The 57,671-nt window shown below is 70.9% G+C and carries 43 protein-coding genes and 1 rRNA gene (2 of these 44 running past the window's edge); 28 read left to right on the forward strand and 16 right to left on the reverse strand.

From position 1 onward, the window contains the following. The 9 genes from HBB12_RS17510 to HBB12_RS17550 form a co-directional block, all read right to left on the reverse strand. Positions 1-1,086 (reverse strand): 16S ribosomal RNA (locus HBB12_RS17510); it reaches 398 nt to the left of the window's first position. 392 nt (positions 1,087-1,478) lie between these two features. Then, entirely contained in the window at positions 1,479-2,801 is a 1,323-nt protein-coding gene (locus HBB12_RS17515; RefSeq protein ID WP_236990512.1) for a response regulator, read from the reverse strand. Positions 2,802-2,838: 37 nt separating this feature from the next. Then, entirely contained in the window at positions 2,839-3,747 is a 909-nt protein-coding gene (bcsN, locus tag HBB12_RS17520; protein ID WP_236990513.1) for a cellulose biosynthesis protein BcsN, read from the reverse strand. After that, entirely contained in the window at positions 3,744-5,558 is a 1,815-nt protein-coding gene (locus HBB12_RS17525) for a hypothetical protein (RefSeq protein WP_236990514.1), read from the reverse strand. Before HBB12_RS17525 ends, bcsN begins: the two co-directional genes overlap by 4 nt. Next, positions 5,543-6,571: a family 8 glycosyl hydrolase gene (locus HBB12_RS17530; RefSeq protein ID WP_236992815.1), complete on the reverse strand. Its 1,029-nt coding sequence runs from the start codon at positions 6,569-6,571 to the stop codon at positions 5,543-5,545. The genes HBB12_RS17525 and HBB12_RS17530 overlap by 16 nt, the downstream gene beginning before the upstream one ends. A 26-nt stretch (positions 6,572-6,597) precedes the next feature. Further along, entirely contained in the window at positions 6,598-8,796 is a 2,199-nt protein-coding gene (locus tag HBB12_RS17535) for a cellulose biosynthesis cyclic di-GMP-binding regulatory protein BcsB (RefSeq protein ID WP_236990515.1), read from the reverse strand. A 13-nt stretch (positions 8,797-8,809) separates the two neighbouring features. After that, positions 8,810-11,671 carry a UDP-forming cellulose synthase catalytic subunit gene (gene bcsA / locus HBB12_RS17540; protein ID WP_336886938.1) on the reverse strand — a complete coding sequence of 954 codons (2,862 nt, stop codon included), beginning with the start codon at positions 11,669-11,671 and terminating at the stop codon, positions 8,810-8,812. Position 11,672: 1 nt separating this feature from the next. After that, complete coding sequence (gene bcsS, locus HBB12_RS17545) at positions 11,673-12,428, reverse strand: cellulose biosynthesis protein BcsS (RefSeq protein WP_236990516.1); 756 nt, start codon at positions 12,426-12,428, stop codon at positions 11,673-11,675. 658 nt (positions 12,429-13,086) lie between these two features. Continuing rightward, complete coding sequence (locus tag HBB12_RS17550; RefSeq protein WP_236990517.1) at positions 13,087-15,804, reverse strand: PAS domain-containing hybrid sensor histidine kinase/response regulator; 2,718 nt, start codon at positions 15,802-15,804, stop codon at positions 13,087-13,089. 276 nt (positions 15,805-16,080) lie between these two features. Between HBB12_RS17550 and HBB12_RS17555 the strand changes: the two genes are divergently transcribed. After that, a complete protein-coding gene (locus HBB12_RS17555) occupies positions 16,081-16,473 on the forward strand; it encodes a PilZ domain-containing protein (RefSeq protein ID WP_236990518.1) in 393 nt (130 codons plus the stop codon). A gap of 671 nt (positions 16,474-17,144) precedes the next feature. Here HBB12_RS17555 and HBB12_RS17560 read toward each other — a convergent pair. Continuing rightward, complete coding sequence (locus HBB12_RS17560; RefSeq protein WP_236990519.1) at positions 17,145-18,311, reverse strand: ceramide glucosyltransferase; 1,167 nt, start codon at positions 18,309-18,311, stop codon at positions 17,145-17,147. A gap of 177 nt (positions 18,312-18,488) precedes the next feature. Between HBB12_RS17560 and HBB12_RS17565 the strand changes: the two genes are divergently transcribed. The 3 genes from HBB12_RS17565 (at position 18,489) to HBB12_RS17575 (ending at position 22,249) form a co-directional block, all read left to right on the forward strand. After that, positions 18,489-20,591, forward strand: coding sequence for a prolyl oligopeptidase family serine peptidase (locus HBB12_RS17565; RefSeq protein WP_236990520.1), 2,103 nt, complete (start codon positions 18,489-18,491; stop codon positions 20,589-20,591). Positions 20,592-20,700: 109 nt separating this feature from the next. Further along, a complete protein-coding gene (locus HBB12_RS17570; RefSeq protein ID WP_236990521.1) occupies positions 20,701-21,330 on the forward strand; it encodes a L,D-transpeptidase in 630 nt (209 codons plus the stop codon). 541 nt (positions 21,331-21,871) lie between these two features. Beyond that, positions 21,872-22,249: a hypothetical protein gene (locus HBB12_RS17575; protein ID WP_236990522.1), complete on the forward strand. Its 378-nt coding sequence runs from the start codon at positions 21,872-21,874 to the stop codon at positions 22,247-22,249. Positions 22,250-22,253: 4 nt separating this feature from the next. Here the strand turns inward: HBB12_RS17575 and HBB12_RS17580 are convergent, their stop codons facing one another. Beyond that, positions 22,254-23,117, reverse strand: a complete 864-nt coding sequence (locus tag HBB12_RS17580; RefSeq protein WP_236990523.1) for a S49 family peptidase — start codon at positions 23,115-23,117, stop codon at positions 22,254-22,256. Positions 23,118-23,450: 333 nt separating this feature from the next. On the opposite strand from HBB12_RS17580, the gene HBB12_RS17585 reads away from it, so the two are divergent. Together HBB12_RS17585 and HBB12_RS17590 are read left to right on the forward strand one after the other, a co-directional pair. Beyond that, positions 23,451-23,768, forward strand: a complete 318-nt coding sequence (locus HBB12_RS17585) for a hypothetical protein (protein WP_236990524.1) — start codon at positions 23,451-23,453, stop codon at positions 23,766-23,768. Between the two features lie 646 nt (positions 23,769-24,414). Then, on the forward strand, positions 24,415-25,554 hold the full coding sequence (locus tag HBB12_RS17590) for an HD domain-containing phosphohydrolase (RefSeq protein WP_236990525.1): 1,140 nt from the start codon (positions 24,415-24,417) through the stop codon (positions 25,552-25,554). Positions 25,555-25,562: 8 nt separating this feature from the next. Here HBB12_RS17590 and HBB12_RS17595 read toward each other — a convergent pair whose 3' ends face one another. Continuing rightward, complete coding sequence (locus HBB12_RS17595; RefSeq protein ID WP_236992816.1) at positions 25,563-26,489, reverse strand: LysR family transcriptional regulator; 927 nt, start codon at positions 26,487-26,489, stop codon at positions 25,563-25,565. A 198-nt stretch (positions 26,490-26,687) separates the two neighbouring features. On the opposite strand from HBB12_RS17595, the gene HBB12_RS17600 reads away from it, so the two are divergent. The 3 genes from HBB12_RS17600 (at position 26,688) to HBB12_RS17610 (ending at position 29,818) form a co-directional block, all read left to right on the forward strand. Further along, entirely contained in the window at positions 26,688-27,575 is an 888-nt protein-coding gene (locus tag HBB12_RS17600) for an FIG domain-containing protein (RefSeq protein WP_236990526.1), read from the forward strand. Positions 27,576-27,581: 6 nt separating this feature from the next. Next, positions 27,582-28,442, forward strand: a complete 861-nt coding sequence (locus HBB12_RS17605) for a phosphoribulokinase (protein WP_236990527.1) — start codon at positions 27,582-27,584, stop codon at positions 28,440-28,442. A gap of 176 nt (positions 28,443-28,618) precedes the next feature. Beyond that, complete coding sequence (locus HBB12_RS17610) at positions 28,619-29,818, forward strand: sensor histidine kinase (RefSeq protein ID WP_236990528.1); 1,200 nt, start codon at positions 28,619-28,621, stop codon at positions 29,816-29,818. Between the two features lie 45 nt (positions 29,819-29,863). Here HBB12_RS17610 and HBB12_RS17615 read toward each other — a convergent pair whose 3' ends face one another. Beyond that, complete coding sequence (locus HBB12_RS17615; protein WP_236990529.1) at positions 29,864-31,393, reverse strand: sensor histidine kinase; 1,530 nt, start codon at positions 31,391-31,393, stop codon at positions 29,864-29,866. 247 nt (positions 31,394-31,640) lie between these two features. Between HBB12_RS17615 and HBB12_RS17620 the strand changes: the two genes are divergently transcribed. The 8 genes from HBB12_RS17620 to HBB12_RS17655 all read left to right on the forward strand — a co-directional run bounded on the left by HBB12_RS17620 (position 31,641) and on the right by HBB12_RS17655 (position 39,252). Beyond that, the gene (locus HBB12_RS17620; RefSeq protein ID WP_236990530.1) at positions 31,641-32,096 is read left to right on the forward strand and encodes a (2Fe-2S)-binding protein; all 456 of its coding nucleotides are present in this window, start codon (positions 31,641-31,643) and stop codon (positions 32,094-32,096) included. A gap of 13 nt (positions 32,097-32,109) precedes the next feature. Then, positions 32,110-34,317 carry a xanthine dehydrogenase family protein molybdopterin-binding subunit gene (locus tag HBB12_RS17625; RefSeq protein WP_236990531.1) on the forward strand — a complete coding sequence of 736 codons (2,208 nt, stop codon included), beginning with the start codon at positions 32,110-32,112 and terminating at the stop codon, positions 34,315-34,317. A gap of 169 nt (positions 34,318-34,486) precedes the next feature. Beyond that, positions 34,487-35,077 carry a uracil-DNA glycosylase family protein gene (locus HBB12_RS17630; RefSeq protein WP_236990532.1) on the forward strand — a complete coding sequence of 197 codons (591 nt, stop codon included), beginning with the start codon at positions 34,487-34,489 and terminating at the stop codon, positions 35,075-35,077. Between the two features lie 58 nt (positions 35,078-35,135). Then, positions 35,136-35,846 carry an orotidine-5'-phosphate decarboxylase gene (gene pyrF, locus HBB12_RS17635; RefSeq protein WP_236990533.1) on the forward strand — a complete coding sequence of 237 codons (711 nt, stop codon included), beginning with the start codon at positions 35,136-35,138 and terminating at the stop codon, positions 35,844-35,846. A gap of 30 nt (positions 35,847-35,876) precedes the next feature. Further along, positions 35,877-36,188, forward strand: coding sequence for a DUF1330 domain-containing protein (locus HBB12_RS17640; RefSeq protein WP_236990534.1), 312 nt, complete (start codon positions 35,877-35,879; stop codon positions 36,186-36,188). Positions 36,189-36,327: 139 nt separating this feature from the next. Then, positions 36,328-37,029 carry a glutathione binding-like protein gene (locus tag HBB12_RS17645; protein ID WP_236990535.1) on the forward strand — a complete coding sequence of 234 codons (702 nt, stop codon included), beginning with the start codon at positions 36,328-36,330 and terminating at the stop codon, positions 37,027-37,029. 7 nt (positions 37,030-37,036) lie between these two features. Next, positions 37,037-37,240 (forward strand): hypothetical protein, encoded by a 204-nt coding sequence (locus HBB12_RS17650; RefSeq protein ID WP_236990536.1) that lies wholly within the window; start codon positions 37,037-37,039, stop codon positions 37,238-37,240. A gap of 245 nt (positions 37,241-37,485) precedes the next feature. After that, on the forward strand, positions 37,486-39,252 hold the full coding sequence (locus tag HBB12_RS17655; protein ID WP_236990537.1) for an SLC13 family permease: 1,767 nt from the start codon (positions 37,486-37,488) through the stop codon (positions 39,250-39,252). A 98-nt stretch (positions 39,253-39,350) separates the two neighbouring features. Here the strand turns inward: HBB12_RS17655 and HBB12_RS34515 are convergent, their stop codons facing one another. Continuing rightward, complete coding sequence (locus HBB12_RS34515) at positions 39,351-40,001, reverse strand: CPBP family intramembrane glutamic endopeptidase (RefSeq protein ID WP_442919288.1); 651 nt, start codon at positions 39,999-40,001, stop codon at positions 39,351-39,353. Between the two features lie 1,026 nt (positions 40,002-41,027). On the opposite strand from HBB12_RS34515, the gene ccmI reads away from it, so the two are divergent. The 6 genes from ccmI to HBB12_RS17685 all read left to right on the forward strand — a co-directional run bounded on the left by ccmI (position 41,028) and on the right by HBB12_RS17685 (position 48,223). After that, complete coding sequence (ccmI, locus tag HBB12_RS17660; protein ID WP_236990538.1) at positions 41,028-42,182, forward strand: c-type cytochrome biogenesis protein CcmI; 1,155 nt, start codon at positions 41,028-41,030, stop codon at positions 42,180-42,182. Between the two features lie 292 nt (positions 42,183-42,474). Next, a complete protein-coding gene (gene ccmE / locus HBB12_RS17665; RefSeq protein ID WP_236990539.1) occupies positions 42,475-42,993 on the forward strand; it encodes a cytochrome c maturation protein CcmE in 519 nt (172 codons plus the stop codon). A gap of 154 nt (positions 42,994-43,147) precedes the next feature. Further along, positions 43,148-45,145, forward strand: coding sequence for a heme lyase CcmF/NrfE family subunit (locus HBB12_RS17670; protein WP_236990542.1), 1,998 nt, complete (start codon positions 43,148-43,150; stop codon positions 45,143-45,145). Positions 45,146-45,151: 6 nt separating this feature from the next. Continuing rightward, positions 45,152-45,619 carry a cytochrome c-type biogenesis protein gene (locus HBB12_RS17675; protein WP_236990543.1) on the forward strand — a complete coding sequence of 156 codons (468 nt, stop codon included), beginning with the start codon at positions 45,152-45,154 and terminating at the stop codon, positions 45,617-45,619. Beyond that, positions 45,616-46,611, forward strand: coding sequence for a P1 family peptidase (locus HBB12_RS17680; RefSeq protein WP_236990544.1), 996 nt, complete (start codon positions 45,616-45,618; stop codon positions 46,609-46,611). Before HBB12_RS17675 ends, HBB12_RS17680 begins: the two co-directional genes overlap by 4 nt. Positions 46,612-47,141: 530 nt before the next feature. After that, positions 47,142-48,223 (forward strand): IS630 family transposase gene (locus HBB12_RS17685; RefSeq protein ID WP_236987631.1). Its coding sequence is split into 2 segments (ribosomal slippage): positions 47,142-47,628 and positions 47,628-48,223, totalling 1,083 coding nucleotides; the frame shifts between segments, so codons are not numbered across the junction. Between the two features lie 109 nt (positions 48,224-48,332). Here HBB12_RS17685 and HBB12_RS17690 read toward each other — a convergent pair. After that, entirely contained in the window at positions 48,333-50,825 is a 2,493-nt protein-coding gene (locus HBB12_RS17690; protein WP_236990545.1) for an esterase-like activity of phytase family protein, read from the reverse strand. Positions 50,826-51,035: 210 nt separating this feature from the next. On the opposite strand from HBB12_RS17690, the gene crcB reads away from it, so the two are divergent. The 4 genes from crcB to HBB12_RS17710 all read left to right on the forward strand — a co-directional run bounded on the left by crcB (position 51,036) and on the right by HBB12_RS17710 (position 56,216). Next, complete coding sequence (crcB, locus tag HBB12_RS17695; RefSeq protein WP_236990546.1) at positions 51,036-51,407, forward strand: fluoride efflux transporter CrcB; 372 nt, start codon at positions 51,036-51,038, stop codon at positions 51,405-51,407. Between the two features lie 70 nt (positions 51,408-51,477). After that, positions 51,478-51,783 (forward strand): Rdx family protein, encoded by a 306-nt coding sequence (locus tag HBB12_RS17700; protein WP_236990547.1) that lies wholly within the window; start codon positions 51,478-51,480, stop codon positions 51,781-51,783. Between the two features lie 90 nt (positions 51,784-51,873). Further along, positions 51,874-54,399 carry a sensor histidine kinase gene (locus tag HBB12_RS17705; protein WP_236990548.1) on the forward strand — a complete coding sequence of 842 codons (2,526 nt, stop codon included), beginning with the start codon at positions 51,874-51,876 and terminating at the stop codon, positions 54,397-54,399. A gap of 485 nt (positions 54,400-54,884) precedes the next feature. Next, complete coding sequence (locus tag HBB12_RS17710; protein WP_236990549.1) at positions 54,885-56,216, forward strand: adenylate/guanylate cyclase domain-containing protein; 1,332 nt, start codon at positions 54,885-54,887, stop codon at positions 56,214-56,216. 55 nt (positions 56,217-56,271) lie between these two features. Here the strand turns inward: HBB12_RS17710 and HBB12_RS34300 are convergent, their stop codons facing one another. Continuing rightward, a complete protein-coding gene (locus HBB12_RS34300) occupies positions 56,272-56,700 on the reverse strand; it encodes a GcrA family cell cycle regulator (protein ID WP_336886939.1) in 429 nt (142 codons plus the stop codon). Between the two features lie 129 nt (positions 56,701-56,829). Between HBB12_RS34300 and HBB12_RS17720 the strand changes: the two genes are divergently transcribed. Further along, positions 56,830-57,671, forward strand: partial view of an inorganic phosphate transporter gene (locus HBB12_RS17720; protein WP_236990550.1) — the 5' portion only. The gene runs 805 nt beyond the window's last position; 842 of the gene's 1,647 nt are visible here — the first part of the coding sequence; it begins with the start codon at positions 56,830-56,832; the stop codon falls past the right edge of the window.

Raw genomic sequence — 57,671 nt, forward strand, 5'->3', positions numbered from 1 at the left:
CCCAACTGAATGATGGCAACTAGGGACGTGGGTTGCGCTCGTTGCGGGACTTAACCCAACATCTCACGACACGAGCTGACGACAGCCATGCAGCACCTGTGTGCACGCCTCCGAAGAGGACAACGGATCTCTCCGCCTAACATGCCATGTCAAGGGATGGTAAGGTTCTGCGCGTTGCGTCGAATTAAACCACATGCTCCACCGCTTGTGCGGGCCCCCGTCAATTCCTTTGAGTTTTAATCTTGCGACCGTACTCCCCAGGCGGAATGCTTAATGCGTTAGCGGCGCCACTGACCTGCATGCAGACCAACGGCTAGCATTCATCGTTTACAGCGTGGACTACCAGGGTATCTAATCCTGTTTGCTCCCCACGCTTTCGCGCCTCAGCGTCAGAACCGGACCAGACAGCCGCCTTCGCCACTGGTGTTCTTGCGAATATCTACGAATTTCACCTCTACACTCGCAGTTCCGCTGTCCTCTTCCGGTCTCAAGCCAACCAGTATCGAAGGCCATTCCGTGGTTGAGCCACGGGCTTTCACCCTCGACTAAATCAGCCGCCTACGCGCCCTTTACGCCCAGTGATTCCGAGCAACGCTAGCCCCCTTCGTATTACCGCGGCTGCTGGCACGAAGTTAGCCGGGGCTTATTCCTCCGGTACCGTCATTATCGTCCCGGAGAAAAGAGCTTTACAACCCTAAGGCCGTCATCACTCACGCGGCATGGCTGGATCAGGGTTGCCCCCATTGTCCAATATTCCCCACTGCTGCCTCCCGTAGGAGTCTGGGCCGTGTCTCAGTCCCAGTGTGGCTGATCATCCTCTCAGACCAGCTACTGATCGTCGCCTTGGTGAGCCGTAACCTCACCAACAAGCTAATCAGACGCGGGCCGATCCTTCGGCAGTCAAGCCTTTCCCCAAAAGGGCGTATCCGGTATTAGCTCAAGTTTCCCTGAGTTATTCCGAACCGAAGGGCACGTTCCCACGCGTTACTCACCCGTCTGCCGCTGACCCCGAAGGGCCCGCTCGACTTGCATGTGTTAAGCCTGCCGCCAGCGTTCGCTCTGAGCCAGGATCAAACTCTCAAGTTGAAGAGCTGATCAAAGCTGATCACAATAGTAACGGAGGCTCACGACCGACCGGCGTTTCCACCAATCGTGTGAGCACCGAAACGTCAGACCAGCATCATCCTACTCGTGATCCCACCCGAAGGCAGGATCCGCAGGGACGACGCCGTCCACGCTTCTCTTTCTCGTATGCACTTGTCAAAGAGCGACCCGATCGAAACCGGGGTATCATCGGCAACAACGGGACCAGCGCCTGACCAAGGTCAGGCTCGCCGGCCCGGACTGTCTCGAAGATGGCTCAGCGGCCGGTCCGCGGGAGCGGCCGGCGCCGATGGGTGGTCGTATAGGCCCCGGATTTTCCCCCGTCAACCCGTTTGTGAAGCTCTCGCGACAGAAATCCCCCTCCCCTGCTGAATTCAGGCGGCCGCGCAATGGCTGCGGGCCAGGGCGACGGCCCGGCGGGCCTCGGTCACGGCGTCGGGCAGGCCGGTCCCGGCCGTGATGGCGGTTTCGAGCGCGCGGCAGGCGGCGGCCAGGTCGTCGAAGCCGAGGCTTCCGGCCATCGCCACGATGACGTGGGCCTCGTGCGCCAGGACGGCGAGGTCGGCCTGCGGCGCGAAGGCCGTGGCGAGCTGGCCCATCAGCCGGTCGCGCAGGCGGCGCAGTTCCGCCTCGCCGATCAGCCGCGTGAGTTCGGCGGTCTTGCGGGCGTCGAGCACCGGCGGGCGGGCGGGCTCGGACGGGCGGCGGGGTGTATCGCTGAGGGGGCCGGCGGTCGCCGCGCGGCTGCCGGCCTCGGTCAGGCGCACGCTTACCCCGCTGCCGGAGGCCAGGCAGGCAAGCGCCCCCGCCTCGGTGAGGGTCAGCACCGCAGCCATCAGGGCAGCAGGCGACAAACCGGTCTCGTAGGCCAGCCCTCCTTCCCCACCCGCCAGCGGCAGGTCGCGTGCGGAGGCGTGGAGCAGGGCCAGGAGATGGCCGGCGGGGTCGGCCGGCGCTTCTGCGGGGGTAAGCCCGGCGCGACGGGCGGAAAAGCCGGTGCAGGCCTCCGCCACCGCGGCCCAGGAGGCCGGCTCAGCCACCCGGAAGGTCACGTCGCAGGCCCCCGTCAGGCGCCCGGTGAGGTCGACGCTCGGCACCGGACGGGTCGATGTCCCGGCCCGGGCGGCGCGCAAGCCCGGGAGCCCGGCCTCGCCGCTCAGGAGGATCAGGTCGGCATCGGTCGCGCGGGTCACCGGCACGAAGGCCTGGGCGAAGGCTGCGGCCTCGGCGGGGCCGGGCGCCGGGCAGATCAGGGCGCGGGGCCGGCCAGTCAAACCGAAGCGGCGCCACACCGCATCGGCACCGGTCTCGGGGAGAGGCGCCTCCTCCGGGCGGGTCAGCCGGTCGAGGGCGGCGTAGAGCGCCTCCGGGTCGAGGGGCTTGACCAGGATGGCGTCGAACCGGGCATCGGCGCCGCGCCGGGAGGCCAGGCCGTGCCGGTCGGCGGTCACGCCGATCAGCCGCACCTTGTCCTCCGGGCGGGAAACCTCGCGCATCAGCCGCGCCAGGGCGTAACCGTCCATTTCCGGCAGGTGGTAGTCGATCATCACCACGTCGTGGCGGCGCTCGCTCAGGAGCCGCAGGCCGAGGAAACCGTCCGAGGCCACGTCGACGCTGTCGCCCCGGCGCTCGCACAGGGCGCGGACCAGGTCCTGGAAGCCGGGATCGTCCTCGACCACGAGAAGGCGCAGGCTCATCGGGTACTCCGCTCGGGCACAATCAGGGCAGGGTCGATCACGGGCGCGGGGCCGGGCCGCGGGTGGCTTCGGGCGGCAGGATCGCGGCGCCGGGGGGCAGGCTCGCGAGGGCCGGGGACGGGGTCTCGACCGCCCCCGCGAGGACGCCGCGCATTGCGGCGGTCCCCAAGCCGATCGCGGCCGAGCCGCCCTCGGCCGCGTCGCCGAGATACCGCATCCCGGACGGTGCGGGCTCGGGGGCCGGCGCGTCGGCGACCGGTGCCGGGCGGGCTCGGTGGACGGCTTCCTTGTGCGGGCGTGCCGGGCGGCGCGCGGCGCGGGCCGGCACCGCCACGGGCTCCCCGGAAAAGCGCGGCACCAGGCGAAGCTCGGTGACGGCGGCAGCCATCGCCTCGAAGGTCACGCCGTCCCGGCACAGGCGCAGGCGCAAGGACAGGGGCGCCGGCGCGCCGCCGGCGAGAACCGGCGCCTCCGCGATCCACTGCCAGGCATAGAGGCAGCGGGCCGCGCCGTTGCGGCCGATGGCGAGGCCGTAGGGGCCGTAGGCGTTGGCCGAGGGGCGGGTGACGACCTGCATCGCCAGGCCGGGGAACGCGCTGGTCAGTTCGGCGCGGATGCCGGCCTCGGTCGGTTTGCCGCCGAGGACGGCGTCGAGCGCGCCCTCCTTGGGAGACGAGACCAGCACCAGGTCGTCGCGCCCGCCCCGATGCGAGGGGGCGCTGAAGGCGATCGCCTGCTCGAACCCGCCGGCGCCGTCGCGCTCGCGCAGCGCCACGGGCCGCCCGATCCAGGCCGGCAGGACGACGACCGGGGTGGCCCGGCGCTGGACCGAGGCGGCCGGAAAGGCGGTGTCGAGGCTGGAAAAACGCGGCGCGGCGGCGCGCTCCTGCGCGGTGCAGGCTCCCAGGGCGACAGTGACGGCGGCGAGGGCGAGCGGGCGGATCACGGCAGGGGCTTCCGGTTGCGGGGAAGGAGGGCTCCGGTGGTGGCGACGTCGCGCAGGACGGGCGGATCGGCCGGGACCGCCTGCATCGCCGACCACAGGCTGCCGAGGGGGGCGGGACGCTCGGCCGCGCTCGGGATGCTGGGGCCGGTCTCGCCGGTCCAGGCCGGCAGGAGCGAGAAGCCGTAGCGCTCGTAGGGCATCGGCCCGACGCCCGGGACGCGCCGCGCAGTGGTCGGCAGGCGGCCGGCGGGACGGGACGGCGCGACGGCGACGGCGGAGAACGGGCTGCCGGTGGGGGCGGCGCGCAGCTCGTTCTCGGGCGCTACCGCGACCGGGAAATCGCTGCGGCGCACGACCGGGGCGGACGGCGCCTCAAGGGTGTCGGGCTGGGGCACGCGGCCGCGCGGCTCGGGCCTCTCGACGCGGGGCGCGAGGTCGAGATAGGCGCTGCGCGGCGCCGTCTCCGCGGGGCGCGGCGCGGGGGCGTCGCAGGGCGAGGGCCGGTCGGAGCGGGGCGAGAAGAGGAGGCCGACGACCCGCGGAAACAGCCCGTCGTAGCGGTTGACGAGGTCGACGAAGGCGCGCTGCTGGCCCGCCCGCTGAAGCGCCAGGGCGTAGCCGTAGACGGTCGCTTCCTTCGGGTACCACGCCACGGCGCGGCGGAACCAGGCCAGGGCCGCGTCGAACTGGCAGGTGTTATAGGCGTACCAGGCGAGCGCCTGCGCGCCCTCGCCCGAGGCGGTGGCGGCGGTGACTTCGGCGTAGCGGCGCAGGCGCTCGGGCTCGATCGCCGGGGGGGTCGCCCGGGTCAGGTCGCGCTCCAGGATGTCGATGAACAGGAGCGCGTTGTTCACCAGCGGCTCGCGCCAGGCATAGGCCACGTCCTCCGCCTCCCGGCGCAGGCCGAGGCGCAGCAGGGTATGGGCGAGGCCGTGCGCCACCATCGCGTCGCCGCCCCGGGCGATGGCGCGCTTGAACCAGGACAGGGCCTCGGCCAAGTCGCTGCGCTTGAAGGCGTACCAGGCCACCAAAGCCGGCTGGTCGGGATCGGGCGCCGCCTCGGCATAGGCCTGGAAGGCGGCGAGATCGGCAGGGTTCACGGCTTGGCCGGCCTCGTCGTGCAACACCGCCGAGAGACGGGCACGGATCAGGTCGATGCGGATCGGCGCGAGGTCGTCGGCGGGGATTTTGGCGCCGAGCCGGTCGATCTCGGCCATCGGCAGCAGCGGCAGCGCCCGCAGCAGGCCGGCCCGGCGCTCGTCGGCGCCCGCACCGGGAGCGGAGAGCGCCCGGGTAAACAATGCGATCGCCTCCGGCACCCGGTCGGCGCGGGCGAGCGCTTCGGCCGCGCTCCAGACCACCTCCGCCTCGCCCGATTCGATCTCCGGGCGCCGCCGGTCGGCGAGGCCCGCGAGGTCGCTCCAGCGCCCGGCCTTGACGAGCGCCCGCACCTCGTCGCGCAAAAGGCGGCGGGCGATGGCGCCGACGAGCGCTCCGGAGGGCGTCCAGCCCGGCTCGGTGCGGGCGCGCTCGGTGAGCGCCTTCTTCAGGGCATCGAGGCGGCCGTCCTTGAGGAGGTCCCAGAAGGCCTCCTCGTCCTCGGCGCCCGGCTCGGCGGTCCAGAGGTCGGCAGGCGGCGTCCAGCCCGGGAAGCGGCGCGACAGGCGAGCCGTTTCGGCGGCGACCCGCTCGGGCTGGCGTTGGGACGCGTAATAGCGGAGTGCCGTCTCGTCGGGCCGGGACTCGGCGGCGGTGGCGGGCGTCGCCCCGGCGACACCGAGGGCGAGGGCGAGGATCAGCGCGGGGCGCATGCGGGATACCTCGTCTTGAGGGCGGCCAGCGCCAGGAGCTGCAGGGTCGCCGGGTAGTAATGCTCGGTCTCGGCCCGCACCCGGGTCAGCGAGGGCGGGAACGGCGTGCCGCGGGCGGCGCAGGCGGCGAGCGCCGGCACGGCGCCGTAGCCGGCCTCGGAGAGGCGGGCGGTGACCTTGCCGCTTCCCGTGTCGACGAGGGGGAGGTTGCCGGCATCCGGCCGCGGCCAGAGGGCGAGGAAGGGCGCGTAGAGCTCGGCATCCGTCGCGCCCGCCATGGCGAGGTAGAGCGGGATGCGCAGAGCGTTGTAGGCGAAGTCGGGCGCGAAGCCGTCGGCGGGCCTCGGCGCGGCTTCCGCCAGGGAGACCCACTCGCTCGGCAGGCGGGCGGGCCCGAACCGGGCGGCCCGGAGCAGCCGGCGGCCGCTGCGGTCGAGCCCGGCCCAGTCGAATTCAGGCGCCAGGAGCGGCATCCGGTCGAAGGCCGGGAAGATCCAGTAGGACAGGTTGACCACCGGGCCGTCGGGACGGTCCTCGGCGGAGAACCCGGCCACGCCGGGCAGGAGCAGCGGCCCGTGGGCGGCCCGCGGCAGGATCAGCTTGCGGCCGAGCTCGACCGCGATGCGCCGGCCGGCGACCCGGTGCGAGGGATCGTTCCAGAGCGTCACCGCCTCGGCGAGCGCCCAGGCGACCAGGAGTTCGCCGTCGGCGGCGTCGTTCATGTCGGCGACGGCCGGGCGCCGGTCGGGCTCCCAGCGCCAGGCGAGGAGCTGGTCGTCGCGCACCATCAGGTTGGCGCGGGTCCAGGTCCAGATCCGCTCGAAGGTGGCGCGGTCGCCCGCGAGAGCGGCGAGCAGCATGCCGTAGCCCTGGCCCTCGCTGTGGCTGATGCCGCCGTTGCCGGTATCGACCACCCGGCCGGCTTCGGTGACGAAGCGGGCCTTGTAGGCGCGCCAGCCGTCATGGTCGGCGAGCGGCGGGGCCTGGGCCGCGGCGCCGGTGCAGAGGGCCATGAGCGCGAGGAGGATCGCGACGGTCCTCATGACGTCTTCCTGCCGAGGTTGCGCACCAGCTGGTGGGTCGAGGCGGCCAGCAGCCCGGCGCAGGCGAGCGCCATCAGGGCGTAGACCTCGCGGTTGAGGGAGAGCCAGCCGGCGGCGATGCGGCGCAGGTTGCCGAACGAGGCCGGGGCGGTGGCGACGTAGCGGGGGCTCCCGGGACCCTGCACCGCGACCGCGCCGTCCGGCGCCAGCAGGGCGACGCCGCCGCGGGGCCGGCTCCAGACCAGGGGCTGGACGAGGCAGGCGGTCGCCTCGCTCAAGGCGGCCGGGCTCGGGGCGGTGACGAGGGTCAGCACGTCGTCCGGCGCCGGCCCGGTCACCCCTTGGGCGAGGACGAGGGCGGCCTCGGGCAGGCCGAGCGCCGCGGTCGCCGTCGCGCGGCAGCCCGGGATGCCGCCGCGGCGCAGGAGCTGGCGGCGCACGATCGGGCTCGCCTCCGGCGCGGGATTCGGGGCTCCATCGTCCCGTCGCATCCATGCGTCGCGCAGAACCTGCGGGTCGAGGCCGGCGGCCGTCAGGAGCGGCGCGTCGAGGCTGCGCAGGGCCGCCACCATCACGGTCGGCCCGACCACGCCGCTGCGCCCGGCCGCGAAGGCGAAGGGGATCGGCCGGCCCGCCGCCACGCCGAGGCGCGTCGCCAGGGTGGCGGCCGCCGCCATGGTGTCGCGGTCGGGGGCGGGCACGGACAAGGTCGGGGCGCGGCCCTCGCTTCCCGCCCGGTACGGGAAGCCGGCCGCTGCCGTGGCCGCAAGCTCCGGCTGGCGGGCGATCCGGGCGAGGTCGGGGATGGTGAGCCGGGTGCTGGCGCGCAAGGTCAGGCGGGGGCCGCCCGGGCCGGCGCAGGCGCGGTCGTCGGCCCGGGGCAGTTCGGCCAGCAGGGTGATCCGGTTGGACCCCGGGCGCAGCAGGCGCAGGGGCAGGAAGACCCGGCGCCGGTGCAACGTCTCGCCGCCGGCCTTGCCGAGGGGGACGCTGCCCGCCGCCTCGCCGTTGATCGCCACGCTGACCTGCGCGCCGGGCGCGAGGCCGGCCGGATAGGTGGCGTCGAGGTCGAGGGCGATCTTGGCGTAGTCGGCGGCCAGCAGATCGTGCGGCAGGGCGAGATCGAGGGTGAGCTGGGCGGTCCGCCCGCCGACCACCACGTCATCGAGGCCGAGATCGGCGAGCGCCAGGCTCTCGCCCCCGGTGATCGGCCGGCCGTTCGCGTCGCGTAAGGCGTCGAGGCCCTGTGGCGTGCCCCGTGGCGGTGCCGCGGCGAGTTCGCCGAGTTGGGCCAGGGCCGCCGTCACGTCGGCCTCGCCGGGTCCGGTGACGACGACGACCGGGCGACGATCGGGCCGGCCCGGCAGGAGCGCGAGGCGCGGACCGGTGACGGGGCCGAGGGAGGCGATGTCGAGGCTGCGGGCGAGCTCGGCCGCAGGCGCCACCGCCAGGGCGATTCCGTCGCCGGATTCGGGCGCCGGCGCGAAGGAGACGGCGGGCTGGGCGAACCGGCCGGCCAGCGCCAGGGCCTGGGCCCCGGCGAGGAGGCCTTCCACCCGGCGCTCCGACAGGCGCTCGCCGGTCTGGATCAGGCGGATCGGCACGGCGCCGTCCGGCCCCGGCCGGGTGGCGGCGAGATCGGCGAGGTCGCCGATGCCGTCCCCCGACGCCACGAGGCCGGTCGTGTCGGGGTCGATCTGGGTCCACAGCTCGTAGGTCGCCGGCACCGAGCAATCGACGCGGTGGCGCTGGTCGACCGCGATCGTCACGGCGTTGAAGCCGGCGCGCAGGGCGCCGGGCGGGATCGTCATGGTCTCGAGCCGCAGGCCCCGGACGCCGTCGATCGCGGTGTGGCCGATCTCGGCGCCGTTGAGGACGACGCGCAGGGTCGAGGCCTCCGGCAGGACGGAGATCGCCGAGAGGTAGCCGAGCTGGAACCGGCCGCCCGCCCGCGCCTCCGCGGTGGTGACGAAGAGCGGCCAGGTGACGGTGCCGGTCTCGCCCCAGAGCCGCAAAGGGCCTGCGACGGCGGGGAGGCGGCGCAGGGCCGGGCCCTTCGGTGCGGGGGCCGCCGGAACCGGCGGAACCGTGCCCGGCAGCACCATGGTGGGCGTCGGGCCGAAGCCCGAGAAGGTCTGGGCCGAAGCGGGCATGCCGCACAGGACGGCGACGGTGGCGACGAGGAGGCGGCGCATCCGAACGATCTCCTCAGGCAGCGCTGCGGGAGGCCGCGTCGCGCGGGGCCGCGAGGGTGTCGCGGAGACCGGCAGTCGTGGCGAGGTCGAGGGGATTCATGCGGCGCGGCGGCGCGATCGGGACCGGGGCGGCTCCGGTGCCGGCGAGCGCCCGGATGCTCTCGGCCCATTCCGTCGGGTCGAGCGCGCCGGGAGCCGAGGCCTCGCCGGAGGCGGGCGCGGCGGCGAGGAGGTCGCAGATCGCCATCCGCCAGACCGCCTCGTCGACCGGAGCCGCGGATACGGGGGCGACCGGGGGATTGACCGGCGCCTCGACCCGGACCGGCACCGGAGCGGGAGTCGGCGCGCGCAGGACGACCATGGGGGGCTCCGAGGACACGTCCGAGGTCGTTTCGACGGGAGCGTCCGGAAGTGCTTCCAGGGCGGCCTTCAGGAGGGCCTTCGAGGGGACCTCCACCGGAGGCGCGGCGGCGACCGGCACGGGCAAGGCGGCGGCGGGGCCAGGCATCGCGGGGGCAGGCATGGCGGGGGCAGGCATGGCGGGGGTCTGCGCGACGCTCGGCCGCTCGCGGGCGATCTCGTCGGCGAGGATCACCTGCGGGGCCGGCTCGGCGGCGGGCCGAAGCGGCAGCGCGGCGGCCTCCGGAATCCCGGCCAGGATCCCGGGCAAGATCCCAGGCAGGATCCCGGGCAGGCTGTCGATCGCGAGAGCCGTCGTCTCCGGCGCGGGCGCCGGCAGGACCGAGCGGCGCGACCTGCCGACATAGGACAGGGCCCGCGCCGGCTCGGCGATGCCCCAGGCGAGGAAGCGCAAGCTGCCGGTGACGAGGTCGCGGTGGCGCCGGCGGCCCGCGAGAAAGGCGCGCAGGGCGCCGGCATCGCCGTACATCAGCCCCGCCACGGTGTGGTACTGCGCAGGCGCGAGGGGCGCGAAGGCGACGACCCGCAGGTCCGGCGCCGGTGCAGCCCGGAGGGTGAAGCGCAAGGCCGGTCCCGCCGCGGCGTGCAGGAGGCCGCCCTCCGCCATCGCCGGCCAGGGCGCGCCGTCGGTCCGGCGCAGGGTCGCGGCCTCGGCGCTCATCCGCTCGATCGTCACGGGGATCCGAACGGATCCTTGCCCATCCCCGATCGCCGCCAGGGCCGGCCGGCCGACCGGCAGGCTCGGGACGCGCTCGTCCTGGCGCCGCTCGGCGACGACGCCGAGGCCGACGCCGGCGATCACCAGGTTGAACCCGCACCACAGCCCGACGACCAGCATCAGGCCGGTGACGCCGGGCTCGTAGAGGTAGCGCCACGCCGCCATGCCGCAGCCGGCCGCGAGGGCTGCGAAGATCGCGAAGAACGGCCAGGCCAGGGCGGAGAGGTGGTCGCGGTCGAGGCCGGCGCCCTTGGCGGTGACCGAGAAGCTCGGGCGCCGGGGCGACAGGATCACCGAGGCGATCGAGCGGACGAGGAACACGCCCTGGACGTACTCGTAGAGTTCCGAGACGAACGGCCAGCGCACGTGGCCGTACAGGTAGTTCTGAATCATCAGGTTGGCGACGATGTAGGTCGCCGTATAGGCCAGGGCCTCGTCCACCGACGAGACGAAGATCTTGACGTCGAAGAAGATGTGCAGGAGCGGCGCGAGCATGAAGATCAGCCGCGGCAGCGGGAAGAACCAGAACGTCATGCTCGACAGGTAGGCGAGCTTCTGGATCGGACGCAAACCCCGCTTGGTCAGCGGGTTCTTGAGCATCAGGATCTGGATCATGCCCTGGCACCAGCGGCCGCGCTGGACGATGAAATCGGCCAGGCTCTCGGGCTGGAGTCCGGCGATCAGCGGCTGGCCGACATAAGCGCTGGTCCAGCCCTTGCCGTGCAGGTCGAGGGCGGTCTCGCAATCCTCCGTGATGGTGATGCCGGAAAATCCCCCGACGGCGTCGAGGGCCCGCCTCCGCAGCAGCGCCGCCGAGCCGCAGAAGAACGAGCCGTTCCACTTGTCGAGCCCGGTCTGGGTCACGCCGTAGAACATCTCGTTCTCGGACGGCATGCGGGCGAAGGTGCGCAAGTTGCGCTCGATCGGGTCGGGATTGAGGAAGACGTGCGGGGTCTGGACCAGAAAGAGGTTCGGATCCTGCGCGAACAGCCCGATCGTCTCGGCGAGGAACGAGCGGAACGGTGCATGGTCGGCATCCAGCACCAGCACGATCTCGGCGCGCGAGGCGGAGAGCCCGTTGTTGAGGTTGCCGGCCTTGGCGTGCTCGTTGCGCGCGCGCGTCAGGTAGCGGGCGCCGAGTTCACGGCAGAGCGCCTGCAGCTCGGCCCGCCGGTCCTGGGCGGCCTTGGCCTTGGCGGGGTCCGGATCGGCGCATTTCTGGTCGGTGCCGCCGTCGTCGAGGAGCCAGATCGTGAGCTTGCCGGCCGGATAATCGAGGTTGAGCGCCGCCGCGAGGGTCACGGCCAGCAGTTCGGTCGGCTCGTTGTAGCTCGGGATCAGCACGTCGACGGCGGGCAGGTCCGCGGCGGGCGGCAGCGCGACGGGGGCGCGCACCAGGGGATCGGCATTGACCACCAGGCTGACCGCCAGGATCAGCACGCAGTAGAGCTCGGCGGCGAGCAGCAGCAGGCCGAAACCGAGGCCGACGGGATCGTCGAGGGACGGCAGCGTGCCGGTGAGGCGCCAGTAGACGTAGCGGATCACCACCAGGCTGCCGAGCGCCAGGAAGGCGAGGCGGGGCAGGCCGCGCCGCGGCGCCAGCAGCCACAGGGCGGCCATGCCGGCGCACGATGCGGCGCAAAGCCAGGTCTGCGCCTCCGGGCCGACCGGCTGGACGAGGAACCCGATTGTGAGGAGGGCCGAGAGCCCCCAGGCGATCCAGCGCAAGGCGGCCATCTCAAAAACCCGCCCGCATGTCGACCGTGGTGTAGAGGCCGCCCTTGCGGGTCTGGTCGTGCAGGTAGCCGGCGGCGACGCCGAACTGGAGCGCGCCGAACTGGAACCCGCTCCAATGGGCGCCGATCCGCCATTGCCGGTAGTAATCGTCGCCCAGCAGCGCGACCTCGGGCCCGAGGAACCCGCCCATCACCGCGACGCCGCCGCGCAGGCGGCCGTAATAGGCGTTGAAGGTGCTGGAATAGGTGCCGGTGGCGTGCACCATCGTGCCGGGGGTCGGCCGGGCATAGAGGTCGAGGGCGGCCTTGAGGCCGCCGGCGTTGCGCACGCTCGCCTCGAGCCCCGGCACCTCGTTGCGGCGCACGTTGAGGCCGACGAAGGCCGACAACACCGCCTCCGGCCAGACCCAGCCGTAGCCGAGCATCGCCGCGACCTCCGCCTGCTGGCCGAGCCCGTTTCCGGCCCGGTACGAGCCGATCGTCGTGTCCGCCCGCAGGCGCAGGCCGCTGGCGAGGAGGGTGCCGGACGGCGCCGCGGTCGCGGTGGCGCCGGCGAATTGCGAGCCTTGAGAACTCACGGTCGCCGAGGTGTCGACAGAGACGATCCAGGCCTCCTGCGGGCTCGCCGGCTCGGTGCCGGTATACCAGTCGGCCGCGAACGCCGGCCGGCCGGACACCGCCAGGACGAGACAGCATCCGGAGAGGACGCGCGGAAACGGGCCGCGCCGGTGAACGACGCGGGCGAGATTGCGGTGCATGTCGATACGCTACCTGACCCAGCAACACGGGCAGGATCGGGCCCGCATCCTTAAGCGGACCTTGCCGGAACGGGCGGCATCCCGTGCGATTAAGTCTTACGTCCTTCAGGACGATTTTCGCTGGAACAGACTTGCCGGAGGGCCCGTCAAGCCCGCCGGCGACCCGTGTCCACAAGCGCGCCGGGATAGGCGGGGGCCGCGGTGGACGCGATTTCCGCTGGCCTTCGCAGCGTTCCGGACAATCGCGAGATCCCACCTCGCGTATGCTTGATCGTATTCACACGTCCACGCCCTGGTGCTTTCCCCCTCAGTGAGTGGAGTCCCCTCGATGAGGCAGCGCGCCTCTCCTCCCCAGGCGATCCCGGGCTTGCCCGGTATCGCTGCAAGTTGTGGGGAGGAGTTGGAGGTGGGGGTGGTGCCGGATGAAGCTCGCGCTCTACGCGGCACCACCCCCACCCCTGCCCCTCCCCACAAGGGGGAGGGGAAGGCGCTCGCCTTTACAAGGAGTTGGCCTTCAGAGGCGAAGTGTGCGTCCGCCCTCTGATTTAACCGCGGGGAGCGGCGCTTTATTTCCGAGTCGTGTCTCCGGAGACGACCTGATCTTCGCGGAGCCGGTTCAGGCCGCCGGGATCGACCGGGCCCCTCCCCGCCCCCTGCCCTAAGCCGTCCGGCCGAGGCTGGCCGGTGCAGGGGGAGCCTCCTCCAGCCCGGCGATCAGGCGACGGGTCTCGAAGGCCGCCGCGGTGCACCGGGCCCGAGCCCGAGCGAGCGTCATCGGGAAGGCGGAGGGATCGCGCGCGACCTCGTCCTCGGTGCAGGCCTCGAGTTCGGCGCAGGCCCGGGACAGGGCGGCGAAGCCGAGCATGCCCGCCGCCGAGACGAGGCCGTGGGCCTCGAAGCGCAGCCGCCCCCGGCCGGCGGCTTCCGTCCCCTCCCCGGCGAGCGCCCCGGTGACCTGCTCGGCGAGGTGGCCCAGCAGGCGGCGCACCGCTTCCGGCGGCAGGAAGGCGCACACGCCGTCATAGAGCGCCTGGTCGAGCAGGGCCGGCTCGTCCTCGGCGGGCGGCGCGCGATCGAGCCAGCGGGCGAGGAGCGCGGTGAGCTCGGCCGGCGCGAAGGGCTTGCCGAGATGGTCGTCCATCCCGGCCGCGCGAAACGACTGGACCTGGTCCGGCAGGACGTTGGCGGTCATGGCGATCACCGGCACCCGCCCGGCCTGACCGGGCAGGCAGCGGATCAGCCGGGTCGCCATGGTGCCGTCGAGGCCCGGCATCTGCACGTCCATCAGCACGAGGTCGTAGGCCCCGGCCTCGACCGCCCGCACCGCCTGGAACCCGTCGGTGGCGACGTCGACGCTGTGGCCGGCCTTGCGCAGCATCAGGCAGGCCAGTTCCCGGTTCACCTCGATATCCTCGACGAGGAGGATGCGGCCGGTGCGGCTCGGCTGGGCGGCGGCGCGGGCCTCCGGCGGCGCCTGGTCCTCGGCGCGGGGCAGGGTCAGGGTGAACCAGAAGGTGGCGCCGCGGCCGGCCTGCGAGATCACCCCGATCTCGCCGCCCATCGCCTCGACGAGGCGGCGGCTGATGGCGAGCCCGAGGCCGGTGCCGCCGTAATCGCGGCGGATCGAGCTGTCGACCTGCGAGAAGCGCTCGAACAGCCGGCTCTGCTTGTCGGCCGGGATGCCGATGCCGGTATCGGCGACGGAGAAGCGGATCCGCTCGCCGGCCCGGCCGCTGCCCTCGTGGCGCAAGGACAGGGCGACGCTGCCGCGGGGGGTGAACTTCACCGCGTTGTTGAGGAGGTTGAGGAGGATCTGGCGCAGGCGCGCCTCGTCGCCGACGAGGCGGCGCGGCAGGCTCGCATCGATGGCGCTCGTCACGTCGAGCGTCTTCTCGGCCGCCGCCGCCCCGACCACGCCGAGGCAGCCCTCCGCCAGGGCCTCGATCGCGAAGGGCTCGCCGCGCAAGGCGACCGCCCCGGCCTCGACGGAGGAGAAATCGAGGATGTCGTTGACGAGCGTGAGCAGCCCCCCGGCCGAGGCGCGGGCAAGCCCCGCATAGCGCCGCAGCTCCGGCTCCAGACCGTCGGCCTGCGCCAGCAGGCCGGTGAAGCCGATGACCGCGTTCAACGGCGTGCGGATCTCGTGGCTCATCGCCGAGAGGAAATCGGTCTTGGCGGCGTTCGCCCGCTCGGCGGCGGCCTTCGCGGCCTCGGCGGCCGCCTTGGCGGCGACGAGCCCGGCCTCGGCATCCTTGCGGGCCGAGATGTCGAGGTTGAGGCCGGTCACCCGCAGGGCCCGGCCGTCCCGGTCGTGGCAGAGCCGGCCGATCGCCTGGATCCAGCGCTGGCCGCCATCGGGCAGCCGGACCCGGAACGCGACGTCGAAGGTGCCGCCGCCGACGATCGCCCCGCGGAGCGCCGCGAGCGCCGGCTTGCGGTCTCCCGGCGTGAGCCGCCGCAGCCAGGCGCCGAGCGCGATCACCGCCGGGCGGTCGCCGGGCAGGCCGTGCAGCCGCGCGCTCTCCGGCGCCAGCGTCACCTCGCGGGTGACGAGGTCGAGGTCGAACAAGCCCGCCCCCGCGGCCTCCTGGGCGAGGCGCAGGAGGTCGCCGGTCTCCTCCAGCGCCTTGCGGGCGGCCAGGATCTCGTCGATGTCGAGGGCCGAGCCGAGCCAGCCGAGGAGCGCATCGTCCTTGCGCAGGGGCTGGAACGAGAGCTGGTGCCAGCGATAGGCGCCGTCGCGGTCGCGCAGGCGCCCCTGTGCCTCGCCGCTGCCGCCCTCGGCCGGAACCCCCTGGAGGGCCGCCTCGATCCGCGGCCGGTCGTCCGGGTGGTAGCGCTCCTGCCGCGCAGCCCGCCCATGGCCGATCGCGCCGAAATAGCGCTCGAAGGCCGGGTTGGCATAGACCGTGTCGCCGGTATCGGTGCGCTCCATCCAGACGAGCTGGGGCAGCGTATCGGCGAGCGCCCGGTAATGCGCCCGGCTCGCGCGGAGCGAGGCTTCCGCGTCGTGGCGCGCGGCCGCGTCGCGGATCGACGCGATGTAGGGCGGTCCTTGCGCCGACAGCTGGGTCTCGACCCAGATCCAGCGCCCGTCGGCATGGGACAGGCGGTGCACCAGGGCGCCGCCGCCGGCGAGCAGGGCCGCCACACCGGCCCGGTCTTCGGGATGGACCAGTTCCGCCAGGGCGAGGCCCGCGAGCGTCTCGGGCGCGCGGCCCGTCAGCGCCCGGCTCGCCGGGGAGGCGGAGACGAGCCGGCCCGCGCCGTCGATCTCGGCGACGAGGTCCGGGCACCCGGCGAGCCGCCGCCCCGCCGCCCCGCACCCGAACAACCGCGCCAGGGCGGAGCGCCAGCCGGACCGCGCCCCGCTCACGGTGCGATGCCCCGAACCGTGCTCGCCACGGCCGTCCTGCCCGCGAGTTTCCTGCCCCCGAGTGTCACGCCGCAACGCCCCGCATATCCAAGACGATCGTCTGTCCCCGCGCCGTGCGCCGCCCTCCGCGCACAGACAACCACCGGGTGCATGCCTGCATCGGGAGCCTTCGTCATGGTGTGAGCGGTCTCGAGGAAAGAACGAAAAATTGTCAGATGATAGTTAATCATCAATTCATTAAACGGGACTTAACCTATCTCTGCGATCAAAACGGGCATGAACCTCACGTCCCTCACGCCACAGATCGGTTCGGCTTCCTCGGCGACGGCCATCGCCGCCGAGACGCAGCTCGGCAGCGAGCGGCGGCGCGACCGGCGCTTTCCCGTGACCCTGTCGGCGCGGCTGCGCCATGGCGGCCGGAGCCACCGCACCGAGATCCTGAACCTCAGCCGCGGCGGCCTGCTGCTGGCGCCGGTGGAGGCGGCGGCGCTCGTCCCGGGCGCCGTGATCCGGGTCGAGGCGGCGACGATCGGCGAGGTCGAGGCCCGCGTCGTCAGCCTGAGCGCACTCGGGATCCATGCGCGGGTCGGGGAGACGCCCGAGCGCTTCCAGACCGCCCTGGTGCGCCTGGCGCGGCTGACCCGGATCTGGACGGCGCCGGGGATGTGAGGGCGGCGTTCGGGAGGCTCTCGACGATCCATCCCATCCGTGACCTGACCCTGAGAGCCGGGTTGCGCAGGATTTTCCCGCAAACCCTTGCGATGAATGGGATCCTCCCACCCGCTCATCTCGATCTGAGGTGCGACAGACGGGAGCCTCGAAGGAGGGCTCCAGGGATCATGGAGGCTTCTGGAGCCCTCCTGCGAGGTCAGTCGATCTTCGATCGTGTGCGATCTCCGATCGCCGACACCTCAGGACGGGGTGAAAGGCAGGATATCTCGTATTCGCTCTCGTTTCTCGGGAGATCAATCCGCTCAAACAGACCCTTAAATGCGCGGACTGGAATAAAAACATCCTCAGTCAACACAAGGGCTTTTGCCGAGCGCCGCTGAACAGTTCGGCATTAGCCAGCTGGAGCAGAACGGAAGCGGCCGAAATCGGGGCTCATCGGTCACCGGAAGGCGCACTCGCGGAGGAGTGGCTTCACCGCCCCATGGGGCCGCCTCCATCCCGTCATTCGTCGAGATGCCGCTACGCCTCGACCCGAACGGGTGCCGGGGCGATCGTCGCGGCCCGTGTCATGGGTGGCGTCATGCCTCCCTCCATCGGTCTCAGCCCTCCCGGCGAAAGCGGGAGAGCTGCGAGTGAGGGTGATCCCGTCCGTGCCCGCCGTCAAGCGGTCATGGAACCGCCGCCGGGGCGTCGGCGCCGAGGCGTGCGGGCTTGGTGCGGATGTCCATGGCGTTGCCGCGCCAGACGATGTCGCGGGCGACCCAGGCGGCGAGCCAGATCGGGATGAACAGGAGGTCGCGGGCGAGGCAGGCGAGCGGCCAGCGCCAGGAGCGCGGCCAGCCGTTGCGCGCGGCGAGCCGCCACTCGGCGCCGTACCACACGATGGCGGTTCCGATCATCGCCGCCAGGCCCGCGAGGTCGCCGCCCGCCGCCGGATAGGCGGCCAGCATCGGGATCACCGCGCCGGTGCCGATCTCGGGGGCGAAGAACAACGGGAAGGTGACCCGGCGCAGGCGCGCCCAGCGCAGCTGGCGCGACCACACCTCGGCGGCGCGGCGGGGCCCGAGCGGCTGGGCGAAGGGCGAGGCGACGAGATGGACCTGCCGGCCCATCGCCCGCACCAGCTTGGTGGCGGCGGCGTCCTCGGCGATCTCGGCACCGAGCGCCCGGATGCCGCCCTGCGCGTCGAGCAGCGGGCGGTACCAGAGCATGCTCTTGCCTTGCGCGAAGCCGAGGCCGAGCGCCTCGCCGACATATTGCCAGCGCGCCTGCAGGGTGTTGAGGAAGGTGCACTCGACTTCGGCCCAGAAGCTGCCGGGCCGGGTGCCGACCGGGGTCGAGCAGACGAGTCCGGTCTTCGGCCGCCAGGCGGCGCGCAGGCGCTGGATGTAATCCGGCGGCATCAAGACGTTCGAATCGGCCAGGATGACCCAGTCGTGGCGCGCCGCCTCCCAGCCGCGGATGCAGTTGTTGAGCTTCGGGTTGTCGCTCACCCGCTCGTCGCCGACGATCAGCCGTGCCGGCACGCCCGGATGCATCGCGATCAGGCGCTCGACGAGCGGCACGATCGGGTCGGTGGCGCGGGCGACGCAGAAGATCAGCTCGTAGCGCGGATAGGCGAGGCGAAAGCCCGAGCCCAGGGTCTCCTCGCTGTAGGTCTCGAGGCCGCAGACCGGCCGCACCACCGTGACCGGAGCCTCCTCCAGCCCGGCGGAGGCCGGATCCGGCCGGCCCAAGTCCCTGTGGCCGAGGCGGCGCAGCGCGATCGCGAGGCTCGCGAGGTTGATCAGCGTGAGGGCGAGGCAGATGATGGCGGCGATGCCGGTACCGGTCATGCGGATCCTCCCGGGCCGGTGCCGACCCGCGCCCTGTCCTCCCCTCAAACAGGCGGGCTGTTGCAACCGTATGACGGTGAAGCGCTCCCGGGCGCGGTGTTCCCTCACGGCATCACCCTGGACCCGGGCCCCGGCCAGGCTACATCCTCGCGCAACCGAAGAACCGACGAGCCCGGCATGTCCCTGCCCCCCAACGCGCCGACCCCCGATCCCCGCCCGACCCTCGGGGCGCCCGACGACGATCCGCATCTGTGGCTCGAGGAGATCGACGGGGAGCGGGCGCTCGCCTGGGTCGAGGCGCAGAACGCCGACACGCTGGCGGCCTATGCCGATGGCCGCTACGCCGCCGACCGCGACGGGCTGAAGGCCGCCCTCGACCGGCCGGACAAGATCCCGGGCGTCACCCGGCGCGGCGGCCTCCTCTACAACCTGTGGCAGGATGCCGGGCATCCCCGCGGCCTGTGGCGGCGCACCACGCAAGACGAGTACCGCACGCCTGAGCCGGCCTGGGACGTGCTCCTCGACCTCGACGCGCTCGCCCGCGACGAGGGCGAGGACTGGGTGTGGAGCGGCGCCGCGAGCCTGCCGCCCGGCCACGCGCGGGCGCTGATCCAGCTCTCCCGCGGCGGCGGCGACGCGACACTGGTGCGCGAGTTCGATCTGACGACCCGCCGCTTCGTCGAGGGCGGCTTCACGCTGCCGGAGGCGAAAAGCATCCCGGTCTGGCTCGATCCCGACACGCTGCTGCTGGCCTCTCCGCTGGGCGGCCCCGAGCACGCGACGCCGTCGGGCTATGCCCGCACCGTGCGGCTGTGGCGGCGCGGCACCGATCCGCTCGACGCCCCGGTGATCTTCTCCGCCGGTCCGACCAGCATGGTCGCCTACGGCTATCCGGACCGGGAGGCCAGCCCCGAGCGCCTGGTCTTTGCCGAGCGCACCGGCTTCTTCGACGGCACGGTCAGCCTCGGCGACCGCTCCGGCCCGAAGACCCGCCTCGACATCCCGACCGATGCCGATGCCCACTGGCACCGGGGGTTTCTGGCGATCCGGACCCGCACCCCGTGGGAGGTGGGCGGCACGACCCATCCCGCCGACAGCGTGCTCGGCATCGGCCTCGATGCCTTCCTGGCCGGGGACCGTGGCTTCCAGGTTCTGTTCACCCCCGGGCCGCGCCGGGCGCTGCAGGGCTTCTTCTGGACCGGCGGGCATCTGGTGCTCTCGATCCTCGACGACCTGAAGGCGGTATTTCCGGTCTTCACCCCCTCGGCGGGCGGATGGGCCGAGAGCCGGGTCGCCGGCCTGCCGGAACTCGGCGTCGTCAGCGTCTGGTCGATGGACGGCGAGGAGGAGGAATCGAACGGCGACCTGATGGTGGCCGCCAACGACCCCGTCACGCCCTCGACCCTGCTGACCACCCGGCCCGACCTCGCCGCGCCCACTCTCCTCAAGCAGGCCCCCGCCCTGTTCGAGGCCGACGGAATGGTGGTGACCCGGCACGAGGCGGTGTCGAGCGACGGCGAGCGCATCCCCTACGTCCAGGCCGGCCCTCCGGGGGAGACCGGCGAGGCGCCGGTGCATCTCTCCGGCTATGGCGGCTTCCAGGTCACGAACCTCGCCGGCTACTCGGCGGTGCTCGGCCGGCTCTGGCTCGCCAAGGGCGGCACCCGGGTGGTGGCCAATATCCGCGGCGGCGGCGAGTTCGGCACCCGCTGGCACGAGGCCGGCCGGCGCGAGGGCAAGGCGCTCACCCACGACGATTTCGCGGCGGTCGCCGCCGACCTCGTGCGCCGTGGCGTGACCCGGCCTCACCGCATCGCCGCCGAGGGCGGCTCGAATGGCGGGCTCCTCATCGCCAACATGCTGACGCGCTATCCGGAGCGCTTCGGCGCGCTGTTCTGCACCGTGCCGCTGATCGACATGCGGCGCTACACCAAGCTGCTGGCCGGGGCGAGCTGGATCGCCGAATACGGCGACCCGGACGATCCGGCGGACTGGGGGTTCCTTCAGAAGATCTCGGCCTACCACGTCGCCGAGGCCGGCAAGCCCTACCCGCCGATCCTGATCGCCACGACCCGGCGCGACGACCGGGTGCATCCGGGCCATGCCCGCAAGATGGCGGCGAAGCTCCAGGCGCTCGGCTATCCCGCCCGCTTCTACGAGCCCGAGGCCGGCGGCCATTCCCACGGCAAGACCAGCGCCGAGACCGCCGCCTTCGCGGCTTTGGGCGCCGCCTTCCTGCGCCGGGCGATCGGCTGGGAGCCGGAGGTGGCGGGCACATAAAGGTTTCTGCGCAGTAAAACCCGGGAACCCGCGCGCGGCGCGCACGTCATTCCGGTGCCCAAGCGTGGCATAACGCCGTCACGCCCTGCCGGATGAAAGGCTCCCCACGATGCGCGCCGCAGCAATCCTCCTCGTCACCCTCTGCGTGGCCGGGACCGGTGAGGCGCGGGCCGGGATCCTGATCCGGGTCGACAAGACCACCCAGCGGATGACCGTGACCCGGGACGGGCAGACGCTGTACGACTGGCCGGTCTCCACCGGCATGACCGGCTACAGCACGCCGCGGGGTGCCTTCTCGCCCTCGCGCATGGTGGCCGATTACCGCTCGCGCGAGTGGGACGACGCGCCGATGCCGCATGCGATCTTCTTCACCGGCCGCGGCCACGCCATCCACGGCAGCGGCCATACCAGCCGCCTCGGCACCCCGGCCTCCCACGGCTGCGTGCGCCTGGCGCCGGCCAAGGCCGCGACGCTCTACGCCCTCGTCAAGGCGGAGGGCATGGGCAACACCCGGGTGGTGATCGGCGGCGACGAGACCGCCATCGCCGGACGGGCCTTACCCCGCCGGGAGGCGAGGGCGCGCCGGGACCGCCTCGACGAGGACGGCTTTACGCGGACCTCCCGCGTCTCGCGCGGACGCGCCTACGATCCGTGGGGCGACGATGGGTGGCAGCCGGTCGGGGCGACCTACCCGTCGCCGTATGGGGCGACGTATTATTCCTACGGTCCGTCGTACTGAGCGATCGTTCGATCTCTCCCACCCACGACCTCATCCTGAGGCGTCAGTCGATTGAAAATCGACTGACCTCGAAGGAGGGCTCCAGAAGTCTCCGAGATCACTGGAGCCCTCCTTCGAGGCTCGCTTCGCTCACACCTCAGAGCCTGCTTGAGTGGTTTTTCTATCGCTAAAAGCCGGATAATCAAGGATATCCTACCCTCCCACCTCATCCTGAGGTGTTAGTCGATCGGAGATCGACTGACCTCGAAGGAGCCCTCCAGAAATCTCAGCGATCACTGGAGCCCTCCTTCGAGGTCAGTCCATCTCCGATGAACTGACACCTCAGGATGAGGTCGTGGGCAGGATATGCCCTGCCCTTTCCGGCTTTATAGAAGACGATCCCGCTCAAACAGGCTCTCAGGATGAGGTTCGGTGTGGGATGGCTCAGCGCCCCGCTTCGGACGCCCGATTCCCCCGGCAGGCGGCCCAACCCGCCTTGCCGAAAGCGGGCCCCCGCGACACCTAGGGGGTCTCGCGCCGCTACCAGGGAGCAGGCTTTCGGATGCGCAGCCTGTTCGTCCTGATGTCGATCGCGGTCGCCCTCGGCTTCGTGGTCAGCGGGCTCATCAACGGCCTCGACGACCGGGCGCTGGCCCGGAGCGAGCGCGAGGCGCAGAGGCGGGTCGGGGTCGCGGTGGCGGACTACGCCCGCCGGCTCGGCCTGTCGCAGGACTGGGCCGCCTATTGCCGGGCCGAGACGAGGCGCAAGCTCGCGACCTACCCGAAGGACGGCTCGGTCCCGTTCGGCCTGCGCTATTCCAGCGCCGGCACCGAGGAGGTCGAGCGGGCGATCCGCGAGCGCGAGACCTACGAGCGCCAGGACCAGATCCTGTGCCTGACGCAGCTGCCCGCGAGCCTGCGCGACCAGGCGGCGCCGTAAGGGCCTATAATCCGTACCGCGAAAAGGCCGCGCGCTCGTCGAGGGCGGCGAGCGCCCCCTCGATCGCCGCGAGGCCGACCGCCCCCGGCTCGCGCCGGCGCAGCAGCCGGGCGAGGAGGCCGCCGCGGACCTGCTCGATCACCGGCAGCTTCACATTGTCGCCGAAGCGCTCCCGCAGGACCGAGCGGACGTCGCCATGGCCGTCGACGAGGCCGAGCGCGAGGCCCTGGCGGCCGGTCCAGACCGCGCCGGAAAACAAGTCGTCGGGATCGCCCTTGAGGCCGGGCCGGCGGCTCGTCACGAGCTCGGCGAACATCGCCTGCACGTCGGCCTGGATGGTCTTGAGGCGGGCGACGTCGTCCGGGTTCTCGGGCCGGAACGGGTCGAGCATCGCCTTGGCCTTGCCGGCGGTGTGAACCCGGCGCTCGATGCCCAGGCGCTCGATCAGCCCGGTGAAGCCGAACCCGGCCGAGACCACCCCGATCGAGCCGACGAGGGAGGACGGATCGCAGAAGATCTCGTCGGCCGCGCAGGCGATCATGTAGCCGCCCGACGCCGCAACATCCTCCACGAAGGCGAGGACCGGCACCCCGGCCTCGACCGACAGCGCCCGGATGCGGCGGAAGATCAGGTGCGACTGCGCCGCCGAGCCGCCCGGCGAGTTGACGACCAGCGCCACCGCCCGGATGCCCTTCATGCCGAAGGCCCGCTCCAGGGCCGGGGCGCAGGCGCCGAGCGACAGGCCGGCCCGCAGGGGCGAGACCGCCCCGATGGCGCCGCTCAGGCGTACGACCGGCACCACCGGGTGACGGCGAGCCCAGCGCTCGGGCAAGAAGGCGCGCAGGGCGGTGAGGGGCCGGAACGGCATGGCGGGATGGGGTCTCCGATGGCGGCCTCGACGGTTACGCGGAGCGCGGGGCTTGGGGCAAGCGAGCCCGGGGCCGCAGGCGCGGGCCGCGCGCAATGCCGAGACCTGCGGGGGCGCCTCGAGCCGGGAACAGTTTCAAGTCGAGCGCAAGTTTTTCGCGCAAGTTTTTCGCCCGCATCGATTGAAGCGAGGCCTTGCGCGTCTAGGTGATCCGACAGCGCCCCTCGGTCGTCCGGCGGGCGTCCCGCCGGTCCGTCACCGGCGGGGACGAGCCTCGTTGCCACCTGACAGCCGGGGCGCCGCGCGCCGCGCCGCCCGAGGGAGACAGACATCATGCGTGCTCTTCGATGGATCGGCCTGGTCCTGACCCTGCTCGTCGCAGGAATCGGGCTCGGCACCAGCCGCAGTTCCGCCGCCGCCCTGCCGAGCGCCGGCGCCCTCGCGGCCGAAGCCAGCGCCGCCGCCCCCCTGGTCGACAAGGCCTATTATTATCGCCGCGTCTACCGATACCGGCCGTATCGCCGGTATTACGGCTACCGGCCCTATCGCCGCTACTACTACCGCCCGTATTATCGTCCGTATTACCGCCGGTACTATCGTCCCTATTACCGGCCCTATCGCCGGGTCTACGGCCCGCGCTTCTTCTTCTAGGGCGCTTTCCGACGAAGCGGATGCCGCTTCGTCGTCGAAAATGCGGCACAATCAAAGACTTGGAGCAGCGCCCGATGGTACCGCGATCGGGCGCAGCTCCAACGCGCATGTCGAGTCCATGCCGCCGACCGGTCGAGTGACCGAGCTCGGGCGGACGGACGGGGCTTGCCCGACGGCTGCCTGTTTCGCGGCACGCGGCCCTTGCAACCGGACCAGGTCGGCTCCAACCGCATCCCGTGCACCGGGATGCGAACTCCGCCACGTTTCAGGCGGGACGACGCTCGTCGCCACCGTCAAGCATAACGACAATCCTGTTCATTGATCCTGGTATATTCCCGACGTCAGGACTGACGGCGGCGACCGCCTCGTCACAAGATTGCAGTCTGACGCGACGGAACTGCGCCGATCTGCCCGGCTCCCCAAGCCTCGAAACCCGGCCGGCAGGCCCAGGCCGCGGCCGCGGCACGGATCCGACTCCGTATCCGAGATTCCAGCCCGCCCGTTTACTCACGCTTAAGTTCAAAAAGCCCATTCTCACCCTCGGAAAGAGACCGAATCCTGGTTTTCGAAGCCGGGGAGCCCACCGGCTCCCCATGCCGCGGGACCCGGCCCTGGCCGAACGTCGTACGCCGCGGGAGATGGGCAGATGGACGTACTCGTCATCGACGACAGCCAGGCGGTGCTGGCCCAGATGCAGCGGCTGCTGGAGCAGGACCAGCAGGCTGTCACGTCCATCTTCCGGAATCCGCTCCTGGCGCTCGACGAGGCGCGGATGTGCGCCTTCGATCTCGTGCTGGTCGATTACAACATGCCCGAGATGGACGGCCTGACCGTCATTCGCGAATTGCGGGGCATCGAGCATTACGCCCAGGTGCCGATCGTGATGATCACCAGCGAGGTGAGCGACGCGGTGCGCCTCGCCGCGCTGGATGCGGGCGCCACCGACTTCCTGGACAAGCGCATCGGCCGTGTCGAACTCCGGGTCCGGCTGCGCAACCTGGTGCGGCTGGCCACCGCGGTGCGCCGCCTCGACGAGCAGGCCTCGTGGCTTGCCGGCGAGGTCGAGAAGGCGGTGCGCACCTTGCGCGAGCGCGAGGCCGAGATCATCTTCCGCCTCTCGCTGGCGGTGGAATACCGGGACAACGACACCGGCGACCACACCTGGCGCGTCGCCCGCTACAGCCAGATCATGGCCGAGGCCCTGGGGCTCGACGACGACCTGTGCCGCCGCGTCTACTTGGCGGCCCCGCTCCACGACGTCGGCAAGGTGGCGATCCCCGACGGCGTGCTGCTCAAGCCCGGCCGCCTCGACGCGGAGGAATTCGCCCTGATCCGCACCCATCCGGCGATCGGCAAGCGCATCCTGGGCGGCAGCAACTGCGCGCTGATCGGGCTCGCGGCGGAGATCGCCGAATCCCACCACGAGCGCTGGGACGGCGGCGGCTATCCCCGGGGCCTCTCCGGCGAGGCGATCCCGCTCGCGGCCCGGATCGTCGCCGTCGCCGACGTGTTCGACGCGCTGACCACGGAGCGCCCCTACAAGGCGGCGATGCCCCTCGACGAGGCGCGGGCCTGTATCGAGGCGGAGAGCGGCCGCCACTTCGATCCGGCCTGCGTGGCCGCCTTCCTGTCGGGCTGGGACGAGATCGCGACGGTCCGCAGCGACGCCTCGGCGCGCCTGCGCGACATCCCGGTTCGGATCGAGCCCTGGGCCCGGGTGCCGTCCCTCCCCCGGGAGGTGCCGGTGGAGGCGCAGGCCGCACCGCGCGAGGACGCGGCGGCCTGAACCCCTCGTCAGCCCGCCGGGTGCGGCAGGTCCGGCAGCCAGGCCGCCCCCTCCCCCACCAGGAAATCCCAGAACGCCTGGCCGGCGGGGCTCAGCACCTTGTCGGCCCGGCGCACCGAGAACCAGTCGCGGCGAATCGGCAGGCCCTCGACGTCGAGGAGCACAAGGCGGCCATCCGCGACCTCGGACGCCACGGTGTGGCCCGAGATCAGCGCGATGCCGAGGCCCGCCATCACGGTCTGCTTGATGGTCTCGTTCGAGCCGCTGTCGATGCCGATGCGGGCGCGCCGGATCAAGAGGCCGGTCATGAACTCCTCGAACACCGTGCGCGTGCCCGAACCGTATTCCCGCACCAGGAACGGCTCCTCGGCGAGTTCCTCCCGGGTCAGTCCGCGCCGCCCGGCGAAGCGGTGGTCGGGGGCGGCGATCACCACCAGCGGATGGGGGCCGAAGCTCTCTGCCGCGATGGCGAAGTCCCGCGGCGGGCGGCCCATCAGGGCGAGGTCGACCCGGTAGTCGCGCAAGGCCTCGACGGTGGCGCCCCGGTTGCCGACCACGAGGTCGATCTCGACGCCCGGATGGGCCCGCGCGAAACCGCCGACGATCCGGGGCGCGAAGTACTTCGCGGTCGAGACCACGCCGAGGGAGACCCGGCCGCCATGGCCGCCGCGCAGGGTCCTGAGCCGCTCGGTACAGGTCTCCAGCACGGTGCCGATGCTGTCGATGGCCCAGAGCAGCTCGCGGCCGGCATCGGTGGGCTTCAGGCCGGCATGGGTGCGGTCGAACAGGAGCAGGCCGATCTCGTCCTCGAGCCCCTTGATCCGCGCCGTGAGGGCCGCCGGGGTCACGTTCAGCTCCTGGGCCGCCCGGGTCATGGTGCCGAGCCGCGCGATCGCCGCGACGGCGTGGAGCTGCTTGAGGGAGAGGTTGCGAATCCGGTCCTGCGCCATCCGGTCCTCGGCCGCCGGCCGTGATCGTGAGGCCGTAAGAGGGGAAAGTTCCCGATCCGACATCGCCGGAGGCGCGGGCGCATCCCGTACTTCGGGACAGGATGACGGGACGGCCCCCCGCCGCCTAAGCTGTCCGGTAGAGACCATGGGCCGGTCCGGGTGGGGCATTCTCGGGGATCGCACATGCTTCTGAGCGCCCGCATCGACGCGACCCCGCCGCGGCGCCAGCCGGCGGCCGGGTCGATCCTGGCCGCCCTCGCCGGAGCCGCCGCCGCGACCGCCGGCGAGATCGCCGCCATCCCGGGGGACCCGACGGGGGCCGCCCGGCGGATCTTCACCGAGTCCTTGCGCGGGGCCGAGGTCGCGGCGATCGCCTGGCCCGACGGCGACCGGCCGGAATTCCGCGTGAGGGGTGCCGAGTTCGTCCTCGCCCTCTGTCCGATGGAAGGGGCCGACGGCCTCGACGGCGGCCTGCCGGCCGGCACGATCTTCTCACTACGCCCCGCCGGGGCCGACCCGGAGGCGGCCTTCCTGGCGCCGGGCCGGATGCAAGCCGCGGCGGGCTTCGTGACCTACGGCCCCCGCACCCTCCTGACCCTGACCGACGGCACGACGACCACGACGCGGATCTTCGATCCGCAGAGCGGCAGCTTCCGGCCGCCCTCGGTGCTGCGCCTGTCGCGGGAGCCCGCAATCCTCGGCGAAAAACCGCGGGGCGCCGCGTGTGCCCGGAAAGCCGCACCGGCCTGCCGCTCCCTCGCGGCGGGCGCCCAGCGGGTGCTGACCCGCGGCGGCCTGCACGTCGTCACCGGGGATCCCCGCGCAGGCACCGGGATCCGGCTCGTCCACGAGGCGGCACCGGTCGCCCTCGCGATCGAGGCGGCCGGTGGCGCCGCCACGGACAAGCGCGGGCGGGCGATCCTCGACCTTCCCGCCGACGACCTCGACCGGCGCACCTCGCTGGCCATCGGGCCGGCCAGGGAGGTGGCGGATCTCGTCCGCGGCCTCGAGGCGGACCGCGACGCCGGCGGCTCGCCGCTCTTCGCCCCCCGCGGCCTGCTGCGGGGCTGACCGGGCGTGTCGGCGCTCCATCCCATCGTGTCGGTCACCGGGTCGTCGGGCTCCGGCACCACCTCGGTGCGCAACACCTTCGAGCAGATCTTCCGCCGCGAGGGCGTCGAGGCGGTGTTCATCGAGGGCGACGCCTTCCACGCCTTCGATCGGGCCGAGATGCGCGCGGCGGAAGCCCGCGAGCCGACCCTGAGCCATTTCGGCGAGCGGGCGAACCTGCTCGCCGAACTCGAGGCGGTGTTTCGCGAATACGCCGCCTCGGGGCGCGGCCGCACCCGGCACTACGTGCACGATGCCGAGGATGCGGCCCGCTTCCGGGCCGAGCCCGGCACCTTCACCCCCTGGGAGGACTTTGCCGAGGGCTCCGACCTGCTGTTCTACGAGGGCCTGCACGGGGCGCTCGTCAACGAGCGGGTCGACATCGCCGGGCAGGCCGACCTCCGGATCGGCGTGGTGCCGGTGATCAACCTGGAATGGATCCAGAAGCTCCACCGCGACAAGGCGGCCCGCGGCTACTCGATCGAGGCGGTGACCGACGTGATCCTGCGCCGGATGCCCGACTACGTCACCACCATCTGCCCGCAATTCACCAACACGGACATCAACTTCCAGCGCATCCCGACGGTCGACACCTCGAACCCGTTCGTCGCCCGCTGGATCCCGACCGCCGACGAATCGATGGTGGTGATCCGCTTCCGCGACCCGAAGGGCATCGACTTCCCCTACCTGATCTCGATGATCGCCGGCAGCTTCATGTCGCGGGCGAACTCGGTGGTGATCCCCGGCGGCAAGCTCGACCTCGCGATGCAGCTGATCCTGACCCCGATGATCCTGCGCCTCGTCGAGCGACGCCGCCGCCTGCTCTGACGACGGAGGGGAGGATCCGCCTTTGGGCACGGGCCTCCTTCTTCTGGGCAAGCCTCCGGCGCCCGCCGGCTCGGCTTGTGCTCGGGACAGGATGGCGTAAGAGTCCGGCGATCCGACGTGCCTCGGGGGAAAAGGCACCCTGGGGGACGAGACCCCGTGTTGCGAGAGTCCGGTGGATGGCGAGTGACGGGTCGAGCCGTGAGGCGCACGAGGCCGGGGGCCGGGCGGAGCTGCCCTACCGGCTGAGGCAGCAGGCGCTGATGGGCGCCTTCGCCCGCATGGCCCTGCAGACCCGCGACCTCGATGCGCTGCTGGCGCGGGCGAGCGAGCTCTGCGTCGAGGCCCTGGGCGCCGCCTGCTGCCAGGTGCTGGAATACCGTGCCGGCGACCACGCCTTCGTGATCCGGGCCTGCACCGGCCTCGGCGACGATCGCGTCGGGACCGGCTTCACCGCCGCCGACGAGGCCACGCCCGCGTCCTACGCCTTCCGCACCGGCGCCGGCCTGCTCGCCAACGGGATCCAGCCCGGGGCCGAGCACCACGGCACGCGCTTCCATCTGCCTGAGGCGCTCGCACCCGCGGGCTTGTGCCACGCGGTCAACGTGCCGATCGCGCTCGGCGACGAGAGCCGGCGCGCCTACGGCGTGCTCGAGGCCTGGGGGACCGAGGGCCACGGCTTCGACCGGGCCGACCAGGAATTCCTCGCGGGCTTCGCCGGGCTGATCGGCATCGCGGTCGAGCGCCACCAGGGCGACGCGCGCCTGCGCGACGCCCTCGACCACCAGGTCCAGCTCACCCGGGAGATGAGCCACCGGGTCAAGAACAGCCTCGGCGTGGTGGCGGGCCTGCTGCGTCTCCAGGCCCGCGACGCGCAATCCGACGAGGTGCGCCACGCGCTGGAGGATGCGGGCGCGCGCATCGCCACGGTGGCGGAGGTCCACGACCACCTCTGGCGCGGCATCCACCAGCTCGGCATGGTCGAACTGGCGGATTTCGTGCGCGAATTGGTGGCGAAACTCCAGGAGGAGGCGCACGGCCACGCGCTGACCTGCGAGGCCGACCCGAAGGTGATCAGCGCCGACCAGGCGATCCCGATCGGCCTCGTGGTCAACGAACTGGTGACCAACGCGGTCAAGCATGCCTACCCGCAGGGGACCGGGCCGGTGCGGGTGATCCTCGCGGTCAGGGCCGACGGCCTGCGGCTCACGGTCCGCGACGACGGCATCGGCCTTCCGCCGGGCTTCGACGTGTCGATGCGCCAGCGCTCGCTCGGCCTCAAGATCATCGCCAGCCTGATCCGCCAGCTCGACGGCCGCCTCAGCATTGCATCGGACGGGCCCGGGGCGCATTTCGTGCTGGATATCCCGCTGGCCTGACGGCCCACGCGCCGCGGGGGACCGTCGTTCGGCCTTGCCGAGCCCTTACGCCGCCCGGACCGGCCGGACCGGCACCTGCTCGGCCAGGGCCGGCAGCGCATCCATCACCCGGGTCGCCGGGAAGGTGACGATCACCTCGGTGCCCTCGCGCGGGCGCGACTTCAGCTGGAAGCCGCCGCCATGCAGGTCGACGAGGCCCTTGACGATCGGGAGCCCCAGCCCTGAGCCCTGCTCGGCGGTCTTGATCGCGAGCGAGCCGCGACCGAAGGAGGACATCACCGTCGGAATCTCCTCCTCGGGGATGCCCGGGCCGGTATCCTTCACGCTGACATACTGGCCCCCCGACGAGGTCCAGCCGACCTTGATGGTGATCTCGCCGCCCGGCGGCGTGAACTTGACCGCGTTCGACAGCACGTTGAGCACGATCTGGCGCAACGCCCGCTCGTCGGCCCAGAGCCGCGGCAGGGTCGGGTCGATCAGCTCGCGGAAGGTCTGGTTCTTGGCACGCGCGCGCAACGCCATCATGTGGCGGCTCTCCTCGACCACGTAGGCGAGTTGCAACGCCTCCTCGTTCAGCTCGTAGCGCCCGGCCTCGATGCGCGAGAGGTCGAGGATCTCGTTGATCAGGTTGAGCAGGTGCAGGCCGCTATCGTGGATGTCGGTCGAGTATTCCCGGTAGGAGGCCGCGGAATGGGGGCCGAACACCTCGTTCTTCATCACCTCCGAGAAGCCCAGGATGGCATTGAGCGGCGTGCGCAGCTCGTGGCTCATGGTGGCGAGGAAGCGGGACTTGGCCAGGTTGGCCTCCTCGGCGCGCCGGCGCGCCTCGTCGGAATTGGCCTTGGCCTGTTCCAGCTCGCCGAAGATCGCGTCCTTCTCGGCCCGCGACTGCAAGGCCGAGACCGTCGAGGCGTGGAGGTGGTTCGACAGGAACAGGAAGAATAGCTGCGCGCAGACCGCCATGCCGACGAGCAGGACCGATTCCGCCCCGCGCGACAGGACCAGGAGCGCCGCGGTGGCGGCGCTGAGCGGCAGGAGGCCCGCATAGGCGGCGAGCGGGACCGTCGCGGCGAGCATCGTGGTCACGGCGGCCACGATGACGAGGACGAACATCACGAAGGTGCGGGCGTTCGACGCCTCGACCTGGAACAGCATCAGGACGAGGAGCGCCCAGGCGACGCTCTGGAGCGCCTCGCCGACGATCACCCGCCGGCGCGAGGCCGGCAGCGACAGGGAGGCCGGGTCCTGCCTCAGGAAGGAGCGTGACAGGGCGGTGTTGCCGGCGATCGCCAACAGCACGCCGGCGCACCAGACGCCGCTCAGGAGCGCGGGGGCCCAGAACACCGAGGCCGCGGCGATACAGCACACCAGCACCACCAGCGGCAGGAAGGCGCCGATCCGGTACTGGGCGTACACGCGCAGCAATTCGTAATCGAAGGCGCGCTCGAGCCCGATCGAGGAGGTCAGCCGCTCACGCGCGGAGCGGACGTCCCGGGCGACCTTGCGCCGCCGGGCCGCCTCCTCCGCCGTCGGGCCGCGCCCGCGCTGAACCATTTCCGCCGTGACTTCGGACATCGCGATCGGGTCGTGCCGCTCCCTCGCCGCAAGTGACCGGCGGCCAGTCCCGGAGAGGTTCGTGGAAATTCGTTAAGGTCCTCCTGCCGGAACCCCACGAATGCGACGCATCGGGCCGTCCCGCCCTGCCGCGACGGCATGGGCGGACGGGTGCGCTGGCGCACATCGGCTCCGCTTGCCGAGGGTGCAGGAGCGGCCGCACACACGCAGGGCTGGAACCATTCCAGCCTCTCGTCGGAAGCGCACGATGACGAAGCTCACCCTCAACGGCCGGACCTACGAGGTCGAGGCCGATCCCGAGATGCCGCTGCTCTGGGCGATCCGCGACCACCTCAACCTCACCGGCACCAAGTACGGCTGCGGCATCGCGCAATGCGGCGCCTGCACGGTGCATCTCGACGGCCAGCCGGTGCGCTCGTGCCAGACGCGGCTGGGCGATGTCGGCGAGGCCAAGATCACCACGATCGAGGGGATTTCCGGCCCGGTCGCCGAGGCGGTCCGGACCGCCTGGCGCAGCCTCGACGTGGTGCAGTGCGGCTATTGCCAGTCGGGCCAGATGATGTCGGCGATCGGCCTGCTCACCGAGAACAGGAAGCCGAGCGACGCCGACATCGACGCCGCCATGGACGGCAACGTCTGCCGCTGCGGCACCTACCAGCGCATCCGCGCGGCGATCCACGACGCCGCCCGCTCCCTCGCCTGACCGGGACGCCGCCATGCTGAATTCTCGCCTCACGCCGCGCGCGAGCGCCGTCCCCTCCCGCCGCGCCGTCCTGGGCGGCACCGCCGCCGCCCTGGTGATCGGGCTCACCCTCGACCCCGACGTTTCGACCAAGGGCGCCCGGGCCGCGGGCGGTCCCGACCTGTCGAAGGCCCCGGCGAAGCCGAACGCCTTCGTGCGCATCGCCGCCGACGACACCGTGACGGTGGTGATCAAGCACCTCGACATGGGCCAGGGCAACACGACGGGGCTCGCCACCATCGTGGCCGAGGAGCTCGACGCCGACTGGGCTCAGATGCGCGCCACCTTCGCGCCGGCCGATGCCAGCCTCTACAACAACCTCGCCTTCGGGCCGATCCAGGGTACCGGCGGCTCGACCGCGGTGGCCAATTCCTGGATCCAGCTGCGCAAGGCGGGGGCGGCCGCCCGCGCCATGCTGGTCGCTGCGGCCGCCGAGGAGTGGAAGGTGCCGGCCGGCGAGATCACGGTCGAGAAGGGCGTGCTGCGCCATGCGAGCGGCAGGGAGAGCCGGTTCGGGGCGCTGGCTGCCAAGGCCGCCGTCCAGCCGATTCCCGAGAACCCGACGCTCAAGGACCCCTCCGCCTTCCGGCTGATCGGCACGAAGCTGCCGCGGCTCGATTCGAACGCCAAGACCGACGGCAGCGCGCGCTACGCCCTCGACATCCGCCGGCCGGGCCAGCTCACGGCGCTCGTCGCCCGTGCCCCCCGCTTCGGCGCGACGCTCAGAAACGTCGACGACACGGCCGCCAAGGCGGTGCCGGGCGTGGTGCAGATCGTCACGATCCCGAGCGGCGTCGCGGTGGTGGCGCGCGACACCTGGTCGGCGATGCAGGGCCGCAAGGCCCTGAAACTGACCTGGGACGATGCCGGCGCCGAACGCCAATCGACGCAATCGCAAGCTGCCGCGTACAAGGCGCTGGCCGACAAGCCCGGCCTCGTCGCCTCGAAGCGCGGGGACGCCGCGGGCGCGATCAAGGGCGCGGCCAAGGTGCTGGAGGCGGAGTTCAGCTTTCCCTACCTGGCCCACGCCCCGATGGAGCCGCTCAACGCCACGATCGAGCGGGCGGCGGACGGCTCCTACGACATCCATGCCGGCTCGCAGTTCCAGACCATCGAGCAGGCGGTGGCCGCCGGCATCCTCGGCACCACCGCCGACAAGATCCGCATCACCACGCTCTGGGCCGGCGGCTCGTTCGGCCGGCGCGCCACGGCCTCGGCCGACTACATCGCCGAAGCCGCCGCGATCCTGAAGGCCACCGGCGAGAAAGCCCCGATCCACCTCGTCTGGACCCGCGAGGACGACATCACCGGCGGCTATTACCGCCCGGCCGCCTACCACCGCATCCGCGCCGGCCTCGATGCCAAGGGGGCGGTCACGGGGTGGGAGCACCGCATCGTCGGCAAGTCGATCATCATCGGAACGCCGCTCGAGGCGATGATGGTGAAGGACGGGGTCGACGCCACCACGGTCGAGGGCGCGGCGGACACCCCCTATGCGCTGCCGGCCTACCGGTTCGAGGTCCACAATGCCCGCGAGGGCGTGCCGGTCCTGTGGTGGCGCTCGGTCGGGCACTCCCACACCGCGCAGGCGATGGAGGTGTTCATCGACGAACTCGCCCACGCCGCCGGCCAGGACCCGGTCGCCTACCGCCTCGGCCTGCTCAAACAGGCGCCGCGGCTCTCCGCCGCCCTGACGCTGGCGGCCGAGAAGGCGGGCTGGAGCGCCCGCGAGACGAAGCCGGGACGCGGCTACGGCGTCGCCGCCCACGAGTCGTTCGGCTCCTACGTGGCGATGGTGGCCGACGTGACGGCGGAGGCCGGCAAGGTGAAGGTGAACCGCATCGTTGCGGCGGTCGATGTCGGCGTGGCGGTGAACCCGGACATCATCCGGGCCCAGGTCGAGGGCGCGGTCGGCTTCGCGCTCTCGGCGGTCCTGCGCAACAGGATCACCTTCAAGGACGGCGAGGTGCAGGAGACCAACTTCGACGCCTACGAGCCGACCCGGATGAGCGAGATGCCGAAGGTCGAGGTCCACATCGTGCCATCGGCCGCCGCGCCCACCGGCATCGGCGAGCCCGGCGTGCCGGTGCTGGCGCCCGCGATCTCGAACGCGGTCTTCGCCGCCACCGGCCAGCGCCTGCGCTCGCTGCCCCTCGACCTCACGGCGCTTCGTGGTGTGTGATCGCGCCTTGCGGCTTTGCGCGGCGTGTGATCGCGCACCACACCCTTAACCTCCGCCCTATATGAAAGGCATGACTTCCAGTTTTGGACCCGAGACGACTTCAGGGTGCGGCGCAAGCTGCACCCTTTTTTCATCCGCGAAGCCGGATTTCGCCGAGACCGCCGAGCAGGTGCGGAACTGCCGGCTGTGCCGCGACGCGCCGTTCCACGGCCCACCGCTCCCGGTCGAGCCGAGGCCGATCGTGCAGGGCACGTCGCGGGCCCGGATCTGCATCGCCAGCCAGGCCCCGGGCAACCGGGCCTTCCAGAGCGGGCGGCCGTTCCAGGACCCGTCGGGCACGCGCCTGCGCGCCTGGCTCGGCCTCGACGAGCCGGCCTTCTACGACCCCGACCTGGTGGCGATCGTGCCAATGGGCGCCTGCTTTCCCGGCCACGATGCCAAGGGCGGCGACCTGCCGCCGCGGCGCGAATGCGCCGAGACCTGGCGCGCACCGCTGCTCGCTGGGCTGCCGGACCTCGAGCTGATCCTCTTGATCGGGCAATACGCGCAGGCCTGGCATCTCGGCCGCCGGCCCGGCGGCCTCACCGGCACGGTGGCGCGCTGGCGCGAGATCTTTTCGGAAGATCGGCGCCCCCGGCTGCTGCCGCTGCCGCACCCGTCCTGGCGCAACACGCCGTGGCTGAAGAAGCATCCGTGGTTCGAGGCGGAGCTGCTGCCGGTGTTGCGGACGGAGGTGGCGCGGCTGGCGGAGCGGGCTTGATTCCCGGGCGCGCTCCCGTGATGGGGTGCGTACGACATTCTTTCGTGACGGAGGTCCCGTGCCCGAGCCCATCAGCCCCCGCGACCGCCTGATCGTCGCCCTCGACATGGCGAGCCCCGACGAGGCCGAGCGCCTGATCGAGCGGATCGGCGACGCCGCGAGCTTCTACAAGATCGGCTACCGCCTCGGCTATGCCGGCGGCCTCGCCCTCGCCGAGCGGCTGGTCCGGGGCGGGCACAAGGTCTTCCTCGACCTCAAGCTGCACGACATCGGCAACACCGTCGAGGAGGGCGTGCAGTCCCTGGCCGGGATCGGTGCCACCTTCCTCACCGTACATGCCTATCCGCAGACCATGCGGGCGGCGGCGGCCGGGCGCGACAAGGCCGGGACCGGCCTGAAGATCTTGGGCGTCACGGTGCTCACCTCCTACGACGACGCCGATGCGCGCGAGGCCGGCTATGCGCTCCCCGTCGCCGACCTCGTCGCCGCCCGGGCCGCCGCCGCCAAGGCGATCGGCATCGACGGCCTCGTCTGCTCGGCGGCGGAGGCCGCGCAGGTGCGGGCGGTGATCGGGCCCGACCGGCTGATCGTCACGCCCGGCATCCGCCCGGCCGGCGCCGAGATCGGCGACCAGAAGCGGGTCGTGACCCCGGCCGAGGCGATGCGCTCGGGCGTCGACCATGTCGTCGTCGGCCGCCCGATCACCGGGGCCGCCGACCCGCGCGACGTGGCCCGCCGCATCGTCGACGAGATGGCGGCGGCGCTCTAGAACTGACGCGACAACAACGGGAGGAGCCGGATGGCGAAGGGATACTGGGTCGGCCGCGTCGATGTCTCGAAGCCGGAGGCCTACAAGAACTATGTGGCTGCCAACGGCGCCGCTTTCGCCCAATTCGGCGGGCGCTTCCTGGTGCGCGGCGGCGCCTTCGAGGCGGTGCTCGGATCGAGCCGCGCCCGCAACGTGGTGATCGAGTTCCCGAGCTACGACCAGGCGCTCGCCTGCTGGAACTCGCCCGAATACCAGGACGCCCGCGCCAAGCAGGAGGGCGGCGCCGAGATCGACCTGATCGTGATCGAGGGCTACGACGGGCCGCAGCCGGGCGAGGTCTGACCGGCGAGGCCGATCATCGGAGCCTGTGCCAGACGCCGCGCTCGGGCGGCTTGCCTCACCTGCGCCCGGCGCGGCTTGACCGCTGGGGGGTCGCGCACCACCTCCGCGCCAGCCTTCACGGCGAGCCCCGGAGCGGCGGATGATCGACCTCTATTACTGGACGACCCCGAACGGTCACAAGGTGACGATGTTCCTGGAGGAGGCCGGCCTCCCCTACACCATCAAGCCGGTCAACATCAGTAAGGGCGAGCAGTTTCAGCCCGAATTCCTCAAGATCGCGCCGAACAACCGCATCCCGGCGATGGTCGACCACGAGCCCAAGGGCGGCGGCGCTCCGGTCTCGCTGTTCGAATCGGGCGCGATCCTGCTCTACCTCGCCGAGAAGACCGGCCGCTTCATCCCCGCCGACGTGCACGGCCGGGCCGAGGTGCTGCAATGGCTGTTCTGGCAGATGGGCGGCCTCGGGCCGATGGCCGGGCAGAACCACCACTTCACGCAATACGCGCCCGAAGAGGTGCCCTACGCCATCAACCGCTACGTCAACGAGACCAACCGGCTCTACGGCGTGCTCGACCGGCGCCTGGCCGACCGCCCCTTCGTGGCGGGCGAGGATTACAGCATCGCCGACATGGCGATCTATCCGTGGATCGTGCCCCACGAGCGCCAGCGCCAGAACCTCGACGACACCCCGAGCCTGAAGCGCTGGTTCCAGGCGATCGCCGAGCGCCCGGGCACGAAGGCGGCCTACGACAAGGCGGCGGCCATCAACCAGCAGCCGACGATGTCGGAAGAGGCCAAGAAGATCATGTTCGGCCAGACGGCCGCCAACACCAAGCGCTGAGGCGACCATGGCGACGGGCGGCACCGCGGGCCGGGGCTGGCGCGGGCCCTTGCGCCTCGTCCTCACGGTGGTGCCGCCCCTCGTCGGGGTGGTGCTGATCGGCCAGGCGGTGGTGGATTCGATCGGCGGCGACATCCGCCGCTGGCAGTTCGCCCTGGGCGCGGTCTGCCTGTGCCTGACCGTCGCCGGGCGGCTGGTGCCGGAGGAGTGAGCGGGTTTCCGACTTCGCGCGGGCCGCAGGGCTGTCCGGGACAATGAGTGGCGCGGGGTTCCCCCCTTCTGCGGGGAAGGGGGAACCCCGCGCCATTCTCGTTCTCGACCCTCATAAAAAAACTCTCCCACCTTTCACCCTGGGCAGATCCCCGCCCCACCCAATCTAGGGAGGCTCGATACCCGGCATCAGGATCACCCGCCCGGCATGACATGCACCCGCCCCCTCGCCCGCAGCGCCCGCGCATGACCCTCGACCAGTGCCTCGCCTTCGGCCTCATCGGGGTCACCGTCCTGCTCTTCGTCTGGGGGCGGCTGCCCTACGACCTCGTGGCGCTCCTCTCCCTGGTCGCCGGGGTGGCTCTGGGGCTGGTGCCGGCCTCGAAGGCGTTCGACGGATTCGCCGACGACGTGGTGATCATCGTGGTGAGCGCGCTGGTGATCTCCGCCGCAATCTCCCGCTCGGGCGTGGTCGAGAGCGCGATGCGCCCGCTGCTGCCTTACTTGCGAAAACCCCGCCAGCAGGTGCCGGCGCTCGCCGGCGCGGTGATGGGGCTGTCGATCGTCACCAAGAATATCGGGGCGCTCGCCATCTTCATGCCGGTGGCGCTCCAGCTCGGGCGCAAGACCGGCACGTCGGCCTCGCTGCTCCTGATGCCGATGTCCTTCGCCTCGCTGATCGGCGGCCTCGTCACGCTGGTGGGCTCGTCGAACAACATCATCGTTGCCAAGGTGCGGGCCGACATCGTCGGCCAGCCCTTCGGAATGTTCGACTTCACCCCCGTCGGCCTCGGGCTGGCGGTGGCGGGCCTCGCCTTCCTGTCGGTGGGCTACCGGCTGCTCCCCAGGGACCGGCGCCCGGCCGGGTCGCTCGCCGCGGCGTTCCGGATCGAGGCCTATACCACCGAGGCCGGCCTGCCGGCGGAATCGCCCCTCGTCGGGGCCACGGTGGGCGAGCTGGAGGCGCTCGGCGACGGCGACGTGACGGTGGCGACCGTCATCCGCGAGCGGTTCCGCCGCTACGTGCCGGGGCCGGACTGGCGGCTGCAGGCCAACGACATCCTGCTCCTCGACGGCGAGCCGGAGGACCTGGAGCGCCTGGTGGCGCGGGCCAAGCTCACCCTGGTCGGGACCCAGCCGGCCGGCGGCGAGATGACGGTGATCGAGGCGGTGATCCCCGACGGCTCGGCGCTGGCCGGCACCACGGCGACGGATGCGGACCTCGCGGCGCGCTACGCCACCGCGCTGCTGGCCGTCAGCCGCAGCGGTGCCGCGATCACCCGGCGCATCGGCAGCGTGCGGTTGCGGGCCGGCGACGTGGTGGTTTTGCGCGCCGAAGCCGAGCGGCTGGCCGAGGTGCTCACCGAATTCGGCCTGCTGCCGCTCGCCGAGCGCAAACTGGCGCTCGGCCACAGCCGCCGCAGCTACATCCCGATCGCGGTGCTGGCCGGCGCGATGGCGCTGGTCGCGCTCCACCTCGTGCCGGTGGCGATGGCGTTCTTCGGCGCCGCGGTGCTGCTCCTGGTCCTGCGCGTCATGACCATGCACGAGGCCTACGAGACGATCGAGTGGCCGGTGATCGTGCTGCTGGGCGCCCTGATCCCGGTGAGCGACGCGGTGCGGACGACCGGCGGCACCGACCTCATCGCCGGAGCGCTCTCGCACGCGATGCAGACGGTGCCGCCGATGCTGTCGATCGGGCTCCTGCTGATCGCCGCCATGGCGGTGACGCCGTTCCTCAACAACGCCGCGACGGTGCTGGTGATGGGGCCGATCGGCGCGAGCCTCGCCCAGAAGCTCGGGCTCAACCCGGACCCGTTCCTGATGGCGGTGTCGGTCGGCGCGGCCTGCGACTTCCTCACCCCGATCGGCCACCAGTGCAACACCCTGGTGATGGGCCCGGGCGGCTACCGCTTCGGCGATTACGCCCGCCTCGGCCTCCCGCTGTCGATCATGGTGATCGTCGTCGGCACGCTGCTGATCAGCCTGTTCTGGCCGGTAGCGATCCCATGATATATTTATGGAAACAACACTTTGTGCGGTCGATATTTATATTTTTTAATCTATCGCAATATAAAATTTCGTTAATTATATGATTAATAAATTAAATACTATCTATATATTAATAGTGCCACTAAGGCATTGTTCCAAGCGTGGACAAGAAGCAATGTAAAAAATGCCTGATTGGCGTACCTGAGATATGTCAAGGTCAGACCTAAGGGAATGATCGCGATCGGGAGTGAATTCGCTCCGGTATAATGCGACATAACCCAAACGACACAAGTAGATATGGCGACAATTTCTACATTATATTTGCAAGAGATTAATTCCCATAGCCCGACTCGAAAAAGCGCTTCTTCTGCGAGGGGCATCAAAAATATAATACTAAATAAAAATAAGATGAAATCTGCATCTAATTGCATTTTATATTTTTGAATCATTTGATAATAATCAGCAACGCAAAGATAAGAGCTTATTAATATGATGGATAAAATAATAGGCATCAATTTTAAATTCTTATAATATCCATCTCTTATGTAACTACATTTTTTCCCCCGCAAAGCGATTATAGTCGCTACGCAGCAGCCGACCAAATTTACTATTGACCCTAGATAAATTAAGCGAAAGTTTACGCACATATTTACTGAACAATATGGCAAAAAATTTGATCTAATTATCAGAATAGCAAACACAAATGAAACCATGTATGAAACTAGAATTACTATTGAAACAACAAATATCCTCACTAAAATCATATTCATATCGCGCCGCTGAATCGAATTACCGATACTAGGGATAGATCTGTAACGAGTGCGACCTACCTAGAGCACTTCACGATCGCGCTGCAATCGCGAAGCTCTCTAGGTCTTTGATTTTGCCGCATTTTCTGCGACGAACCGGTATCCACTTCGTCGGAAAATGCTCTAGGCAAGCCACACTCATCAATTTTTAGTTTTTTTCAATCATCCCGGCCCGCCACTCCAGTTATTGTCATAAGGATAGTACATCTGAGGGTAAGCACCATGTTCTGATATACCATATCCATTGTCTATCGGCATGAAAGAGCTAGTCCACGGCGCTGTTCCAGGCGCGAACGATCCATAACCAAAATTCGGATCAGCAGGTCTATACTGAGAAGGATCGTACGACGTGATAGCCGCGCCCATCCAACTGAACATCATTGTTCCGATTTTTCCCCATATTCCTCCAAAGAATCCTGAAAAACCCGAAACCGTATTTCCAGCTACGTTCTTGTATATGTCGCTACTGAAAGGCAGACTGCCTCCATCTCCGCGACCGGGCACAAAGCCATAGCCATCGCTATAAACGGGCGTACCACTGAACAAGCTTGCGACATCGTTACGACCGACATCGATTGCCGGCAGTGATATTGCCCCTTCGTACATCAATCTGCCTTGGCGGTCAAAGTAATAATCGATGCCGCGGCGATCAGCTTCGATAGAGTCAATATCTAATCACCTATTTGTTTCAAGTTACCCAAGGAAAATACCCGTATCAATTTCTACAGCAACATTTTTATAGGATTATGCATTTCCGCATAGGCCTTACCATATAGTAGATATATAATAATATTTTGTTATGTAATTGAATTTTTGCTTATTTGATAAATTTGTTTTTCGTGTTCGCTATTAAATAGATTTTGTAAGTATTTTTTCTTGCGAATTCGCGGTTCACAAAACGTGATCCGAGCACCGGTAGAAATGTGTGACACCTTGTCGCCACGGGCCAGAATCGTGTCTCCCGGGCCCGGGGGATACAGAGGGGGCATGACGGCGATCTGGTTCATCTTCGCGCTCATGACCGGCCTGGCGGTGCTCGCCCTGCTCTGGCCCATGTCGCGCCGCCCGGCCCTCGCGGGCCTCCCCGAAGGCGAGGCGCGCATCGCCACCGAGACCGGATTCTACCGCGACCAGTTGCGCGAGATCGACCGCGACGCCGCCCGCGGGCTCCTCGCCGCTCCGGAAGCCGAGGCGGCCCGGGCCGAGGCCGCGCGCCGCCTGCTGCGGGCGAGCCGCGAGCCCGGCCGGAACCCGGGCGCGGTGGGCGAGCCGGCCCTGCGCCGGCGCCGGGCGGCCTCCGCCTTCGCCCTCTCGACGGTGCCGCTCGTCGCCCTCCTCGTCTACGGCATCTACGGCTCGCCGGACCTGCCGGCCCAGCCCCAGGCCGAGCGCCTGGCCCATGCCCAATCGGCCGGCAACGACCTCGCGGCGGCCCTGGCGCAGATCGAGGCCCACCTCGCCAAGGCGCCGGAGGACGGCCGCGGCTGGACGGTGATCGCCCCGGTCTACCTGCGCCTCGGCCGCACCGAGGACGCCATCAAGGCCTACGAGAATGCCCTGCGCATCCTCGGCGACGACGCCGGGCGCCTGGCCGATTACGGCGAGGCCCTGGTGGCGGCGGGCGACGGGGTCGTCTCGGCCAAGGCCCGCGACGCCTTCGAGCGGGCGCTCAAGCAGGATCCCAAGGCGGTCAAGCCGCAATTCTACCTCGCCCGGGCCGCCGAGCAGGACGGCGACCGCGAGACGGCCCGTGCCCGCTACGCCGCGCTCGCCGCCGCCGCGCCCCCCGAGGCGCCCTGGCTGCCGATGGTGCGCGACAGCCTCGCCCGCCTCGACGGCAAAGCCGTGCCGCCCGCCGCCGCGGCCGGGAATCCCGGCGGGAATCCCGGCATGAGCGAGGAGCAGCGCGGGATGATCCGCGGCATGGTCGAGGGGCTGGCCCAGCGGCTGGCCGAGAAGGGTGGATCGCCGGAGGAATGGGGCCGGCTAGTGCGCTCCTACGTGGTGCTCGGTGATCGCCCGAAGGCGGAGGCGACCCTCTCCCAGGCGCGGACCGCGCTCGGGGGCGACCCCGGCAAGCTGGCCGCTCTGGACGACGTGGCGCGGGAGCTGGGTTTGGGTGCAGCGAAGGCGGTGCCGTGAGAATCGCGACGCTCCTGACCCCTCCCCCCTCTGCGGGGGAGGGTGGCCTGCGGAGCAGGCCGGGAGAGGGGCGGCGCGACGCTGATCCAGGGGGCGCCCTTCATCAAGCGCACGACCTGTCCGGAAACGTGGTTCCCCTCTCCCGACCCCTGCTGACGCAGGGGCCACCCTCCCCCGCAAAGGGGGGAGGGTTCCAGCGCGCGCCCGTCTCGGCCTCGCCGGGCAAGCTCTGCTATGACATGACCATCGACAGAGCCGGCGTCTCCAGGCCGGCCCCCGGGAGACGCCCCTCATGACGCGCCGGCGCCGCCGTTCCGTCCTCATCCTCGTCTGCGGCGCCGTGCTGGCGGTGGCGGCCGGGCTCGTCCTCTCGGCGATGCGCGACACGATCGTGTTCTTCCGCTCGCCGACCGAGGTGGCGAGCCAGAAGGTCGCGCCGGGCACCCGCTTCCGCCTCGGCGGGCTGGTCGAGGCCGGCTCGCTCAAGCGCGAGGCCGACGGGCACGTGGAATTTTCCGTCACCGATACCGGCTCGACCGTGCCGGTGCGCTACCGCGGCCTGCTGCCCGACCTGTTCCGCGAGGGCCAGGGCGTGGTGACCGAGGGCGTGCTCCAGGCCGACGGGACGTTCCGCGCCGACACGGTGCTGGCCAAGCACGACGAGACCTACATGCCCCGCGAGGTCGCCGACGCCCTCAAGGCGCAAGGGCGCTGGCAGGAAGGCGCCGGCAAGCCGGGGGCAAGTTCTTCCGCCCAGGGCGCGTCTGCGCAACCGCAAGCCGAGCCCGTCTCGCGCACCGCCGTCAAATAGCGCGGTCCCCGTGCGGCGGAAGGTCTTGGCGGCGCGGGAGACGAAGCGGACTACGATGACGCCCGCGATCCGCCGCGGCAGGATGCCGGGACGGGAGAGCCGTCGACCGATCTCCCGTTCCGATGACTGAAACGCTTACCGAAAGGTCGCCCCGTTGCTGATCGAGGTTGGTCACTACGCCCTCGCCCTGGCGCTCGCCCTGTCGCTGACGCAGATGGTGATGCCGGTCTGGGCGAGCCGCACCGGCGACCCGGTCCTGCGCAGCGTCACGGTGCCGGCGGCGCTCGCCACCTTCGCGTGCATCGCCTTCGCGTTCGGGGCGCTGACCTACGCCCACGTCACCTCGGACTTCTCGGTCCAGAACGTCGTCGAGAATTCCCACTCGATGAAGCCGCTGATCTACAAGATCTCCGGCGTCTGGGGGAATCACGAGGGCTCGATGCTGCTCTGGGTGCTGATCCTGGCGCTGTTCGGCGCCGTGGTGGCGCTCGCCCGGAATTCCGTCCCGCCGACCTTGCGCGCCAACACGCTGGGCGTGCAGGCCGCGATCACCGCGGTGTTCCTGCTCTTCATCCTGGTCACCTCGAACCCCTTCGCCCGGCTCAACCCGGCCCCGATGGAGGGCCGCGACCTCAATCCCCTCCTCCAGGATCCCGGCCTCGCGATCCATCCGCCGCTGCTCTATCTCGGCTATGTCGGCTTCTCGATCACCTTCGCCTTCGCCATCGCGGCCTTGATCGAGGGCCGGATCGACGCCGCCTGGGCGCGCGCCGTGCGGCCCTGGACGCTCGCGGCCTGGTGCTTCCTCACCGTCGGCATCGCCATGGGGTCGTACTGGGCCTATTACGAGCTCGGCTGGGGCGGCTGGTGGTTCTGGGATCCGGTCGAGAACGCCTCGCTGATGCCCTGGCTCGCCGGCACGGCGCTCGTCCATTCCACCGTCGTGATGGAGAAGCGCGACGCGCTCAAGGTCTGGACGGTCTTGCTCGCCATCCTGACCTTCTCCCTGTCGCTGCTCGGCACCTTCCTGGTGCGCTCCGGCGTGCTCACCTCGGTCCACACCTTCGCCACCGACCCGACCCGCGGCACCTTCATCCTCGGCATCCTGGTGCTGTTCATCGGCGGCTCGCTGGTGCTCTACGCCTGGCGGGCGCCGACCCTGCGCCAGGGCGGCCTGTTCGCGCCGATCTCCCGCGAGGGCGCGCTGGTGATGAACAACCTGTTCCTGTCGGCGGCCTGCGCCACGGTGCTGGTCGGCACGCTCTACCCCCTGGCGCTCGAATCGCTGACGGGCGAAAAGATCTCGGTCGGGGCGCCGTTCTTCAACCTGACCTTCGTGCCGCTCGCGGTGCCGCTGCTCCTCGTCGTGCCGTTCGGCCAGACGCTGGCCTGGAAGCGCGGCGACCTCGCGGCGGCGAGCCAGCGGCTGTTCGCCGGCTTCGCGCTGGCCCTCGTCATCGCGCTGGGCGCCGTCGCGGTGACCTGGGGCGGGCCGGTCGGGGCGCCGCTGGGCATCGGGCTCGGCGCCTATCTGGTGATCGGCGCCGCCCTCGAGATCGTCACCCGGGCCAGGGGCAAGACCTTTGGCCTGTCCCTGCGCCGCGCCGCCGGCCTGCCGCGTTCGGCCTGGGGCACGGCGCTGGCCCATGCCGGCGTCGGCGTCACGGTGATCGGCATCGCCGCGCAGGCCTGGAGCGTCGAATCGCTCGCCACCGTGCCGCGCGGCGGCGAGCTGCGCGCCGGCCCCTACGTCGCGGCGCTGGAGGGCGTCCTGCCCCGCACCGGGCCGAACTACACCGAGACCGTCGCCCACCTGACCATCCGGGAGGACGGCGTGCCGGTCGGCGTGCTGGAGCCGGGCAAGCGGTTCTACGCCTCGCGCAACATGTCGGTGAGCGAGGCGGGCCTGCTGACCCGCGGGGTGAGCCAGGTCTATGCGAGCGTCGGCGAGACCGGCACCGACGGCAGCGTCGGCATCCGCCTGTACTACAAGCCGCTGGTGCTGCTGATCTGGCTCGGCGCCGTGGTGATGGCGCTCGGCGGCGGTCTCTCCCTCACAGACCGGCGCTTCCGCGTCGGCGCCCCGGCCCTGAAGCCGGCGATCCGCGACGCCGCCGGCCCGGTGCCGCCCCACTCGGTCCCGGCGGAGTAGGCCCCGATGCGCGCTGTCCGCTCCGTCCTTCTCGCCCTGGCGCTGCTCGCTCCCGTCGCCGCCGGCGCGGTGCAGCCCGACGAGGTGATGAAGGATCCAGGCCTGGAGTCGCGGGCCCGGTCGATCTCGGCCGGCCTGCGCTGCCTGGTCTGCCAGAACCAGTCGATCGACGATTCCGACGCGCCGCTCGCCCGCGACCTGCGGCTGATCGTGCGCGAGCGCCTGCGCCAGGGCGACAGCAACGACGCGGTGGTCGATTACATGGTCCACCGCTACGGCGAGTTCGTGCTGCTGCGCCCGGTCCTGGCCTGGCACACCGCCTTTCTCTGGCTGACGCCGGTGCTGGTGATCGGCCTCGGCGGGCTCGCCCTCTGGGCCGCCGGCCGGCGCCGCAAGGCCACGGCGCCCAAGGCCCTCTCGGCCGCGGAGGAAGCGGCGGTCGCCGACCTGATGCGCCGGGCCGAGCCGCGGTGAGCGGCAGCCTCACCGACATCGCCGGCCTCCGCGTCGGTCACGCCGAGGATGCGCGAGCGCTGTCCGGCGTCACCGCGATCGTCTTCGACACACCCACGGTGGCGGCGGTCGACATCCGCGGCGGCGGGCCCGGCACGCGGGAGACCGACCTCCTCGATCCCGAGCGCACGGTGCCGGGGGTCGATGCGCTCGTCCTGTCCGGCGGTTCGGTCTTCGGGTTGGACGCGGCCGCCGGCGTCACCGCTTGGCTCGCCGAGACCGGCCGCGGCTTCGCGGTCGGCCCGGCGCGGGTGCCGATCGTGCCGGCGGCGATCCTGTTCGACCTCCTCAACGGCGGCGACAAGGCGTGGGGCCGCTACCCGCCCTATCGCGACCTCGGCTTCGCGGCGGCGGCCGCGGCCAGCGCCGGTCCGGTGGCGATGGGCTCGGTCGGGGCCGGGCTCGGGGCGCGCACCGCCAACCTCAAGGGGGGCTTGGGCAGCGCCTCGGCCATGGTCGAGGGTACGGGCGCCCGCGTCGCGGCGCTCGTGGCGGTGAACGCGCTCGGGCGGGTCACGGTCGGGGACGGGCCGCATTTCTGGGCCGGCCCGTTCGAGGAGGGCGACGAGTTCGGGGGATTGGGCCCCGCGCCGACCATCCCGGCCGACGCCTTCGCCTGGCCGATGAAGCCGATGCCCGGCGCCAACACGACGATCGCGGTGGTGGCGACCGATGCCCGCCTGACCAAGGCCGAGGCGCGCCGCCTCGCCGTGACGGCGCAGGACGGGCTCGCCCGGGCGATCGTGCCCGCTCACACGCCGCTGGACGGCGACCTGGTCTTTGCCGCCGCCACGGGCGCCGTGCCGCTCGCCGATCCGGTCGGGGATCTGGCGCGGCTGGGCGATGCCGCGGCGCGGGTGCTGGCGCGGGCGGTGGCGTTGGGGGTGTACCACGCGAGCGCCTTGCCGGTGGCGGGGGCGCAAGCCGCGTGGCGGGATCGGTTCGGAGGATAGGCGCGGCTTTGCGATACAGTCAGTGTGCATCGCCGCTTCTTCGCGCGTGATTCCAACGGTCGTTGAAGACGACCTTTGATATTAGCATGAATATTATCGAGAGAGTGGGAGCCTGTTTGACTGATCGACATACTCCAATCCCATCCACAACCTCATCCTGAGGTGCGACCGCAGGGAGCCCTCCTTCGAGGCTCCCTGCGGTCGCACCTCAGGATGAGGTCGCGGATAGGATGGAAAATTACCTTGCGATGCTGTTCTTGCAACTCAAGTATTCTTTCAGAGTCTGTTTGAGCAGTAATTTCTGAAAAATACATGAGATTATTGGGGGGATATCCTACCCAGCACCTCATCCTGAGGTGCGACTGAAAGGAGCCTCGAAGGAGGGCTCCAGAAGCCTCCGCGATCCCTGGAGCCCTCCTTCGAGGTCAGTCGATCTTCGATCGACTGATACCAACGGCCGGTGAGGCTGACTCGGCGTGTTGCGCGCGGGTTCCAGTTCTGATTCGGTTCACGGATCAGGAGAGCGTGCCATGACCGGGATCGCCATCACCCGCACGGATCTGAGCGCTGAGGCGTTGCGCGCAGCATCGTCCAAGGCGCCGAGCATTCCGGCGGCGCGTCGCATGCTGGCGCTCGCGCTGGTGCTGGAGGGTGCCGATCGCACCACGGCGGCCCGCTCCTGCGGCATGGACCGCCAGACCCTGCGCGATTGGGTCCACCGCTACAACGCCGAGGGGCTTGAAGGTCTGAGCGACCGCAAGGCGCCAGGCCGGGCCGCCAAGCTGACGACCGACCAGAAGCAGCAGTTGGCCGCGCTGGTCGAGGCGGGGCCGGACGTCGACACCGATGGCGTGGTGCGCTGGCGCCGGGTCGACCTTCAGGCGCGGATCAAGGATCTGTTCGGGGTCGAGATGCACGAGCGCACCGTTGGCAAGCACCTGGCGGAGCTTGGCTTCGTGCGGCTTTCGGTGCGCCCGCAGCATCCCAAGGCCGACGAGGAGATCCAGGAAGCATTTAAAAAAACTTCGCCGCGCGCGTGGCAGAGGTCCTGCCCGAACCCGTCCGCGCCAAGCCGCTCGAGATCTGGTTTCAGGACGAGGCGCGCGTCGGCCAGCAGGGCACGCTGACGCGGGTCTGGGCGCGCAAGGGCACGCGCCCGCGGGCGCCCCGCGACCAACGCTACAAGTGGGCGTACGTGTTCGGCGCGGCCTGCCCGGCGCGCGCGACCAGCGCGGCCTTGGTGCTGCCGACGGTCAACACCGCGATGATGTCGCTGCACTTGGCCGAGATCAGCAAGCAGGTGGCCGAGGGCGCACACGCGATCCTGGTGCTGGACGGGGCCGGCTATCACGGCACCGCCAAGACACGCCGACCGCGTGGCCTGGCGGTGCCGGACAACATCACGCTGTTGCATCTGCCGGCGTCCTCGCCGGAGCTGAACCCGATGGAACTGGTCTGGCAATACGTGCGCCAGAACAAGCTCGCCAATCGGGTGTTCCGTGACTACAGGCAGATCGTCGAGGCTTGCTGCGACGCCTGGAACTTCTTCGCCAACAACCCGGACCTCGTGACCTCAATCACAGCGCGCGACTGGGCGAAGGTCAAAGTTTAGGGCCGTTGGTATGACACCTCAGGATGAGGTGGATGGGTAGGACATCTCATGCTCACCGTCAGATTTTGGCTGTCAAATCCGCTCAAACAGGCTCTGAGGTCCCCACCCCTCAGAACTGATACCGCAGCCCCGCCGTCACCCCATGCGCCACCCCGGCCCGGGTGCCGATCGCCGCCTGGTAATCCACCCGCCAGCCGAGGTTCTCGGTCAGGCTGCCCTGGAGGCCGACCCCGGCGGTGACGTAGTCGGATGTCAGGAACGGGATCGCCGCGGTCGCGACGGCCATCGGGTTCTGGACGCTGGCGAGGCGGAACAGGCCGGCTTTCTGCTGCGGCCCGAGGCCGAGATTGTAGGCCACCCGCACCGAGGGGACGATGCCGCCGAAGCCCGTATAGGCGAGTTCCGCGCCGAAGCGGGCGGTGGTCTGGAGCACCGTGAGGCCGCCATAGGCGACGTTGTTGCCCGCCGCCCCCGTCTCGGTGAAGCCGCCGACCCGGGCCGAGAGGTGGCTCAGGCCCGCGAAGGGCATCAGCCGGAAAGCGTCGCGGTCGAGGATCAGGCCGGCCTCGCCGTCGAGCGACAGCGCGGTGGCGGAGGTCTTGGAGTCGGCCGTCAGCCCGTACGCGGCCGGGCGGCGGATGCCCGAGAGGTCGATGATCGGGGCGCCGCCGACGATGCCCTGCGCATAGAAGGTCGGGCCGTAATAGCCGCCATAGGCCGCGACCGTGAAGGCGCTCTGGTCCTGGCGGAACCCTTGCGGCCGCGACAGCGAGCCGCCGCCGACCGCGAGGCCGGCCCGCCACGGGCCGGTGAGCGGCAGGTCGAAGCCCGCCGAGCCTTGCGCGATGGTGCGGTCGAGGGACAGGCCGCCGTTGCGCGGCTGGTCGGCGAAGACGAAGTCGCCCCCGACCCAGAGCGCCGGGCCGGAGGTGCCCCAGGCGCCCTGGCCGGGAAGTCCGGCGCTGCGGCGGAGCGCCGAGAGGTGGTCCTGCACGCCCCGCGTCGCCGAGGCCGCGACGCCGATCGCGCCGGCCCCGAGGCCCTGGAGCACCGTCGGCGCCGTCGCCTTCATCACGGCGAGCGAGAGCGGATCGACGTAGGTCGGCAGGGTCAGCCGGTAGGCGAGCAGGATGTTGTCGTTGTTGATGCCGGCATCGTAGGGCTGGCCGTTGATGACGCCCTGGCGGGTCAGGAAGTCGTTGTCGTTGCCGACGAGCAGGAAATAGTCGTTGGGCGCCCGCTCGCTCAAGACCGGCACGAGGCCCATCGCCTCGATCTTCTCCGGCAGGGTGGTCTGGCTCGCCGGGTTGGTATTCAGGTTCATCCCGAAGCGGTTGAGCTGCACCGGGTTGAGCAGGTCGACGACCTCCCGGCTCTGCACCGGGGTCAGCCCGGCCCGCAAGGTGCCGTTCGGGGCGATCGGCGTCGTGCCGTCATAGGCGGTGCCGGCGATGTTGGTCGCGCCCGCGGTGTCGACGAAGAGCACGCTCTTGTAGACGATCGGCGTGGTGTTGCCGGTGCCGAGCCCGTTCGAATCGCGCGACAGCACCAGGAACTGGGTGTCGTTGAGCGCCAGCATCTCGCTCTGGGCCGCGGTGCGGTTCGGGGCGCCGCCATTGCCGTTCTGCTGGTAGGCCGGCAGCTGCAGCACGTATTCGCGGCTCGGCGCCCCGGGGGTCGGGGTGCCGGAGACGTCGTAGTAGAGGATGCGGGTATTGGTCCGCTGCTGCTGGTTAGGCCCCGAATCCTGCAGCGTCGCGCTCTGCAGGATGGCGACGAGGCCGCGCCCGTCCGGCGTCAGCGCCAGCGCCTCGAGGCCCTGGTTGTTGCGCCGGCCGGTATCGGGCGGATTGAGCGAATTGAAGTTGAGCTGGCCGTTCGTCACCGGCTGGAGCGCCGCCGGGATGCCGATCAGGCCCTGGAGGCGGCCCTCGCGGCTGAAATAGTAGATGTTCGGGCCGTACTCGTCGCTGACGTAGAACGAGCCGTCGAGGCGGCGCGCCAGGCCCTCGGCGTCGAGGCTGATGCGCCCGGCGCTCGGGCCGGTGGCGGCGGAGGGCAGCACGGCGCCGAGTTGCGTGGTCGTGCCGGAAGCGGGATCGAGACCGCTGAAACGCTGGCCCCTGGCATCGGTGAGCACGATGCCGCCATCCGGCGTCAGGGTGATCTGGCGCTGCGACGTGGTGGCCTGCGGCAGTGCCGCGGTGCCGGCATAGGGCGTGAAGCTCAAGTTGAAGCGGTTGAGCCGGCCGGCATAGTCGCTGAACAGCCCGCCGTCGGGGTTGTTGTAGCCGCGGTCGGGCAGCGTGTAGAGCGTGCCCGTATAGGTGTCGCCGTTGCGCCGCCAGGTCGAGAGGTCGACGGCGAGCGAGGAGAACGAGCCGAGGGAATCGCCGAGGAAGTCCCGGGTGGTGGCCGGCAGCCGGGCCACGCCCTGGAGGCCCTGGTTGACGATTGTGGTGCCGCCGACATCGGTCGAGACCGGCCCGTCGACGGGCTGGAGGTTCGGCACCCGCACCTGGACCGACTGGGCCTGCGCGAGCCCCGCGCCGGCGATCAGGCCGCCCGCCGTGAGCGCGGCGCGGATGGAAAGAATGGTCACGATTCGCCCCCAGGCTGACTTTGCGGCAGGGATGGGGCGGTTCGGTGACAGGCACGTGACGGAGTGTTGCCCGTTCGCACCGAATGGAACCCGGTGCGGCGCGCAGGCCACGGTTGCGCCGGCGGCCTCGCCCCGATCGGCGGACCGTGGCAGAAGCCTCGCGGGATCGACGGAGACGTCGCAGAAGACTTGGCAGGAGACTTGACGGCGGTGAGCTACCTGGTGGTCTTTCTCGGCGCCGGCCTCGGCGGGGCCCTGCGCCACGGCGTCAATCTCTGGGCCGCGCGGGCGGGCAGCAGCTTCCCGTTCGGCACGATGGTGATCAACATCCTCGGCTCGATCATGATGGGCGTGCTCACCGGCTGGTTCGCCGCCCGGGGCGGAGGACCGCAGGCCCTGCGGCTCTTCCTCACCACCGGGATCCTCGGCGGCTTCACCACCTTCTCGACCTTCTCGCTCGAGGCCTTCCTGCTCTGGGAGCGCGGCGCGCACGCGGCGGCGCTCGCCTATGTGGGAGGGTCGGTGGCGGCCGGCATCGTCGGCGTCGGCGTGAGCCTCCTGGTGCTGCGCCAGCTCGCGTGAGGCGGGAGCCGCGGCGACCAATCCGCGCGGGTTGACAAGCGGGGGGATCGGAGGCGGAGTCTCCCTCACGATGAGCGACACCGCCCCCCGTCCAGAGGCCGAGAAGCCCCGCATCGCCATCACCTACTGCACCCAATGCAACTGGCTGCTGCGGGCCGGCTGGATGGCGCAGGAGCTGCTCTCGACCTTCCGCGACGCGATCGGCGAGGTGGCGCTGATCCCCGGGACCGGCGGCGCCTTCGCGATCACCTGCGGCGACGCCCTGATCTGGGAGCGCAAGCGCGACGGGGGATTTCCCGACATCAAGACCCTCAAGCAGCGGGTGCGCGACCGGATCGAGCCGGGCCGCGACCTCGGCCACATCGACAGGGCCTGACGCCTTGACCGAGCCGCGCCGCCGGCGCGCCGCCAGGACAGGGCACAAGGCAAGACAGGGTCCAGGGACGGTCGTCATGAGGACCACGCCATGATCCGCCGCCGGCTGAACGCCCTGCGGCGGGACGGGCTGTCGACGCAGGTCTACCTCGTCGCCCTGGCGATCGCGATGATCGGGCCCGGCCTGCTGTTCACCGCCGTGCTGCTCGGTCGCTACGCCTCCCTGGAGCGGGTGCGCTTCCAGCAGGATGCCCGCGAGAGCGTGCGCGGCATCGCGCTCAGCGTCGACCGGGACATGGCCGGGCTCGTCTCCGTGCTCCAGACCCTCGCGGCCTCGCCGCGGCTGCGGCAGGAGGGATTCGGCCATCACGGACTCGCCGGCTTCGAGACCCAGGCCCAGGCGGTGACGGAGGCGACGGGCTTCCGCCTCTCGCTGCGCCGGCCGGACGGCACCCAGCTCGTCAACACCGCCCTGCCCCACGGCGCGCCGCTGCCGCAGGACCCGCATCCCGAGGATGCCGCCGTGCTGGCGACGAAGCGCCCGGTGGTCGGCGACGTCCGGGCGGGCGCGCCCGGGCGGGCGCCGACCTACGACGTGGCGGTGCCGGTAATGGTCGGGGGCGCACCGGCCTACGTGCTCAGCCTCACGGTGCCGGTGGCGCGGCTGCACCAGATCCTGGTCCAGGATCTCGCGCCGGGCTGGACCACCGCGATCATCGACCGCAAGGGCCTGCTGCTCGCCCGCTCGGAGGATCAGGACAGCCTCGCCGGCCAGCCGATGCAGACCTCCTTGCGCGGCTCCCCGACCGGCGCCCCCGACATCTGGGAGGGGGTCGACCGCCGCAAGCGGCCGGTCCTCTACGTCGAGACCACCGCGAAGGCGGCGGGCTGGACCGTCGGCGCCAGCATCCCCAAGCAGCAGGTCGAGGCGCCGCTGCGCCACTGGGTCCTGGCCTTCGGGGGGTTCGGGCTCCTGGCGCTGGCGGTGTCCTCCGTCCTGGCGGTGAAGCTGTGGGCGCGGGTCGCCGAGCCGCTGCGCCAGCTCGCACAAGCCGGCGGCGCGCTCGCCGTCGGCCAGCCGGTGCCGCGGGTCTCGACGCCGATCCGCGAGATCCGCCAGCTCGCCGACGTGCTGGCCGACGCCTCGCAGAGCCTGCGCCGGCGCATCGCCGAGCGCGACCAGGCGCTCGAGCAGCAGAGCCGCAGCCTCGCCGCCCTGCGCGAGAGCGAGGCGCGCTTCCGCCACATGGCCGATTCCGCCCCGGCCCTGATCTGGATGACCGACGAGGCCGGCGAGATCGTGTTCGCCAACCTCCATTACGATTACCTGTTCGGCCGCTCGACCGAGACGCTGGCCGGGGGGCGCTGGCGCGAGGTCGTCCACCCGGACGACCTGCCCGGCTTCGCGGCGGCGTTCGAGACCGCATTCGCGGCGCGCACGCCCTTCCGCCACGCGATGCGGGTGATCGACCGGCACGGGGCGACGCGCTGGATCCTGTGCGAGGGGGTCGCCCGCCTCGACGATCACGGCCGCTTCCTCGGCTATACCGGCTGCAACGTCGACATCACCGAGGCCAAGGACGCCGAGACGGCGCTCCGCGAGGGCGAGGAGCGCCTGCGTCTGGCGCTCGCCGCCGGCCGGCTCGGCACCTGGGAGATCGACCTCGCCTCCGGGCAGCACCGCCTCTCGGCCCGCTCGGCCGAGATCTTCGGGGCCGCCCCGCTCTCGCACGAGGCCTGGACCCGCACCGTGCATCCGGAAGACCGGGCCCGGATCGAGGCGGCGCTCGCCGCCCTGCTGGCCGGGGATTCCGACTACCGCACCGAGTTCCGGATCCGCCCGGACCATGCTCAGCTACGCTGGGTCAGCGCCCAGGCGATCGTGCAGCGCGATGCCGGCGGCCGGGCGCGCCGGGTGATCGGCATCCACCAGGAGGTGACCGAGCGCAAGCGGGCCGAGGATCACCTGCGCCTCCTGGTGCACGAGCTGAACCACCGGGTGAAGAACACGCTGGCCACCGTGCAGTCGATCGCGATGCAGAGCCTGCGCGGCCTCGACGGGCCGGCCGCCGCCGGGGCCAGGACGGCCTTCGAGGCGCGGCTGATCGCGCTCGCCCGCGTCCACGACGTGCTCACCCGCGAGAGCTGGGAGGGGGCGGAGCTGGCCGAGGTGGTGAAGGATGCGCTCGCGCCCCTCAACGGGCCGGGGGAGCGCTTCGTCGTCGGCGGCCCCGCCTTGCGCCTGCCGCCCCGCATCGCCCTGTCGATCGCCATGGCGCTGCACGAGCTCGCCACCAACGCGGTCAAGTACGGCGCCCTCTCGGTGCCGGCGGGCCAGGTCGCCCTGTCGTGGAGCGTCGCGGAGGGGCGTCTCGCCTTGCGCTGGCAGGAAAGCGGCGGGCCGCCGGTCGTCCCCCCGACCCGCACCGGCTTCGGCTCCCGCCTGATCGAGCGCAGCCTCGCCCGCGAGCTCGACGGCACCGTGAGCCTGAGCTTCCCGCGGGAGGGCGTGGTCTGCACCATCGTGGCGCCGTTGGGGGAGCCTGAGGTGACGCAGCCGGACGCGCGGGAGGAGGAAACCGCGCCGGCCCGGCGCAGGGCGGCGGGGCAATCGTGAGGTGCGGGGCTGTCCGGAGCAATTTTCGGAGACGACAATAGCGCGGGTATTCCCCTCTCCCCGCGGGCGGCTATCGCATTCACACATCTCGGTTCGAGCGTTCTCCCTCTCGAAGGTAGCGCGCCTCCCCTCCCCCTTGTGGGGAGGGGTATGGGGGTGGGGGTGGTACCGGATAGACCGCGCGCTTTACGCGGCACCACCCCCACCCCTAACCCCTCCCCACAAGGGGGAGGGGAAAGCGCCCATATTTCCAGAGGGTTAGCTCTCGGAGGAGAAGTGTGAATCCGCTCGCCGCCCGCGGGGAGAGGGGGCGGCCCGCACCGGTCTGATCATCGGACCTTCCCTAAGAGAAATCCATAAACCCCGAAGACTCCTGCGTCGGAGCGGAAGTAAGCCGCCCGGTCGATGGCCGGCGGCGAAAACTCTCCCATATCGCCTGGGAAAGCCGAGGGCCCGTCCCGCGCCCGGCGCCGGACGGATCACCGATGACCCCAGACCCGACGCAAAGCCCCGCGCCCCGCCGGCCGCTCCGCGCGCGGCTCGGCCCCGTGCGCAGCCGGGCCGGGCTGACCACCGCGGGGGCCGCCCTGCTGCTGCTGGTGGGCTCCGCCAACGGGCTGCTGCTGGCCTGGCAGAGCACCGTCCAGCACCGCATCACCCACACGCTGTCGGTCGACCGGACCCTGATGCAGGTGCTGGCCGACCTCCTCGACAGCGAGACCGGGCAGCGCGGCTACCTCCTGACCGGTGATTCCTCCTTCCTGGTGCCCTACACCGCCGGCCAGGCCCGGATCGCCGCGGAGCTGCCGGTGCTGGACGCCGAGCTGCGCGGCTCGGCCCCCCAGGAGGCCCGCCTGAAGGCGCTGCGCCCCGCCATCGCCCGCAAGTTCGTCGAACTCGACCGGACGCTCGCCCTCGACCGGGCCGGCGACCGCGACGGGGCGCTGGCCCTGGTGCGGGCGGGCGAGGGCAAGACCGAGATGGACGAGATCCGCCGGATCATCGAGGCGATGCGCGCCCAGGAGGACGAGGTGCTGCTGGGCTACCAGCGGCACGCCCACGGAATCGAGGCGATGGTGGGCATCGGCAGCGTGGTGTCGGTCGGCATCATGGCGCTGCTCGCGGTGCTGGCCCTGCGCGAGACGGCGCGGCGGGCGGCCCTGTCGCGCTTCCTGCCCGCCGAGTTGGCGCCGCTCCTGGAGCGCGGCGGCAGCATGGCGCAGGGCGGCGGCCTGCGGCTCGGCGAGCGTCGCCACGCGGCCATCGCCTTCGTCGACATGCGCGGCTCCACCACGATCGCCGAGCGGGCCGATCCCGAGACGGTGGCGATCCTGGTCACGGGGTTCCGCCGCTGCGTCGCCCAGGCCGCCCGGGAGACCGGGGGCGTGATCGACAAGTTCATGGGCGACGGTGCGCTCGTGGTGTTCGGCGTGCCAGAGGCGCGGGCGGAGGCCGCCGCTCAAGGACTCGCCTTCGCGGAGCGGCTAGAGGAAGGGGTGGCGGCGTGGAACGCCGAATCGGGCGAAGCACCGGTGCGAATCGGCATCGGGGTGCATTGCGGCGAGGTGTTCGTCGGCGTGGTCGGCGACGACGACCGGCTCGAATTCACCGTGCTCGGCGACGCGGTCAACGTCGCGGCCCGGCTCGAACAGGCGACCAAGACCTTCGGGACCACCACCCTGGTGTCGCAGGCGGCGCTCGATGCGGCTCAGGTCTCCGGCGGGGCTTGGGCCTCCGGCGAGGCCTGGCGCGAGGTCAGCCGCCAGCCCCTGCGCGGCCGGCGGGAGGCCTTCCCGATCTACGGCCGGGCGGCCTGAGAGCGATGTGGGGAAAAATGGCGCGGGACGGGGTAGCGGTCCCGGCCGGCCTCTGCTATCGCAGCCGCCCTGGCCGGGTCGGCTCGAAGACGATCCGGCGGTGGAAGGCGCACCAGCTCTTGCCGTCCTGCACCGGCGCCCCGCAGCAGACCGCACGGTCGTTCGGTTCGCCGATGATGAACTTGCACACGAAGGCGCCCGATTGGGCGAACGGAACCCGGAGGCTCGGAGAGGGCTCCTCGACGGCGTCTGCGGTCACGATATGCGACATGCGCACGAGCTGGTTCATCGGGTACTGACTCGCTGGCCTTCCGCCACCCTCGACCAGAAGGGCACCGGGCCGGTTCGTTGCGGGCAGGTCCGTCACCGGATGCTCCACCCATGAGATCCGCGCCCCTGTCGACCCGCGCACACGCGTCGCAGGGGCAGCGGTGTTCATACGAATTTGGGGTTGCGTCTCGCAGAACGCAAGCCCCTTAAGCATTTACGCGTGGTTTTCGACAGCCGGGGCGGGTTCGCGAAGGCCCTGTCAGCCCTTGCCGCGTCATCGACTTGCCATCCGGGCGCCCTATCCTTGGCGGATCGCCGCCACGAGTCTGCCCACGGGTCCGCCATGTCCGACGCCGCCCTCGCCCCCGACCGCGCCGGCGCGGCGCATGGTCACGCCCGGCCCGGCCGCCGGTTCGACCATCGCGTCCACCCGGCGGCGACGATCGGCTTCCTGGCCGTGCTGGCCGCCGGCCTCGCCTATGGCGGCACCAACCTCCTCGCCGACATGCAGCGGGCCGGCCAGCCGCCGCTCGCGCTGGGGGCCTTCGCGCTCCTCGGCCTCGCCCTCCTGATCGCGCTCGCCTTCGAGTTCGTGAACGGGTTTCACGATACCGCCAACGCGGTGGCGACGGTGATCTACACCCACTCGATGCCGCCGCTCGTCGCGGTGATCTGGTCCGGCGCCTTCAACTTCCTGGGCGTCATGGCCTCGACGGGTGCGGTCGCCTACAGCGTCGTGACCCTGCTGCCGGTCGAGCTGATCCTCCAGGTCGGCTCGGGGGCCGGCTACGCGATGATCTTCGCCCTCCTGCTCGCCGCGATCGTGTGGAACCTCGGCACCTGGGCCCTCGGCCTGCCGAATTCCTCGTCGCACGCGCTGATCGGCTCGGTGATCGGCGTCGGCCTCGCCAACCAGCTGATGGCGCCGGGCCATGCGGCCTCCGGCGTCGCCTGGGGACAGGCGGCGAGCGTGCTCGAATCGTTGCTGTTCAGCCCTCTCGTCGGCTTCGTCTGCGCCGCCGGGCTGCTCCTCGTGCTCAAGCGCCTGGTGCGCCGGCCCGACCTCTACCGCGCACCGGAGGGCGAGGCGCCGCCGCCCCTTTGGATCCGCGGCCTGCTGATCCTCACCTGCACCGGCGTGTCCTTCGCGCATGGCGGCAATGACGGCCAGAAGGGCATGGGGCT

Origin of the sequence: Methylobacterium sp. SyP6R (assembly GCF_019216885.1) — a bacterium.
GTDB lineage: Bacteria > Pseudomonadota > Alphaproteobacteria > Rhizobiales > Beijerinckiaceae > Methylobacterium.

Bases quoted from the DNA above. Each gene is read 5' to 3' on its own strand.
- HBB12_RS17655 (WP_236990537.1), top strand. From the start codon at position 37,486: ATGACCCTCGACCAGTGCCTCGCCTTCGGCCTCATCGGGGTCACCGTC.
- HBB12_RS17645 (WP_236990535.1), top strand. From the start codon at position 36,328: ATGATCGACCTCTATTACTGGACGACCCCGAACGGTCACAAGGTGACG.
- HBB12_RS17615 (WP_236990529.1), bottom strand. From the start codon at position 31,393: ATGTCCGAAGTCACGGCGGAAATGGTTCAGCGCGGGCGCGGCCCGACG.
- ccmE (WP_236990539.1), top strand. From the start codon at position 42,475: ATGACGCGCCGGCGCCGCCGTTCCGTCCTCATCCTCGTCTGCGGCGCC.
- HBB12_RS17515 (WP_236990512.1), bottom strand. From the start codon at position 2,801: ATGAGCCTGCGCCTTCTCGTGGTCGAGGACGATCCCGGCTTCCAGGAC.
- bcsA (WP_336886938.1), bottom strand. From the start codon at position 11,671: ATGGCCGCCTTGCGCTGGATCGCCTGGGGGCTCTCGGCCCTCCTCACA.
- HBB12_RS17585 (WP_236990524.1), top strand. From the start codon at position 23,451: ATGCGTGCTCTTCGATGGATCGGCCTGGTCCTGACCCTGCTCGTCGCA.
- HBB12_RS17590 (WP_236990525.1), top strand. From the start codon at position 24,415: ATGGACGTACTCGTCATCGACGACAGCCAGGCGGTGCTGGCCCAGATG.
- ccmI (WP_236990538.1), top strand. From the start codon at position 41,028: ATGACGGCGATCTGGTTCATCTTCGCGCTCATGACCGGCCTGGCGGTG.
- HBB12_RS17620 (WP_236990530.1), top strand. From the start codon at position 31,641: ATGACGAAGCTCACCCTCAACGGCCGGACCTACGAGGTCGAGGCCGAT.
- HBB12_RS17580 (WP_236990523.1), bottom strand. From the start codon at position 23,117: ATGCCGTTCCGGCCCCTCACCGCCCTGCGCGCCTTCTTGCCCGAGCGC.
- HBB12_RS17600 (WP_236990526.1), top strand. From the start codon at position 26,688: ATGCTTCTGAGCGCCCGCATCGACGCGACCCCGCCGCGGCGCCAGCCG.
- HBB12_RS17530 (WP_236992815.1), bottom strand. From the start codon at position 6,571: ATGGCCCTCTGCACCGGCGCCGCGGCCCAGGCCCCGCCGCTCGCCGAC.
- HBB12_RS34515 (WP_442919288.1), bottom strand. From the start codon at position 40,001: ATGAATATGATTTTAGTGAGGATATTTGTTGTTTCAATAGTAATTCTA.
- bcsS (WP_236990516.1), bottom strand. From the start codon at position 12,428: ATGCACCGCAATCTCGCCCGCGTCGTTCACCGGCGCGGCCCGTTTCCG.
- HBB12_RS17565 (WP_236990520.1), top strand. From the start codon at position 18,489: ATGTCCCTGCCCCCCAACGCGCCGACCCCCGATCCCCGCCCGACCCTC.
- HBB12_RS34300 (WP_336886939.1), bottom strand. From the start codon at position 56,700: ATGCTTAAGGGGCTTGCGTTCTGCGAGACGCAACCCCAAATTCGTATG.
- HBB12_RS17650 (WP_236990536.1), top strand. From the start codon at position 37,037: ATGGCGACGGGCGGCACCGCGGGCCGGGGCTGGCGCGGGCCCTTGCGC.
- HBB12_RS17700 (WP_236990547.1), top strand. From the start codon at position 51,478: ATGAGCGACACCGCCCCCCGTCCAGAGGCCGAGAAGCCCCGCATCGCC.
- HBB12_RS17560 (WP_236990519.1), bottom strand. From the start codon at position 18,311: ATGACCGGTACCGGCATCGCCGCCATCATCTGCCTCGCCCTCACGCTG.
- HBB12_RS17525 (WP_236990514.1), bottom strand. From the start codon at position 5,558: ATGCGCCCCGCGCTGATCCTCGCCCTCGCCCTCGGTGTCGCCGGGGCG.
- HBB12_RS17610 (WP_236990528.1), top strand. From the start codon at position 28,619: ATGGCGAGTGACGGGTCGAGCCGTGAGGCGCACGAGGCCGGGGGCCGG.
- HBB12_RS17710 (WP_236990549.1), top strand. From the start codon at position 54,885: ATGACCCCAGACCCGACGCAAAGCCCCGCGCCCCGCCGGCCGCTCCGC.
- HBB12_RS17555 (WP_236990518.1), top strand. From the start codon at position 16,081: ATGAACCTCACGTCCCTCACGCCACAGATCGGTTCGGCTTCCTCGGCG.
- HBB12_RS17675 (WP_236990543.1), top strand. From the start codon at position 45,152: ATGCGCGCTGTCCGCTCCGTCCTTCTCGCCCTGGCGCTGCTCGCTCCC.
- HBB12_RS17575 (WP_236990522.1), top strand. From the start codon at position 21,872: ATGCGCAGCCTGTTCGTCCTGATGTCGATCGCGGTCGCCCTCGGCTTC.
- HBB12_RS17705 (WP_236990548.1), top strand. From the start codon at position 51,874: ATGATCCGCCGCCGGCTGAACGCCCTGCGGCGGGACGGGCTGTCGACG.
- HBB12_RS17625 (WP_236990531.1), top strand. From the start codon at position 32,110: ATGCTGAATTCTCGCCTCACGCCGCGCGCGAGCGCCGTCCCCTCCCGC.
- HBB12_RS17570 (WP_236990521.1), top strand. From the start codon at position 20,701: ATGCGCGCCGCAGCAATCCTCCTCGTCACCCTCTGCGTGGCCGGGACC.
- HBB12_RS17640 (WP_236990534.1), top strand. From the start codon at position 35,877: ATGGCGAAGGGATACTGGGTCGGCCGCGTCGATGTCTCGAAGCCGGAG.
- HBB12_RS17535 (WP_236990515.1), bottom strand. From the start codon at position 8,796: ATGCGCCGCCTCCTCGTCGCCACCGTCGCCGTCCTGTGCGGCATGCCC.